The sequence below is a fragment of the Lysobacter alkalisoli genome (genome assembly GCF_006547045.1).
GTDB classification, from domain to species: Bacteria; Pseudomonadota; Gammaproteobacteria; order Xanthomonadales; family Xanthomonadaceae; genus Marilutibacter; species Marilutibacter alkalisoli.
Genome location: NZ_CP041242.1, coordinates 1,947,462 through 2,003,455, shown reverse-complemented (window position 1 = coordinate 2,003,455; position 55,994 = coordinate 1,947,462). Strand labels below are relative to the sequence as shown.

Sequence of the window (55,994 nt, the reverse complement as noted above, 5' to 3'; positions counted from 1 at the left end):
ATGACCCTGACGTTCGTGCCCAAGCTTGTCGTCGTCGTGGTCGTCTGCCTGATGTGCGGCGGGTGGATGTTGGCAGTGGCGGTGGAACTGGCCAAGCGAATGTTCGAGACGGCGGCGGGGCTGTAGTCATGGATGTCATCGAACACTTTGCCGGCCTGCTTGTCCTCGCGTTCCTGCGCTACCTGCCTCCGGTGGTGCTGCCCGGATTGACACCGCTGCGCTGGTCGCCGCCGTTGGTACGCATTGTGCTGGCGTTGGGCCTGGCTTGGTTGACCGTGTTGGCGACGCCGCTCGATGTCGACCCGCTTGTGCACCAGCATGCCATGGCATGGGTCGTGGCGGCAGCGGTCGAGTTGTCCATCGGGTTTGCATTCGGATTGGTGATACTGGTACCACAAGCAGCACTGCACATGTCGGGCTGGCTGATCGATGTGCAGGCAGGCCTGGGCGCAGCCAGCCTGTTCAATCCGGGCTCGCAGGGTGAGATGCAGTCGATGCTGGGAACCGCCCTGTTGCTGCTGGCGACGGTCCTGTTCTTCACCCTGGATCTGCATCTGGACCTGTACCGGGCATTGGTGGCCAGTACGCATGTGCTCCCCCTCGGTGGAGCCGGGGTCCGGTTGGATCTGGCCGCTTTCCTGGGCCTGATTGGCAGCAGTTTTCTGCTGGCCCTGATGCTCGTCGCCCCGGTATTGCTGGGGCTGTTTGCGGTCGATGTCGGCGTCGCCTACGCGACCCGGTCGATGCCACAGGCGAACATCTATTTTCTGATGCTGCCGCTGAAGATCTCAATGGCGTTGCTGCTGTTGGCCGCGACACTGCCGTTCGTTCCGTTCCTGCTGGAACGCCTTTATCGCGACGCCTTCGCGCGTGCGCCAGCCTTGCTGGGAGCCTGAGATGTCGCAGGACCAGGACAAGAGCGAACAGCCCACTCCGTTCAAGCTCGATGAGGCGCGCAAGAAGGGTGAAGTCGCCAAGAGCATGGACGTTACCGGCAGTCTGGTGATGATCGTGTTCGCTGTCATCGTCGCACTGACCGGCGTCGGCATCGCAATGTCGCTGGCCGGGGCAACGCGACGCATGATCGAGCTGGCTGGCAATGTGCCCGCGCTGGATGCTGCATTCGTCGGTTGGACGATGACAACCTATGCACCCATGGGGCAGGCGGTGATGCCGTTGGTGCTGGGGCTGATCGTGGCCGCGATTCTGGGCAATTTCCTGCAGACCGGGCCGATCTTCACCACCCATCCGTTGAAGCCGGATTTCAAGCGGCTCAACCCGGCGCAGGTCGTGAAGCGCATCTTCTCGATACGCACCCTGTGGGAGCTGGGCAAGCTGGTGCTCAAGTTGCTGCTGCTGGTCGGCGTGTGCGCGATCTTCGTCTGGAAGGGACGGGCACTGATCGAAGCAGTGGCGATGACCCTGCCGCAGCGCGTCGGATCGTTGTTGCTGTCCACTTTCGTGAAGACATCGATCTATGTCTTGCTGGTGCTGGCCCTGGTGGCCCTGGCCGACCTGCTGTTCGTCCGCCGCGAGTACATGCGCAAGATGCGCATGAGCCGGCGCGAGCTGAAGGACGAGGTCAAGCAGCGCGACGGCGACCCGAGTGTCAAGTCCAAGCAGAAGCAGCAGATCCGCGAGCTGCTGAAGAAGGCGCGGGCGCTAGGGCGTGTGCCCGATGCCGATGTCGTCCTGACCAACCCCACCCATGTGGCGGTGGCCTTACGCTACCGTCCGGGCGAGACGCTGGCCCCTTTGGTGATCGCGAAGGGCGCGGGTTTCTTGTCCCGGCAGATACGCACCGTGGCCGCCCGCCACCGCGTGCCGATCGTTCGGGTTCCCGGGCTGGCCCGGGTGCTGTATCGCGAATGCGAGATCGACGGCATGGTCCCGGAACTGCACTACCATGAGTTGGTCCCGATCTACCGTGCTCTATGGGCAGGCAAGCAGGGGGTGCCGGCATGAAGGCGCTCATGGCCCAGTTGTTGACCGGCAAGCGCGACCTGGTGCTGATCGCATTCGTGGTGGGCGTGCTGGCGGTGTTGTTCGTGCCGATCCCGGCGCCGCTTCTGGACTTCCTGCTGGTGATCAACATCAGCATGGCACTGCTGATCCTGCTGGTGACCTTCTTCACCGAAACACCGCTCAAGTTCTCGACCTTCCCGACCATCCTGTTGTTGTCCACACTGCTGCGGCTGTCGCTCAACGTCTCGGCAACGCGGCTGATCCTGGACGGCGCGGATGCCGGGCGGGTCATCGACACGATTGGCGAGTTCGTCGTCAGAGGCAACTACATCGTCGGCATTGTGGTGTTCTTCATCCTGGTCGTCGTGCAGTACGTCGTGGTAACCAGCGGTGCGCAGCGCGTCGCGGAGGTCGCCGCGCGGTTCACCCTCGACAGCATGCCCGGCAAGCAGATGAGCATCGACGCCGACATGAACATGGGTTTGATCGACGAGCATGAGGCACGCCGCCGCCGCGCCCTGATCGAAAAGGAAGCCAACTTCTACGGCGCGATGGACGGTGCGACCAAGTTCGTCAAAGGCGACGCCATTGCGGGCATCATCATAATCCTGGTCAATATCGTCGGCGGGTTGGCCATCGGCATCGCCCAGATGGGAATGCCATGGGGCGAGGCCGTGCAGCGCTTCACCCTGTTGACCATTGGTGATGGCATCGTCACCCAGATTCCCTCGCTGATCATTGCCGTGGCGACGGGCATCATCATTACTCGTGCTGCAGCTGATGCACAGCTTGGTGCTGAGATTCCCCGGCAGGTGCTGGCCAGTCCGAAGGCATTGATGATCGTGGGGCTGGTACTGCTTGTCCTGCTATTGTTGCCGGGATTCCCGAAGCTGCCCGTCCTCGTCGTGCTTGCGGCCATTGGTGGCCTTCTGTATCTGACTGGACGAGTTGCGAAAAACGCGGCTGACTCGGCGGAAACCGCCGAGGCGGCATCGACCGAGAGCAAGCCGTCGGACGATCTGCGGCAATCCATGCGCATCGAGCCGGTCGAGGTGCGCCTGGGCAAAGATTTGGCAACAGCATTCGCCGGGACGGACAGCGATCTGCAAGATCGGATCGGCAACCTGCGCAGGCAGCTGGCGACCGAACTGGGTTTCGTGCTGCCGAAAGTGCAGATCGCACAGCAGCTCGATCTGCCGGCATCGAGCTACGAAATCCGGTTCCAGGATTGCCGGGCCGGACAGGGCGAACTGGCCGTCGACCGGATCCTGGCCATCAACCCTGGCGGGCAGCGCCCCAAACTCGAAGGCGTGGAAACGCGTGACCCGGCTTACGGGCTGCCTGCGCAGTGGGTCGAGAAGGGTGCGCGCCAGGCGGCGCGGTCGGCCGGCTACACCCTGGTGGAACCCGACACCGTGCTGATGACGCACCTGAGCGAACTGGTGAAGCGCCAGGCTGCCGACCTGCTCTCCCGCGCGGACACCGAGCGCATGCTGCAGCGGATGCGTGAGCAGCACGGTTCGCTGGTCGACGAGCTCGTGCCGGCGGTACTGAGCTATTCCGATATCCAGAAGGTCCTGCAGCTGCTGCTGCGCGAACAGGTCAGCATCCGCAATATCGAGGCCATCCTCGAAGTCCTGGTTGACGCAGGGAAGACGACCAAGGCGCCGGAGGAGTTGGCCGAGCGGGTTCGCGAGCGGCTTGGCGCATCAATCTGCCAGGGGCTTCGCGATCCGCAGGGCGACCTGCACGTCCTGACCTTGGCACCCGAGGTTGAGCGCAAGCTGCTGGCGAGCGCCAAGCCGGGCGAGACCAAGACGGTGCTGTTCAACGAACTGGAACAGCTCGATGGCTTCATGAAGAACCTGGCCCGGCAGGCCGAGGCCATGATGGGGCGCAATCTCGTGCCGGTACTGCTGTGCCCGTCGCCGGTGCGACGTTCGCTGCGCGGGATGCTGCACCGTTCGATGCCGTATGTCGCAGTGCTTGGCCTGAACGAGGTGCCGCCGAGCTTGTCCGTCCGTTCATTTGCAGCGATTCAGGCCTAGCAAGATGACAGATACCCTGCAAGCGATCAGCCGCAGTCTCAGCGACGACGTCAAGGTGTTGGCGACGATCAGCCACAACGTGGCCAACCTCAATACGCCCGGCTACCGGGGCGTGCGTGCCGTGCCGTCGTTCGATGCCCAACTGCAGACGGTGACCACTCAGGCTGACGGTGCGTTGTCGCAAACGGCACGTCCCCTGGACCTGTCGTTGCGTGGCAACGGGTTCTTCGTGGTCGAGCGCGACGGCACCTTGTTGCTGGTACGCAGCGGTGCCTTTCGTATCGATCACGAGGGGCAACTGGTCACGGCATCGGGCGACCGGGTCCAGGGGGCTTCGGGTGCCATTGAAATGACGTCGGCCGACGTCCGGGTGGATGCCAATGGCGACATCTGGCAAGGCCTGCAGCGCGTGGACCAATTGCAGTTGGTCACGGCTGCGGATCCGGCTCTGCTGCGCCCCATGGATGGCGGCGCATATCGCTACGAAGGGGCTCTCGCGCCATGGACGGGGACGGTGGTGCAAGGGGCGCTGGAGCGAGCGAATGTCGACACTGCCGAAGAGACCATCCGCCTGATGGAAACGACACGCCATGCCGAATCCGTCCAGCGTGCCATTTCGATCTACGACAAGGCGATGGACATTGGCATCAATCGCCTGGGCGACAACTGAGAGGGAAGGGAATAACCATGATCGACGCACTCCATATCTCGGCCAGCGGTCTGCGCAGTGAGCAGAAGCAGATCGACGTGATTTCCAACAATGTAGCCAACATGCAGACACCTGGCTTCAAGCGTAGCCGGGCGAACTTCGTCGAGGTCGCCTCCCAAGTAGTGGGGTCGGGCGCGACCGGTGTCCACAGTGAGGGTCATGGTGCCCGCGTGTTGTCCGTATCTGCCCTTTTCACTCCAGGCGAGCTGCGCATGACGCAGAACCCGCTGGACCTGGCCATCGAGGGCCACGGTTTCTTCGAACTCGAGGCCGAGGACGGTGGCGTGGTCTACACCCGGGCCGGGCAATTCCGTCTCGACGCCGAAGGCTACCTGGTGTCGGTGAGCGGATTGAGGATGGCGCGTGGTTTCTCGATTCCCCAGGATGCCAGCGACCTTCGCATTGCCCCGAACGGCGAGGTGTCGGTGATGCTGTCCGGGGACAGCGAGCGCACCTTGCTTGGCGTGATCGAACTGGCTTCGTTCGCTGCCCCGGATGCGCTGGTTTCCGTGGGGGACAACCGTTTCGTCGCGACGGATGAGGCAGGCGTGCCAACGTATGGCCGCCCGGGCGAGGTGGGGCTGGGTCAGGTACAACAGGGTTATCTGGAGATGGCCAACGTCGACATGATCAATGAAATGTCGACGCTCGTGATGGCGCAGCGCGCCTATCAGCTCAATGCGCGCGTGCTGCAGGCGGCCGATCAGATCCTTGAAACCATCAACAACCTGCGTCGTTGAGCATGCCGATGATGCTTGCCATCGTAATGCTGCTCGCTTCCGGTGATGCGCCGGCTGTCCAGCATCTGCCCGCAATGGAAATCGAGCATGCCGTCGCCAGTGGGCTGCGTTCGCAGTTGGACACTGTCGGCAGCACGGCGCGCGTCCGCATCGAAGGGCGAGTAGGGGATCAGGCGATTCCTGCCGGCACGGTGGACATTGATGTCGGATCGGTCGGCGGACGGCTGCCGCGTCCGCGGGTCGGTGTACCGGTGCAGATCCGGGTGGATGGCAGGCCGGTACGCAGGATGACCGTGTGGGCCGCGATGGAGGACCGTCGTGCCGTGCTCACCTATGCGACCGACGTGGCTGTCGATATAGAGGCTTCGGGGCTGTCGTTGCAATTGGCCGAGGTGGACATGACCTGCTGCACGGACTCAGAGGTTGCGTCGCCGGAAGCAATAAAGGAGATGAGGACGGCACGCGCCGTACGCGCTGGGCAGCCGGTGATGACGCGGGATTTCGAACCGGTGCCTGCAGTGCTGGCGCAGTCCGAGGTCGCGATCGAGGTACAGGCCGGTTCCGTCCGGCTGAGCACCCGTGGGGTGGCACTGCAGGATGGAGGCATTGGCGATCGTATCGCAGTGCGTCCCAGGCATTCGCGGGAGGCCATCAGTTCCCGAGTCACGGCCAAGCAGAAAGTGAGGGTGGAATGAGGTGCTACCAGTTCATTGCCCTGGCATGTTTTCTGACATGTAGCGGTATGGTTTCGGCCTTCCAAAGCGAAGAGAGCCTGATCGATCCGGCGAGCTACAGGAATCTCGCAGCCGATCATCGTGCGTACCGGGTCGGCGACGTGGTGAGTGTCTATGTGCTGGAAACGACCCGCGCCAAGTCGCAGGCCGCGACCGATGCAGCGAGCGGCCTGGACGTTCGGGTCGGGCTGGACTCGCCGTCGACCCGCTACAACGCTCGTCTGGGTATGGGGGCCAGCAACACGGGAGGAGCGCAGACGACGCGCCTGGGGGAGGTGCGCGCGCAGATTGCGTCGCGCGTCATCGAGGTTGAACCGGATGGTCGCATGTGGATCGAGGGCGAGCAGGTCCTGCGCATCAACGGCGAGCGCCAGCAGATCCGCCTGCGCGGGGTGATCCGGCCCGAAGACATCGCGGCCGACAACACCGTTCTGTCGCATCGAATCGCCGATGCCGACATTGAATTGACCGGCGTCGGCGTGGTCAGCGAGTCCACGCGTCAGAGCTTGGTCTACCGCCTGTTCAAATGGCTGAGGTTGATGTGACTGGAATCCGCATTCTCATTGTGGCCGTGATCCTGGCATGCGGGTTCACGGCCCATGCCGGGACCAGCCGGATCAAGGAAATCGCCCGCGTTGCGGGTGCCCGCGACAATGCCCTGACTGGCTATGGATTGGTGTTCGGTCTGGCCGGCTCGGGCGATTCGTTGCGGAACCGTGCCACGCTGCAGTCGGTCGCCAATACGCTGCGCAATTTCGGCGTCAATGTGAGCGAGGCGGATCTGGCCAGTCGCAATGTGGCAGCCGTGATCGTCACGGCCCGGTTGCCGGCGTTTGCCGAGCCCGGCCAGCTATTGGACGTCCAGGTATCCTCGTCAGGCGACGCCCGCAGCCTGACCGGCGGTACGTTGATGATAACGCCGCTGTATGGCCCGGACGGGAGCCTGTATGCCATGGCGCAGGGCGCCATCTCGGTGGGAGGCTATCAGTTCGAAGGTGTCTCGGCTTCGTTGCAGAAAAACCATCCTACGGTCGGGCGCATCCCGTCCGGGGCGACCGTAGAGCAGACATCGCCGTTGAGGGTGGCCGGCGACGGCCGCACGATCAGCATCCTGCTCAACGATCCGGACTTCACCAACGCACAGCGCGTGGTCGAGGCGATACAGGCCGTCGAGCCTGCAGCGGATGTCCGTGCCGAGCATGCCGGCAAGGTCACAGTGGCCTTCGCAATGCCGCCAGCCAATCTGGTTGCGGAAATCGCACGCTTGGAGAACGCCAGTGTCGTGTTGCAGCGCAAGTCGAGGGTGGTCGTGAACGAACGGACCGGCACGGTCGTAGCAGGAGGTGATGTTCGCCTGGGTGCGGTCAGCGTGTCCCATGGTGAGCTGAAGGTCGAGATCCGGACGGACTACACGGTGTCGCAACCGGAGGGAGTGTTCGTGCGACCTGGCAGCAGTATCGCTTCGATCGCGATCCCGCACACCAGCATCCGTGCCGGGGAGCCGGAAGCACAGTTGGTAGAGGTGCCCGAAGGCGCCACGGTGGCAGATTTGGTGACTTCGATGCGCGCCATCCGCTTGAGCACGCGTGACGTGATCGCGGTATTGCAGTCGATCAAGGCCGCCGGCGCACTGGATGGTGAGCTGGTGATTCAGTGAGGGATATGATGAGCAATGAACTGACCATCGAAGCGGTACGTCTGGCGCTCAGCCTGCAGGAATTGAAGGCGCGCGTAGCCAGCGCCAACGTGGCCAATGCGGGCATGCCTGGTGCGAGCGCAATGCGAACGGATTTTTCCGGAGTCTACAACGCGCTCGCAGCGGCCGCGCGCTCAAACGGTCCCGAGGCCGCAGCACAACTGCGCCATGCCGAAGCCCAAGCGCGTTCGGCCCATCCGATTTCTACAGGGGAATCGATCCGGATGGATGAACAGATCGGCGACATGTCGACGGCGGCGCTCAAGTATCAGGCACTGAGCGACGCACTGAGCCGCCATTTCGGCCTCATGCGCCTGGCCATCACAGGCAGGAGCTGACCGATGTCGATCGATGCAATTCTGGCTTCCGCCCGCGCGGGATTGAACTACGAGCGGATGCGGCTGGATGCCTCCAGCAGGAACATCGCGATAGCCAACGTTCCGATACAGCCGGGCCAGGTATCAAACCAATGGCGTGTGGACGCCAGCCCTTTGAATTTCGGGCAGATGCTCGCGCCCGCTGCGCTGGTGCAACACCCGGCAGGTGTACGCGAGGTACACGATCCATCCCATCCTCTCGCCAACGAGGCGGGGATGGTCCGCTATCCCGACACCGACCACGTGCAGGAAATGACCACGCTCATGACGGCCAGCCGCAGTTACGAGGCCAATGTGCGGTCCTACAACCTGCTGCGCAGCATGCTGTTGCGTGCACTTGAGATTGGAGCCAAATGATGTCGATCCAGGCCATTGCCCCGGTTGGGGGCGACTTGCCACTGTCCAACGCGATCCGGTCTGAGCGCCCCACGGGCATGGATTTTTCCGCCGTGCTGGGTGAAGGCATGAACCGTGTCGATACCAGTCTCCGGGCTGCCGACACACAGCTCCGGGCACTGGCGGCCGGGGAGGACATCCCCCTCCATGACGTGATGATCACGATGGAGCGGGCCCGGATGGACCTGACCCTGATGGCCGAGGCGCGGAATCGCCTGCTGGAGGCCTACCAGGAACTGATGCGCATGCAGCTCTGATTGGATCGTCATGGACTTCAATAATTTTCTTTCTTCCATGGAGCCCCGGGCTCGCACATGGCTCTGGATCGGCACCGGGCTGATTGCGTTGCTGACCATCGGAATGCTGTGGTGGGCGCTGTCGCCGCGACAACAACTGTTGTTCGGGAGTCTGCGGGAGGCAGATGCTGCTGAAATCTCCCAGTCGTTGATGGAATGGAAGGTGCCGTACGAGTTCGTTAATGGGGGAGCGGGCATCACCGTGCCAGCGAACCTTGTTTACGAGACTCGCATGCGTCTGGTTTCTGCAGGTGTTCCACGCGGGGGCATGTCGGATTCGAGCTGTTCGACGATTCGGACTTCGGCGTGACTGAGTTTGCCCAAAGGGTGAACTTCCAGCGTGCTCTGCAGGGTGAGATCGAGCGGACGATTGCGTCGCTGCCTGCCGTGGAAACGACGCGTGTGCATCTGACCATCCGGCGCCCCGGGCTGTTCGTGGGCGAGCGCGAAGCTTCGAAGGCATCCATTGCGGTCGGCTTGCATCCGGGCGAGTCGCTGGGTCGGCAACAGATCAGCGGTATCCGCAATCTTGTGGCTTCGGCGGTCGAGGGACTGTCGGCCGATCAGGTGGTGGTTCTCGATTCGTCGGGTGCCCTGCTCGCGGGTGGTTCATCGGAAGTAGCGGGCGGGCAGGGGTTGTTGGAGCGCGATGACGAGGAGGCCAGACTCGAAACCAGGATCCGGGCGCGGGTGAATGAACTGCTCGGCCGTATCCTGAGCATTGAACAGTTCCATGTGTCGGTGGATGCGGTACTGAACTTCGATGCGGTACATGAGGTCAGCGAGCGCCCCCTGACTTATGGGCTTGGCGGCGATGGACTTCTGGTGCGCAAGCGCGTCAATTCTTCGGACTCACCCAATGGCAACGGCGTGAGCGAGAGCCAGGAGGAGTCCGAGTTCGTGCATGGCACGACCAGAGCGGAAATCTCCCGAGCGCCAGGGCGAATCGAGCGCTTGTCAGTCGCGGTCCTGTTGCCACCTGCACTGGATGAGCGGCAGGTGGCACGGATTCGCTCTCTGGTGGCTGCTTCGGCTGGTATCGAACCCGAGCGTGGCGATAGGCTGGAAGTTTCCCGCGTGGGACGGCACGAAGGCTGGCAAACTGCCCCAATCCCCGCCACCGAGCTTGACGCTGTTCCTGATGAAGTCATCGTTGACGAAGTCCTGACGCCTGCGGAGCCCATGAGGGACAGAGTTTGGGTGTGGGGCCTTGCCGCGGCGCTTGGACTGCTGATCGGCGTGATCGGTGCCATCGCAATGCAATCGCGTCCCCGCAAGCTTCGGGCCGAGGAGCGTGAGGCTGTGTTGAGCAAGCTGCGCGGTTGGCTAGCCGAAGGTGGGACGTTGTCGTGAGCACGCTGGGAGAGCGCAAGTGCGCCTTGCTGTTGGTGACTTTACGCAAGGGAGATCGTCGCCACCTGCTGGCACGCCTGCCGGCGGCCTCGGCGCGTTCCGTGCGTAGGCTGGTCGCAGAGCTCGAAGCATTGCCGCTGCCTGTTTCTGACCTCGCTCAAATACTGTTGGCCGATGAAGTACGAGGACTTACCACACAAACCTCAATCGATCTGAATCAGCTGATGGCATTGTCTGGACAACTTCCGCCGCTTTGGTTTGCGCGCGTGTTGTCCGTGTGGGGAGGGGTGAATCATGCGTTCTGCCTGTCCCTGCTCGAGTCATCATATGCGGACAAGGTGAAGGATGAATTGCAAGGATTCTCACCCATGCCGCCCAAGTTGCTGGAAGCGGTCAAGGCGGAAGTCATGCATGTCGTCCAGCCGGACAGGGAGGCTGCGTGATCCAGCGCATTGCCCCGAGTACTTCGCGCATCCAGGGTCTGGCAACTCTCCTGCAGGCGCCAGCACAGGCCCAGAAGGAAACCCGGTCCGCACAAGGACCGGCGCAGATGCCTGCTCCCGACCCCGTGGTCCAACTTGAAGTCGAGCGGGAGCGTGTGCTGCAGGCCGCTCGCAACGAGGGATATGCACAGGGTGTCGCTGAAGCCGAGGTCGAGGTGCAGACTCGCGTAGCCGGGGCCGAGCTCAAGGCGTTGGAAGCCCTTGACCGTGAACGCACGCGCCTGGCGGAGACGAATGAACGATTGGTGGGGCTCCTGGAAGCGCTGCCGGCGGCTGTCGATGAGCTTGAAAGTCGCCTGGAGCAGGTGGTGATTGAGGCGACATTCGCAAGCGTCACGCGACTGCTTGGCAATGCGGCGGTCGAAGACAAGTTGATTGCGCAGGTTTCCCGCCAAGCCCTCGAGGAGTACCAGCAGCGGCCGGTGGTGGTGCGCGTCAGTCCCTTGACGGGACATGGGGCCCCTGAGCTTGATGCGATCAGCGGTGTCAGTGTTGAGGTAGATGCTCGGTTGTTGCCCGGGCAGTGTCGCCTTGAAACCCACAAAGGTGTGTATGACGCCGGGCTGGATGTCCGCCTGGAAGCGCTCAAGAGGGCTTTGCTTGATGCCGTCCGGGCTGGAGCCACCACGCCATGACACCACTGTCGACTCGACTATGCCGCGCCATAGAATCCGCACCCATGGGTCGCAGGCTCGGTCGTGTCGTGTCGTTCAACGGATTAGTCATCGAGGCCGAAGGCCCCGACGCGCGCCTGGGAGAGTTGTGTCTGATTGAGCCGCGGGAGGCGTCGCCTCCGGTCCAGGCGGAAGTGGTCGGGTTCCGCAAGGAACATGTGCTGCTGATGCCTTATGGCCACCTGGGCGGTATTTCGACAGAGAGCCTGATTCATGCTACGGGCAAGCCGTTGAATGTCCCAGTCGGGGACGGGCTGCTGGGCCGGGTGGTGAATGCCTTCAGCGAACCGCTGGATGAGGGACCGGCCATCGTGCATGCGAGCCATTACCCCTTGTATCGCGAGCCCATCAACCCGATGCAGCGCGCGCCGATCGACACTGCACTGGAAACCGGGGTGCGGATCATCGATACCCTACTGACGCTCGGCGTTGGGCAGCGTGTGGGTGTGTTCGCGGGGAGCGGTGTCGGCAAGAGCACACTGCTGGGCATGCTGGCGCGGCAGGTGAGTGCGGACGTGACTGTGCTGGCTCTGGTCGGCGAGCGCGGACGTGAGGTGGGCGATTTTCTTGTCGGCGCGCTGGGACCCGAGGGACTCAAGCGTTCCGTCGTGGTCGTCGCCACCTCCGACGAGCCGGCGCTGGTGCGCGCCCATGCCGCCCACGCGGCCCATGCGATGGCCGAGTACTTCCGCGACCAGGGCAAGTCGGTGCTGTTGATCGTCGATTCGATGACACGCTTTGCGATGGCGCAACGCGAGGTCGGCCTTGCGGTGGGGGAGCCGCCGACCTTCCGCGGCTATACCCCCTCGGTCTTCAGCCAGTTGCCCAAGCTGTTGGAGCGCTGCGGCAGGTTGCGCACCTCGGGCGCCATCACGGGCGTCTACAGCGTGCTGGTGGAGGGCGATGACATGAAGGAGCCGATAACCGACCACATGCGGGCGATCCTGGACGGGCACATCGTGCTCGATCGCGATCTGGCGGCGCGCGGCCATCATCCGGCCATCGACCCTTTGTACAGCGCGAGCCGCCTCATGGACCATGTTGCAACCGAAGGCGAAGCCGAACTGGCGCGCGAGGCCAAACGCCACCTTGCGACGTATGCGGCGTCACGTGATCTGATCGAGCTGGGCGCCCACCAGCGCGGCGTCAACACCGCCCTGGATCAGGCGGTGGACCTCAAACCGGGCTTGGACCGGTTGATGCAACAACGTCCTGTTGAGTTCACCGGTCGCCAGGAAGCCTACTCGCAGCTGTCGAAAGTCCTAGGGGGACAGGCATCGTGAGCGAGGCGACGTTGAAGGGGCTGTCCAGTCTGCTGCGCTGGCGGGAGTTCCGGGAGTCGGGTACAGCCAGCGAGTACCGTCAAGCCCGTGCCGATACCGCACGTGCGCAGGATGCATTGGCGAAGGCGCAGAAAAGCCTCGACTACCTGCAGGCTCGACGCGGCGATTTGCTCCGCGGCGAGCGGCTGGATATCGCGATCATCGAGTTGCTTGCCCAGCTTGAAACCAATACGGCCGACGTGCTCGATGAGCACTGCCTGACCGTGGAGGCGGCACAGGTCCATGAAATGCAATGCCGTAGTACGCACCTCGAGGCCCGGGCCCAGACCCGCGCCGTCCAGGCGCGCCACGGACGCGTGCTTGTCGCCGAGCAGGAGCGGACCGACAAGCTCACATTCGATCGCATGGCCGACCTGCTTGCATCGGCCAGGAGGCTGTCTGGTGATTGAAAGACTCGAAATGCTGCAACCCGCCGCGCCTGCCACCGGCTCGACAATGTCGGCCGGGCAGGGTGATTTCATGAATGTATTGCGGTCTACTCCAGCCTCTACGGGCACGACAACGGAGCCGACGGGCGCGAACCCGGTGTTGGAAGTCGAGATCGAATTGGGCAATGAGGGCCATGTGATCCTCACGGCTAACCCGTGGCGTCTTGTGGCCAAGGGGCCCTTGGCCCAATGCCTGCGTATGGGACTTCCATTCGACAGCGCGCAACAATCCGGGGACGTAGGCGAGGGCCATGCAGCGTCGATGCCGCGAGTGCCGCTCGGCTCCGTTAACCCAAGGTCGGGCCCGGTTCCCGGTTTGCAGACCAACCTCAATCCGGGAAGGCCGATCCACGGGCAGTTCCCAATGCATGTGCAGGCGGGGAATGACGCTCCCGAGACCATCGTTCGCGGACAGACTGCGTGGGCATGGCTGCTTCCTGGCTGGAACGTCTCGTTCGGTGGCTGGAGCGCCCCGAGGGTGATGCCGCCATTTGGGTCCGCGATTACCGACTGGATGACGCGACCGCTCGCCGGGTCGTCGAATTGATCCGTACAGGCGCCCGCGAGCAGGGGTTGGAGGTTGGACGGATCGTGATCAATGCCCGTGAGTTGTGGCGGGCACCAACCCCGAAGGCACTGGAGGAATACTGATGCCTGTTGATGCCATTGGCGGTGTCGTCAACCCGCAGGACGCGACGTTGACCCAGAACAACACGATCGACCAGGAAGACTTCATCAAGCTGTTTCTGGCCCAGCTGCAGTTCCAGGATCCACTCGAGCCAGTCGACAACCGGGAATTCCTGGCCCAGCTGGCACAGTTCACGGCGCTGGAACAGTCGCGCCAGACCAGCCAGAACACCAACGACCTGTTATCGATGAATGCCACCTCGCAGGCCATCGCCCTGCTCAATCGCCAGGTCGATGTCGCCGGCATGGGGGTGCCCCTGTCCGGAACCGTCATTGCAGTCCAATTCACGACATCGGGGCCGCAGATCAGCGTGAGGGATTCCGAAGATCAAGTGATCACCGGGGTCCGCCTCTCGCAAGTCACCCTTGTCAAGCCTTGATCAGTTGAGGACGTCGCCGTGTTCCAAGCTCTTTTCAACAGTCTCTCGGGCCTCTTCAGTTTCTCGAAGAGCCTCAATACCGTCAGCAACAACATCTCCAACATGAACACCCCGGGCTTCCGGGGAAGCGACTCCTTTTTCTCCAACATCAATGGGAGCCGTGGTGTTCGCGTCGCAGGCGAAGGCATGCGGTCTACGGCAGGCGATATTCGTCAGACCGGTAATGCCACCGATCTGGCGGTGGACGGCGATGGCTTCTTCGTCCTGCGCGATGCCGACGGCAACCTGCACTACACCCGGGCGGGCCAGTTCCGCTTCAACGACGACGGGATCCTTGTGGACACCGTCTCAGGTTTCGAGGTCATGGGCCTGGATGAAGGGGGAAGCTTGGTATCCATCGACATCGACACCTATCGCAGCCTGGCTGCGGAACCATCGACACAAGTGCGCTTCGCCGGCAACCTCGCGCCCGGTTCGACCACCACCTCGGTCAACTCCATCGTGATGTATGACCCGACAGGCGCGGCTCATACGCTATCAGCCACGTTTACCAACAACAGCAGCGCTACGCCGGGCAGCTTTCTGGTAACGGTGGTGGATGAAAGCGGGGCAACGGTCGGGAGCGGGGAGATCAGGTTCCGGACTGATGGAACACCCTTGACGGGCTTCAGCGAGCTGACGCTTGATCTGACCTACAACGGAACGAACCAGTCCGTCGTCCTGAATTTCGGAACCCCTGGCGCACTCGATGGCGCCACATCGTTGAGCGGCATGGCGACGAATCTTGCGACAAGAAGCGTTGACGGGCATGGCGTGCTGGGCTTGAGCGATCTGTCATTCGACGAGAAGGGCGTGCTTCAGCTGATCTATTCGGAAACGGAGAAGCAGCAAGGACCGCAGATCGCCTTGGCGACATTCCCCGACGAGAGCGCCCTACGGATGACCGCAGGCCGTATGGTGTCGGGCGCGGCGACGAATGAACGCGAGATTGGCCGTCCCGGGGACGGGCGCTTCGGCCGTATCGCGGATGGCAGCCTGGAAATGTCCAACGTCGACCTGACCCAGGAGTTCGCCGACATGATCATCATCCAGCGTGGCTACCAGGCCAGCTCCCGGGTGATGACGGTCAGTAACGAGATGCTGGAGCAACTCTACAACAGCACTCGGGGCGGCTGATGAACGTGGTAGCCCTGCGTTGGCAAGGAGCCAGCCGTATTGAGCGCTTGCGATCACTTGTTGAAGAACGGGCCCGGCAATGGTGGGGCGAGTGGGCGCTCGACCAGAGTCGAGTGCCCGCTGTGACCGTTTCCGGCGATAGGCCTCTTGTCAGAGATGGCGGCGAGTGGTACGGCATCGACGGGTCATCGGGTCGGCTGTTTCTGCAGCTTCCATCCCACGCCTTCGAACGGTTGGGCTGCTTGTTGTTGGGACTGCCTGAGCCGGACTCGGCCGGCATTGCATTCGGGGTCGGCCGGAGGGCGATATCCGCTGCCGTGCGGGTTCTCGCGGGAGCGCAGGACGAGCCCAGGCACTTGGATCACGCTCCGGCTCCGTTTTTTTATGCGGCACGTCATGGCGCTGTTTCCATGACATGGAAGATGGACACCATCGATCTTGGCGTTCACCTGGACGATGCCATGTGCAGGTCGTTGGTGCCCGTGACAGGTCATGTCGCGCCAGCGCTTGCTTCTCGGCGTACCGCGATCTTGCATGAAGAAGTGTCGTTGCCGGTGATGCTGGATCTTGGAAGGGCGGGACTAGCCGAAACGCTTTCACTTCGACCTGGTGAGATCGTCAAGAGCGATGTGCGCCTGGGAGCGATGGTCCGAGTTGTGGCAGACAACGGCACGGTGGTGCTGGCGGGTCAACTGGCTGCCGATGGTGACCATCGGGCGATTCGTTGCATGGGTGCACAGAACCAACAGGAATGAACATGAATAGCAATCTTGCAGTAGAGATGAGGGAGGCTCATCCGCTTCCGCAGGCGAAGGGTGATACGGGGACTGACAAAGACATCAGCTTGATTGGACATGTCCAGGTCTCGCTTGCAGCGCAGGTCGGTACGGTCACGATGTCGGTGGAGCGCCTGTTCGGCCTCAAGTCCGGGGACGTCATCAGCATGAACGAGCTGCTGGATGCCCCACTGACGCTGATGCTCAACGGACGGGCGGTCGCCACGGCCGAGCTTCTGGCTGTGGATGACCACTTCGGTGTGCGCATCCTGGAGCTTGCGTGAACTCTTCGAGTACCTCCCGACCCGGGGGGCAGGAGACGGTCCAGCCCATTCCGTTTCGCCCCGAGAGTGACCCGGTTGGCGAAACTGCCGTCGATGTCCTGCTGATCCTGGTTTTTTTGCTGGGAGTCACGACGGCTGTGCTGTGGGTGGCGAAGCGACGCGGGTGGTTGGAACGCTGGACGCGGCGCGCGCCTACCATGCTTGCGAATCCGCTCCGCGTCGAGCACCGGCTCCGGCTCAGCCCCAGGACGATGATTTATTGCGTGCACTGTGATCGAAAGGCCTACCTTGTCGTCGAGTCGACTGCCTCGGCTTCCCTGCATGAGATGGAAAAGGCTGATGAAACGGATGTCTAGATCAAGACGACACAGGACAGTCCGTTCGTGGATCGTAGCTGCGTTGACTTTGGGCATCGCGGGCGTTGCCAGTGCACAGGTGCCCGCTGAGATCATGGGGCAGGTACTCAAGCAGGACTACTCGCCGGCGTTGCGCAACTTCGTCGCCTTGAGCCTGTTGTCACTGGTGCCCGTCATCCTGATCGGGATGACCTCCTTCACTCGTATCGTGATCGTGCTGGCATTGCTGCGCCATGCCTTGGGCCTGCCCCAGACGCCGCCCAACAGTGTCATCGTCACTCTGGCAATCTGCTTGACGTTCTTCTCCATGGCGCCTGTGCTGGACAGGGTCAACCAGGATGCACTCACGCCATACATGACCGACGAGATACCTGCCCAGGTCGCCTTGAAGCGGGGAAGTCATCCCATTCGGGAGTTCATGATCAGTCAGACCCGTGAGTCGGATTTGCGAGCGGTCCTGGAGATGTCCAGGACAGAACCGCCCAAGTCGGTGGAGGATATCCGCTTCAGCCATCTGCTCCCTGCATTTCTGCTGAGTGAACTGAAGACGGCATTCCAGATCGGGTTTGTGATCTTCCTGCCCTTCCTGTTGATCGACATCGTGGCGGGGGCCGTGCTGATGGCTCTTGGCATGATCATGGTGCCACCAGCTACGATCAGCCTTCCATTGAAGATCATGCTGTTCGTCCTGATCGACGGTTGGGTTCTGGTGTCCAGAGCATTATTGAGCAGCTATTGGACATAGCTGATGGAGATGAGTGTCGCCGAGGCCGAGCTTTGGCACAGGTACCGTGCTCATGGCGATATGAACGCGCGGGACAGCCTGTTTGCGCAGCACGTCGGTTGGGCCAAGGGCATCGCTTGGAACGTTCGCCGTCGCATAGTGGCGGCCTCGGTCGATGGCGATGATTTCGTGCAGAACGCGACGATTGGGCTGCTTGAGGCCATGTCTCGTTATGATCCCCAGCGAGGCATCCCTTTCCGGGCCTATGCCACACGCCGTGTGCGTGGCTCGGTTTTCAACGGCATCCGGGCCATTCTGGGAGATCGGAGGGCTGCCCCAGAGGAAGGCCGCTTTGCGTCCCGTCTCGATCACCTTCAGGAGAGTGGCGTCGAGTCTTCCCTCGATTACGTGATCGAAAGCGTTGTTGGGTTGGGGTTGGGATTCCTGTTGGAATCCGTGCAGGCATCGGTCGTGGACAGGCAAGACGGTTTGGCATATGCCCAGTCAATGGAGTTGGGTGACCATTTGAGAAGCGCCGTCGATAGCCTTCCAGATCGCCTGAAGTTCATCATCCAGGCGCACTATTTCAATCACATTCCCTTTAACGACATCGCAGCTATGTGGGGGATCACAAAGGGGCGGATTTCTCAACTCCATCGGTCGGCGCTGGAGAAGCTTCGTGTGGAGTTGGGCGGTGACTAGGCAAGCTGGCCCTGAGTGTCTGCATTGAACCGCTCCTGGAATCCTGGAGACTGGATGATTTGAGTCACAACGCCATGGCATGCTGGGCTTGTCGCCGATAGTCGGCCGCTTCGGCTTCTGCTGGTGCGTCACTCAACCTCTCGATCGCCCCCATCTAACACCTCCCATTTGGAGATGTTGCAACGACCAATGGAATTCGTCCGTACACGTGACCTTGCCGGGTCGAGGTGTAGGTGAAATCCGCCACCTTCAGTGCGTAGGGTTGGTCGGCCTTGAATTGCAACTTCACTCTGCCGCACAGGACGAGCGGCTCTGGTCGGGACGACCGTCGCCCCCTGCGGTAGCTAACGATTGGTGCGATCGGGGAGAGCGGTTTGCAGTGCTTTTGGATTCCTGCACGGCCTGAACTCGGAGGCCGCAAACAGAAAACCCCTGAAAATCAGGGGCTTGTATGGTGGGCGGTGCAGGGATCGAACCTGCGACCCTTGCCGTGTGAAGGCAATGCTCTACCGCTGAGCTAACCGCCCGCGCGCGGGGCCATGGTGGTGCCCGTCGCGAGCCGCGCAGTTTACTGACAGGTGGGGCGGCAGGCAAGGGGGGCGGGACGGATTCCCGCGCGGGCGGGGCCCTGTTCAGCCGGTGTAGGCCCGGACCAGGTGGTGCAGGTGGACCCGTTCGGCATCGCGCAGGAACGGTGCGATCAGCATCATCACCTGGACGATGCCGTAGTGGATCGCGGCCTGCTCGTTGGTGTCGCCGCGGATGGATGCGTAGTTGAGCCAGAAGGTCGAGATCAGCAGCACATTGGTGGCTGCGGCGGCCTGTTCGGTGGCGGAGGCGCGCATCACGCCGGCCCGGGTCAGGCCGCGCATGACCGCGTGGGCCTGTTCGTCGGCACGCTTGAGGATGCGCGAGAAGCGCAGCCGCAGGCGGCGGTTGCGACTCAGGATTTCGACCAGGTCGCGGTGCAGGAAGCGATAGTCCCAGATGCACTCGAACACCCGGTGCAGTTGCAGCCAGATATCTTCCAACCCGGGCTGGCGGTCCTCCGGTATCGCGAGGGCGGCGTCCATGCACGCCTCGAAGCGGGTGAACAGCTTCTCGATGATGTCGTCCTTGTTGCGGAAGTGGTAGTACAGGTTGCCGGGGCTGATCTCCAGTTCGTCGGCGATGTGGTTGGTGGTGACGTTCGGCTCGCCCAGTGCGTTGAACATGGCGAGACTGGCATCGAGAATGCGCTGGCGGGTCTGCCGGGCCATCAGGCGCGCAGCCTTTCGACGAGGTCGATGTACTGCTGCATGGCCTCCTCGTGCGGCATGCCGGCAAGACGTGCCCAGGCCTCGTGTTTGGCGCTGCCGATGAAATCGAAGAAGCCGGGCTTGGGCCCGATCGTGTCGCCTTCGGTAGCCTGCTTGTAGAGCGCGTAGAGGCGCAGGAGGGTCTGGTTGTCGGGCCGCTCGGGCAGCAGGTGCACGTCCTGCGCGGCCTGTTCGAACCGGTCCTTGATGTCCGACATGTCGATGCTCCGACGTGATGGACGGGTGATAGCACGCGTCTGCGGGTGGGTCAAACAAAAGGCCCGCCGGAACTGGCGGGCCTTTCGGGTAGATGGCGGGCCGGCGTTGTTCAGGTGCCGACGATACCGCCGTCCCTGCGTCGGACTACCACCGTCGCCGATCGTGGACGCAGCACATTGCCCGGCCAGCTGCTTCCGCCACCGCCTTCGCCCGGATGCTGGATGTTGACGAACAGGGTGCGGTGGTCGGGGGTGGCGACCACGCCGGTGACCTCGCACACGTTTGGCCCGCTGAGGAAGCGCTTGATCTGGCCGGTGGCGGGATTGGCGACCAGCATCTGGTTGTTGCCGAAGGGACCGCTGGCCAGCTGACTGCCGCTCATGTCGGTCTGGATCCAGAGCAGTCCGTTGGCATCGAACCACAGGCCGTCCGGGCTGGCGTGGATGTTGTCGGCGGTGAGCGGGTTGCCGTCCGGGCCGAGGCTGTCGGACTCGGTGCCGCTGAGCAGGAAGATGTCCCAGGTGAACGTGGCCGAGTCATGGCGGCCGCCGTCTTCGAGGAAGCGGATGATGTGGCCGTACGGATTCGGGCCGCGCGGGTTGGCCTCGTCGACCTCGCTGGAGTTGCCGCGCTGACTGTTGTTGGTCAGGGTGAAGTAGACCCAGCCGTTGTTTGGGTCCACGGCGCCCCATTCGGGCCGGTCCATCGGCGTGGCGCCGGCGACGTCGGCGGCAAGGCGGGCGTTGATCACCACGTCGCCCTGGTCGCTGAAGGCGACTCCGGCGGCGTCGGCGGCGGCGCGGAAGCCGGCGTCGTCGATGTCCAGCGGCAGCCATTCGCCGTGGCCGTCGTCATTGAAGCGGGCCGCGTACAGGGTGCCGTCGTCGAGCAGGTGGCTGCCGGCGCGGCCGGGGATGTAGTTCTCGCGGCTGACGTATTTGTAGATGTACTCGTTCTGCGCATCGTCGCCCATGTAGGCGACCAGGGGGCGTCCCGGCCCGGGTTTGGCGAACACGATGCCTTCGTGGGCGAAGCGCCCCATCGCGGTGTGCTTGACCGGGGTGCTGCCGGGCCTGAATGGATTGATCTCGGTGATCCAGCCCTGGGTGTTGGGTTCGTTGCGGAAGTCGCTGGTGGCTTCGCCGATGCCGGGGGTGGCGTCGTAGCGTGGTTCGACCGTCTCCCAGCGATAGCGGCCGTTGCCGGTCGCGACGCCGTAGCGGCCGTGTTCGCGCGGTCGCTCGCCGCGGTTGACGTAGTAGCCGGCGAAGTTCTCCTCGCAGGTCAGGTAGGTCCCCCACGGGGTGAAGCCGTGTGCACAGTTGTTGTGGGTGCCGCGGGTACGGGTGCCGTCCGGGCTGTACGCGGTCCGCATCTTGACGTGGCTGCGTGCCGGTCCACGGATTTCCATCGGGGTGGCGGCGGTGACGCGGCGGTTGAAGCGTCCGCGGACCACTTCCCATCGGCCACGGTGTTCGCGGATCTCGACCACGCTGACGCCGTGGGCGGCGATCTCCTTGCGGACTTCGTCGGCATCGCGGACGCCGTCGACCAGGGTCGGGCCGCTGGCGTGCATCGCCCTCTGGTCGATGTACTCGTGGTTCATTACCAGCAAGCCGTGGCGGCTGCCATGGACCGGGCTGGGCGAGAGCGGAAAGTAGTGCATGCCGTCGTGGTGCATGCCGATCTGCTGTTCCTGGTCGACGCCGCTGTTGTGGCCGCCATCCAGGTAGGCCGGGTAATCGCCGAGGATCGGGGTGCCCCAGGGCAGGATCACGTCGAAGGTGTATTCCGGCGGCACGACGATGTCGTCGACGCGGCTGGCAGCGATTGCAGTGAAGCCCAGCTCGATGGGTCTGCCGGGCTTTCCGGGAAAACCGTGTCCCAGCCCGGGCTTGCCGCTGGCGTGGGGAGGCGCGGCGCCGAGCCAGCCGGCATGGGCGAACAGGCCGCCGGCCACTGCAAGTCCCAGGCCACCCTTGAGCAGTTGCCGGCGCTTGAGCTGGGTGGTCAGGATGTCGTTGAAATGGCGGTTCGACGAGCGGTTGCTGTCTTCGTGATCGAAATCCGCGCTGGCGTCGTCGCCGTACGGAACGGGGGAATTTGAATCGGTCATGCCTCACCTCGCGATGGCTGGGTAGGACCGGCGGCGTGCCGGGCGCGGAGCGGACATGGACGGGGACGTGCGAGGCAGGGCCGGCCGGCGCATGGGTCTGCATGTCCCGCCCCCTCCGGGACATGCAAGACCGGATCACGTCCGGCGTCGATGATTCGCTCCGGCCGTCATACGCTAGGAGGCCAGCGCTAAGGTTCGCTGTCAGGCAGGTTGCAGCCGTGTGACAAGCGGGACGCAGGTCCGGCGCCTGTGTGACAGACTCCGCCGGGTCACCAGGCGTGGCACTGCAGGAAGCGCACCCGGCGGTCGCTGCCCTCCGGCGGCTCCAGTTGCAGGCGCGAGGAGCGCAGTGCGGGGTAGTCGCTGAGCACGTCGCAGATCGGGCGTGTCAGCTCCGGGCCATCTGGAATGCTGTCGTCCAGGAACACGACCAGGGTCGAGCGCGTCGACCAGACAGCACGCTTGATGCCGACCAGCTCTCCGACCCGTTCGGTGATCCGCTTGCGCTGGGTCTCTTCGTCGACTCCGTCGGCTGCGGCTGCGGCTGCGACCGGGGCCGAAGCCGAAGGCTCCGGACTGGCCTCGGCAGGGGGCGGCTGTTCTGGTCGGGGTGCGCTGGCTGGTACGGGCTGCGGTGTCGGCTCCGGCGCGGGAGCGGCCGGGGACGGCGGATCGGCCGGGACCCCGGCTACCGCCAGCGCTATCGTGAAACCGGCCAGCAGGGCCAGGCCGCAGGCCAATACCGCCTCGACGACGGCGCGCTTGCGGACGGCCTCTGCCAATTCATGACGCAGTCCGGCAGGCAGCAGTGGCTCAACCAGCATCCACAGCGACTCGCCATGCAACAGTTCGATGCCATGGACGTTGTCGCGCGCGTCTTTCTGGACGGTGCCGAGGGTGGCGATGATGCCGCCGGCAGCCTCCTGCGCACGTACGGTGCCGGCGAATCCGGCCAGGTGGGCCGCGTCGATGCCGTGATCGGGGGACTGCCTGCAGCTCAGCAGCCAGTTCGAGCCATCGCGGCTCAGGCACAGGTCGGTCTTGCCAGCGCCTTGCGGTGGTGTTCCGGAGCCTATGGCTTCGAAGCCCTGGGCATGCAGGGCTTCGACGATGAAGCCCGAGTATTCGCGCCAGCGCATCGTGGCGAGTGCGGCCAGGCCTCGCTGGACGAGCAGTTGCGGGCGACGGATCCGCCAGAGGTAGAGGGCAAGGGCCATGCCGATGACGGTGGCGATGCCCAGGGAGGTGATGACGGTTGAAGCGGTGAGCATCCTGTCCCCTGTGTCGGGATGTTGCGCTGCAGACGGTTCGAGAAGCGGGCCCGGGTCACGGGCGTCGCGAAATATACGCGTTGCGATCCGCGAAGTCAGTGAGGCAGCGCCCAATCAGGCGAGGAGGAGCGAACAGGTGCGGTCGGGGACGAAACAAGGAAGCCCGCCAGTCCGGAACCGTAAGGGGAGGGGAGCATACGGGGGTGCGGACTGGCGGGCTTGAGCGGTGCCCATATGCAGGAGCAGCCTTGGCCGCTCCTGTGGCATCTTCGGGGCTAGGAAGGCCTGGCCCTGCGGACGGTTTGCTTCGCGCCCGTTTTCTTTACAGCGGGCTTTTTCGTGACAGGCTTGCTGGCGACCGCCTTGCGGACCGCGGGCTTGCGGACTGCAGGCTTCTTCATCGCAGGTTTCTTCGCCGTCGCTTTGCGTGACGCCCCGGCAGTTCTGTAGCCGGGCAGCTGGTCGGCCAGCGCGTCGATGCGACGGCTCAACTCGGCGAGGTCTTCCTGCCCGGGTACGCCGAGCCGGGACAGGGCCTGCTGGACACGCCCCTCGAACGCTTTCTCCAGCCGGCCCCAGGCGTGGCTGGTCTGCTCGCGGGCCTGGGCGACGCGGGATTCGACTGCCTCGCGCATGGCTTCGGTCTGCCCGTCGGCCAGTTTGCGCGCGCTCTGTTCCAGCCCCTGTCCCTCCTTGACCAGGCCTTCGAACAGCCGGGTGCCCTCGGCCTGGGCACGGGCGAAAGCACCCAGCCCGGCCAGCCAGATCTGCTGGGCGGATTCGCTGATGCTCTTGGCCAGGCGCTCGGCCTGCTCTTCGAAGTGCTGCTCCTCGAAGGTTCGATCCTCGAAGGCCTGCACTTCGGGCGCGCCCTTGCGGGCGCTTTTACCGCGGGTGGTTTTCTTCGCGCTGGTCATGCGTTCCTCCCGGTGTCGTGGGCCGCTTGTGCCCGTTCACAGGCAACATGCGCCGCTGCTCTAGAGTTTTCACACCAGCCGTGCCGGAGAATGTGAACGCAAGTTCAGGCAAACCGTTCCGACAGCACCCTGCGGATCTCGCTTTCGATCGGCCCCTTGAAGGCTGACATCAGGAAGCCGAGCTGGGCGGTCACGTGCAGCTCGCCGGGTGCGACCGCGATCCTGCCATCGACCCCGGAGGTGTGGAAGTTGAGGTCGTCGCCGGACCACTCGCATGCGACGCCGAAGCGTTCGGAGAGCTTGTCGGCGACCTCCTGCACTGCGCGGCGGGCGTCGTCGTCGGGGAGCGTGTGGGCGTGGTGGATATCGATGTCGGGCATGCGGGCTCTCTTCGGTGCTTCTCTACTCGCAGCTATTGTGAGGGGACGTGATAGATTGCGCACGCGTGAATGTCATCCGTCTGCAATTCCCGAACCGCGAGCGCAATGACCTGGTGCTGGGGCCGGGGGTGCACGTGCTTGGGCGTGGTGACGACGGCCTGCCGGCGCTGGTCGACGATGCCGAGCGAGGCGTGGCGCAGTTCAGCATCGACCCCCGCGGCATCTGGTTGCAGGTGCGCGACAATGTGCGCGGGGTGCACGTCAACGGACGCCCGATCCGGCACATGGCGATGCTGAGGATGGGCGATACCCTGCACATCGACGGCTTCCAGCTCGAACTGCTGGGGCCGGAACCCGCGCCAGCGCCCGAGGCGATGGCGCAGCCCACGGGCGCGGCGATGGTGCTGCGCGGTGTCGGCGGCCCGCATCACGGCCGCAGTCTGGTGCTCGATGGTCCGCTGCTGGTGGGTCGCCAGCGTGCCTGCGAGGTCTGCATCGACGAGCCGGGTTTCGCCGAGCGGCATGCTCGACTGGAGCCGGGGGGCGAGGGCATCGTCCTGCGGGATCTGGGCTCGGAACATGGCAGCCGGGTCAATGGCTGGCCGGTGCGACATGCCTTGCTGACGCCCGGCACCCAGGTGGCGTTCGCCAACCAGCATCGGTTCGTGGTCGAGGCTGCGACCATGCCGCCGCCGGCATTCGGACTGCCGGAGGACCCCGCCGGGACGATGCCGCCGCGCTCGGCGGATGGCGCCGCGATCATGCCGCGGTCGGCCCGGAGGATCCCGTGGCTGCTGCTGGCCGCGTTGCTGCTCGCCGGTGCGCTCAGTCTGTTGCTGCTTTACGGCGCAGGTTGAACACCCGCCAGCCCAGCAACACCGCCAGGATCAGCGCATACAGCAATGGCTCGCGAACGTCCGATTTCACCAGCCACCAGAAATGCAGCACCGCCAGCACGGCGATGACGTAGACCAGCCGATGCAGGCGGCCCCAGTTGCGTCCCAGCCAGCGCATCGCGGCCCGGGTGGAGGTAGCGGCGAGCGGCAGCAACAGCAGCCAGGCAAGAAAACCGACGGTGATGTAGGGCCGCTTGACGATCTCCTCGAACACCTGGGTCCAGTAGCCGCGCAAGTCGAGCACCAGATAGGCGAGCAGGTGCGCGCTGGCGTAGGCGAAGACGTACAGGCCAAGCATGCGACGGAAGCGCAGCAGCACGGTCTGACCGGTCAGCTGGCGCAACGGGGTGATCGCAAGCGTCAGCATCAACAGGCGTAGGGCCCACAGGCCAAGGAAGTGCTCGATCGCCGCGACCGGATCGGCACCGAGCGCGCTGGCGCCGGTCAGATATTCGTCGCGGACCCGCCAGGCCAGGATGGCGGCTGGGGTCAGGGCGAGCAGGTGGACAACGGTCTTGGCGGCGACCAGGTGCGAGCGTTGGACGGGCATGGTGCTCAGGCGGGGACGGGACGTTCGATGTCTGTTCGGATGCTGGAGCGACAAGGGTACGCTGCGGCCGCTTTCCATTCGTGGGTACTCGAACGCATCGGGCCCGGATTGCTCCGGGCCCGATCGAACGCTGATTCGTGGCATGTCCATGCCACGGGATGCATCAGTTCCAGGTGGCGGTCAGGGTGACCCCGTCATAGCTGCTGAACGCCTGCAGCCGGATCCACCAGGTGCCGGCCTGCGGCGAAGCGAAATTGCAGGCCTCGTTGTTGCCGAACAGGAACGGACGGCAGTCGAACAGGGCATTGTTCGGGCGCTCGCCATGCCTGACGTACAGGTCCGCATCGCCGCTGCCACCGCTGATGGTGACACTCAGGTTGTTCGCGCCATCCGGCACCTCGAGGGTGAAGAACAACTCGCCGCCGGTGGTGTCGGCCAGTCCGGGCACCGGCACGCCGTTCTCCAGCGGGACTGGAGGCGGCAGCACCGCGACCGCAATCGGCAAGCGCAGGACCGGGGAGGCATTGGCACCGTCGGCTTTCTCCGGTGTCAGCACCAGGGTGCCGAACTGCCATGAGCCGTCGGCCGGTAGCGCACCGTTGTCTATCGAGATATGCACTCCCCGCTCGCCGAAGGCCTTGATGTTGAACTGGGCCGGCGAAACGCTGCCGGGCAGGCCTTCGAGCGTGGCAATCCATGCCTGCGAGTTCTTGCGGGTGCTGCGGAAGGTCCGGGTGAACGTGCAATCGTCCGTGCAATCGGCGCGGCTCATCGCCGGCTGGTTGAGCGCGGAGGGATCGCCTCCGCTGTTCGGATTGGCAGCCAGGTAGTTGCCGGTGGTCTCGTGCAGCACGAGGCCGGCGCGGGCCGCCTGGTAGGCCTCGACCCGTCCGCCACCGCGGGCGAAGGCGTTGGCCGGGGTCTGTCCGTCTTCCAGCAGCACGTCCTGATGCCCGGTCATGACCAGGGCGGACTTGATCTCCGGCACGCTCCAGGTCGGATGCAGCTGGCGCAGCAGGCCCGCGGCACCGGCTTGGTGCGGCGAGGCCATCGAAGTGCCGCTGATCAGGCCGATGGCGTCTTCGAACCCGGTGAGGGTGTCGCCCGCGATGGTGGCGAGGATGGCCACGCCGGGGGCGGTCAGGTCGGGTTTGAGCAGGTCGAAGCCGGCCGGGCCCCGCGAACTGAAGGCCGCCAGCACGTCCGGATCGCCCGGGATGACCGTGGCCGGGTAATCGATGGCGGCGGTGGTGGTGCCGGGATTGGCGGCGGCGAAGTCGCGCACCGCATCGCCATCGTCCTGGAAGACCATGAAGGCCGGGATCGAGGTGCCCGGAACCGACGGCGTGGTGATGCCGGCGGCGTTGTTGGCGATCACCACCGCGATCGCACCCGCGGCCTCGGCATTGTTGGTCTTGTCGGAGAACGCGCAGGTGCCGCGGCGGATCACTGCGATCGCATCCTGGAACTGGCCAGCCGCGAAGGCAGCGCAACCGTCGTTGCCGGTGTCGATGCCGGGGCTGACCACCAGCGGGGTGGTGCCGGGAATCGCGGCGGTCTGGCTCACGCCGTTGACGCCGGGACGCAGCAGGATCGACTCCAGTCCGGACGGCACCGGCGCCGGCCCGGTCACGTCGAGGAAGAATTCGAAGCCGAGCCGGGTATGCGTGGCTGCCGCGGTGGAACTGGTCCAGGGTTCGTTGTGGCCGAGGGTGCCGGCGCCGGGGCCGGAATTGCCGGCCGAAGCGGCGATGTAGATGCCGGCATCGGAGGCATTGAGGAAGGCCAGCGAAACCGCCTCGGTCCAGGGCGAGGCACCGCCGCCGATCGAATAGTTGATGACGTCGACCACGCCGTCGGCGATGGCCTGGTTGATCGCGGCGACCGCCGATACGTTCGGGCACAGGCCCTGGCCGGTCGGGATGTTGTGGTAGCAGATGTCGAAAGCGACGATGTTCGCCCGCGGCGCGACACCGGAGATGTGCGTTGGAACCCCGCGGAAGACCACGTCGCGGTGGTTGCCGGCGGCGGTGGAGGCGGTGTGGCTGCCGTGGCCGTCGGTGTCGCCGAAGCCGGGCTCCTCGCGGATGCCGGCCACGCCACAGCGGAAGGCCGGTGCCTCGCAGACGAAGTCGTAGCCGCCGATCAGCTTGTCGTTGCAGCGACCCTCGTCGACCTCGCCGGGAGCGCAGGTGCCGAGATGGTTGCCGGCACCAAGCGGATTGACGTGCGGATAACCGAGGCTGTCGACCGCGGCGAACGACGGGCTGCCGAAATTGATGCCCGAATCGAGGATGCCGAACACCACGCCTTCGCCCTTGGCAGGGCCGGGCGTGCCGGTGATATGGCCGGGCGGCAGGCCAACGCCCTTGCTCCAGATGTCGGGAGCGCCGATCAGTGCCGGGCCGGCGTCGGTGTCGAGCACATATTCATGGTAGGGCTCGACCAGCAGCACGTCGGGGCTCTGTTTGACCTGGGCGGCCTCGGCCGGGCTCAGTTCGGTGACCACGGCGTTGAGAGCATGCTGCATGCGCTGGCTGATCTTCAGCGGGCGGCCGATGCGGGCGGAAAGCTCGGTTTCGTGCCGCTGCTGGCGCTGGGTCAGGTCGCTTACATAGGCGCGGGCGGCGGCGCTCTTCACGTTCACGCGATTCTTGCCAGCAAGTTTCGGCGGGGCCGCCAGGCCGGTGCGTTCGCCTCGGTAGCTGGCCAGCGGTGCCTCGCGGAAGACGACGATGTGGGTCTGCGGGCCTTGCCTGGAGGCCGCTGTCACGGCGTCTTTGGGGTTCCGGGAGGTGCGGTCGTTCCGTTCTGGGCGGCCGCGCCGGCCACCAGGGCCAGGGTGCCCAGGGCCAGGCAGGTTCTGATTCCATGCGATCTGATTGACATGTTGGTGTCCCCTCTGGATCTGTGCCTCGGGGGTGGCACAGCAGTCCCCGACGGTAGGAGGGGTGTCATACAGACAGCGTGATATCCGGTTCTGCCCGGCGACCGGTCGTCGGAATGTCGGGGTGTGTTTGCCGGAAGTGCGGTGAACCTTGCAGTTTTCGGTGTGCCCGGGGATTGGCGCCTCAGAACCAGCGTCGCAGGTCCATTCCCGCATACATGTCACCCACCTGGTCGGCGTAACCATTGAACAACCGCGTCGGGATGCGCTCGGCAAACAACTTGCTGGCCGTGCCGGCGATCCGGCGCTCGCTCTTCTGGCTCCAGCGCGGGTGGTCGACGTCCGGGTTCACGTTGGAGAAGAAGCCGTATTCGTTCGGCTGCAGCCGATTCCAGCTGCAGTGCGGCGGATGGCGGGCGAAGGTGATCGCGACGATCGACTTGATGCTCTTGAAACCGTACTTCCACGGCACCACCAGCCGCAGCGGAGCGCCGTTCTGCTGCGGCAGCGGTTTGCCGTACAGGCCGGTGGCGAGCAGGGTCAGCGGGTGCATGGCCTCGTCGATGCGCAGGCCCTCGCGGTACGGCCAGTCGATCGAGCGATAGCGGATGCCGGGCATCTGCTGGCGGTCGGCGAGGGTGGTGAAGGCGACGTAGTTCGCATTCGAGTTCGGCTCGAAGCGCCGGAGTACATCGGCCAGCGGCACCCCCAGCCAGGGGATCACCATCGACCAGCCCTCGACGCAGCGCAGCCGGTAGATGCGTTCCTCCGGCAACAGCCCCTTGAGCAGGTCGTCGAGCGACAGCTTGCCGGGCTTGCCGCATTCTCCGCCGACCGCGACCGTCCATGGCGAGGTGCGCAGGGTCTTCGCCGCCTTCGACGGATCGCTCTTGCCGGTGCCGAATTCATAGAAGTTGTTGTAGGTGGTGATGTCCTCGTAACGGGTCAGCTCTTCGTCGGTCTTGAAGCCCGACTCGACCTCGGCGCGTGTGACCGTGGTGGCGGGGGGCGCAGGAGGCTCGGCTTCGGCGCAGCCGGACAGGCCCAGTGCGGGAGACGCGGCCAGGGCAGCAAGCAAGCGCCGGCGGTCGCGGTAGATCGCCTCGTCGGTGACCTGCGACGCAGGAATCCGCAGGCAGGCTTTGAAGGCATTACGCAAATTCATGAGTGACGGCTCCGTTCCGCGGCACCATTCAAGGTACGTTGCCGGATGGTGAAAGGTTACGCCCGCAACCGACCCCGTGCCCGCTGCTGCACTGCGGCATACTAGGGAAATTCGTCCATTCGCCTTCCAGCCATTCCTGTCTTTGGAGCCCCTCGATGACCCGTGCGTACAACTTCAGTGCCGGCCCGGCCACCTTGCCCGAATCCGTGTTGCAGCAGGCGCAGGCCGAAATGCTCGACTGGCATGGGGCAGGGGCGTCGATCGTGGAACTCAGCCACCGCGGGCCGGAGTTTTTGCAGGTTGCCCGTGAGGCCGAAGCCGACCTGCGCACGCTGATGTCGATTCCGGACGACTACGCCGTGCTGTTCCTGCAGGGCGGCGCGACCGCCCAGCAGGCATTGATCCCGCTCAACATCGCCAGCCCGGGCCAGAAGGCCGATTACGTGCTGACCGGTCACTGGGGCAAGACCGCGATCAAGCAGGCCAAGCCCTACGTCGACCTGAACATCGCCGCCAGCAGCGAGGCCGGCGGCTTCCGCGACATCCCGGCACGCGGCGAATGGCAACTGTCCGATGACGCGGCCTACGTCCACATCACCGCCAACGAGACCATCCACGGCGTCGAGTTCCGCGACACGCCCGATGTCGGCGACACGCCGTTGGTGGCCGACTTCAGCTCCAGCATCGTCTCCGAGCCGCTGGACGTATCGAAGTACGGCGTGATCTACGCTGGCGCGCAGAAGAACCTCGGTCCGGTCGGCGTCAGCGTCGTGATCATCCGCCGCGACCTGCTCGAATGTGCCGGCCAGCCGCGCGCCGATATCTTCAACTACGCCTCGCATGTGGCGAAGGAGTCGATGCTCAACACCCCGCCGACCTGGAACTGGTACCTGGCCGGGCTGGTGTTCAAGTGGATGCTGGCCGAGGGCGGGGTGGAGGAGTTCGCGAAGCGCAACGCGCGCAAGTCGGCACTGCTGTACGACGTGATCGACAGCTCCGGCGGCTTCTACCGCAACGAGGTCGCCGCGGCGGTGCGCTCGCGCATGAACGTGCCGTTCTTCCTCAAGGACGAAGCGCTCGACAAGCCGTTCCTCGCCGAAGCGAAGGAAGCCGGCCTGATTTCGCTCAAGGGCCACCGCGCGATCGGAGGCATGCGCGCCTCGATCTACAACGCGATGCCGGAAGCGGGTGTGCAGGCCTTGGCCGGATTCATGCGTGATTTCCAGCAGAAGCACGGATGACCGTAGCCCGGGTAAGGCGAAGCCGCACCCGGGACTGGCGGTGTATTTCCCGGGTGCGCTTTGCTTACCCGGGCTACGAAAGCAGGTAGATGAATGACCGAAAAGTCTCGTAAGCAGGGCAAAGGTATTGCGAAGAAGCCGAAAGCGGCGAAGAAGGCCGCTGCAAAGCCCGACGCCGCTGCAAAAGCCGCAAAATCGACAGCCAGGCCCGACCTCGCCGAATTGCGCGTGCGGATCGACAGCATCGACCACACCATCCAGGCCTTGATTGCCGAGCGCGCCCAGTTCGCCGGCCAGGTCGGGCAGGCCAAGGGCAAGCTGGCGGCGGCGGTGGACTATTACCGCCCCGAGCGCGAGGCGCAGGTGTTGCGTCGCGTGGTCGACCGCAACGCCGGGCCGCTCAACGATGACGTGCTGGTGCGGGTGTTCCGCGAGATCATGTCGGCCTGCCTGGCCCAGCAGGAGCCGCTCAAGATCGGCTTTCTCGGCCCCGAGGGTACCCATTCCCAGCAGGCGGTCTACAAGCACTTCGGCCACTCGATCCACGGCCTGCCGCTGGGCACCATCGAGGAGGTGTTCCAGGAGGTCGATTCCGGCGCCGCCGACTTCGGCGTGGTGCCGGTGGAAAACTCCACCCAGGGCACGATCCAGTCCACCCTCGACATGTTCCTGACCTCGAACGTGAAGATCTGTGGCGAGGTCGAGTTGCGTGTCCATCAGCATTTGTTGTCGCGCGGCGGCCGGATCGAGGACATCGAACGCGTCTATTCGCACCCGCAATCGTTCGCCCAGTGCAAGGCCTGGCTGCGCCAGCACCTGCCGCACGCGGAGAAGATCCCGGTCAGCAGCAATGCGGAAGCCGCGCGCCGCGCCCGCAACGCCGACGATGCCGCCGCGATCGCCGGCATCAGCGCAGGCACGGTCTATGGGCTGAAGAACGTCGCCGGCCCGATCGAAGACCGGGCCGACAACACCACCCGCTTCCTGGTGCTGGGCCGCGAGCTGTTTCCGCCGTCGGGCAACGACCGCACCTCGCTGCTGGTGTTCATCAAGGACCAGCCCGGCGCGCTGTACAACATCCTCGCCCCGTTCGCGCGCCATGGCCTGAGCATGAACCGGATCGAGTCGCGTCCGGGCAATATCGGCCTGTGGCAGTACGCGTTCTTCATCGATGTCGCCGGCCATGTCGAGGATGAGGGCATCCGCAGCTCGCTCGAGGAGATGACCGACTTCGTCGAGGAAGTGAAGGTGCTGGGCTCATACCCGGTCGCGATCGCATGAGCGCCATGGTCGACGACACCCCCTTTGGCGATGCGCCGCCGCCGGTACTCGATGAGGCCTGGTTCGCCGCGCGGGCGACGACGGGCATCCAGGGGTTGAAGGCCTACGACCCGGGCCACGATCTGGTCGCCTTCCGGCGCCGTTGCGGCGACGGCAGGCTGGTCGAGCTTGGCTCGAACGAGAATCCGTATGGTCCGTCGCCACGTGCGCGCGAGGCGATCCTCGCCAACCTGCACATGCTGCACCGCTATCCGGATCCGCTCGGTGGCGATCTCAAGCGCGCGCTGTCGGCCAGGCATGGCATAGGTACCGACCGCATCCTGCTCGGCAACGGTTCGCATGAGTTGTTGATGCAGATGGCGCAGGTGTTCGCCGGGCCGGGCACGGATGGGACCGCTCCGGAAGTGGTTGCCCCGCGTTTCGGCTTTGCGGTGTTCGCGCTGGCGACCCAGGCGGCCGGCGCGCACTTGCGCATCGCCGAGCCTCTGCCACGCGATTCGGCAATGCCGCTCGGCCATGACCTCGACGCTTTGCTGGCCGCGATAACCCCCGACACGCGCCTGCTCTACGTCGCCAACCCGAACAACCCGACCGGCACCTGGTTCGGTGCCGGAGCGCTGGCGGATTTCATCGCCCGGGTTCCGCGCGAGGTCATCGTCGTCGTCGACGAGGCCTACGCGGAAATGGCCGATGCACCGGACTACGCCAGCGCGCTGGGCCTGCTCGATGCGCATCCCAATGTCGTCGTCACTCGTACCTTCAGCAAGGCCTACGGGCTGGCCGGCCTGCGCGTGGGCTATCTGATCGGTGCGCCGGGGCTGGTCGCGGTGATGGAGCGGCTGCGCGAGAGTTTCAACGTCAACGGCCTGGCATTGACTGCCTGCGAGGCGGCGCTGGGCGACGAGGCGCACATCGAGCAGGCGCGCATCCGCAACGCCGAACAGCGCGAATCGCTGTCCGCCGACCTGCGCGGGCGGGGGCTGGAGGTGTTCCCGTCGCAGACCAACTTCGTGCTGGTCGGCTTCGGCCGCGAGGCGGCGCCGATCGAGTCGGCCCTGACCGAACGCGGCGTGATCCTGCGACCGATGGGCGGCTATGGTCTGCCGGATTGCTTGCGCATCACCGTCGGTGATGCGGACGAGAACCGGCGTTTGCTGGCCGCGCTGGACGAATGCCTTTGACGTCATCCCGGCGAAAGCCGGGACCCATCTCGATTTTCAGTAGCTTCAGTAGCCCGGGTAAGGCCAACGGCCGCACCCGGGATCATCGCTCAGCTCCCGGGTGCGCTTCGCTTACCCGGGCTACGAAACCGACAACCACGAACCCATGACCTCCTGGCTCGCCAACTCCAACCAGCCCCTTCAAGGCGAACTTCGCGTCCCCGGCGACAAATCGGTCTCGCACCGCGCGGTGATGCTTGGCGCGCTGGCCGAGGGCACCACCCATGTGCATGGCTTCCTCGAAGGCGAGGACACCCGAGCCACCGCGCGCGTGTTCGAGGCGATGGGCGTGCGCATCGAGACGCCGAGTGCAAGCGAGCGCATCGTCCATGGCGTCGGTCTGCACGGCTTGAAGACACCGACCGGCGATCTGGATTGCGGCAATGCCGGAACCGGCATGCGATTGCTGTCGGGTGTGCTGGCGGGACAGGGGTTCGATTCGGTGCTGGTCGGTGACGCCTCGCTGTCGAAGCGGCCGATGCGACGGGTGATCGACCCGCTTTCGATGATGGGAGCGCTGATCGAGCCCGAACCGGGCGGGTTGCCGCCATTGAGAATTAACGGAAGAAAAGGTCTGCAAGGCATTGATTTCAAATCACCTGTAGCCAGTGCTCAGGTCAAGTCGGCGGTGTTGCTGGCCGGCCTGTACGCGCGCGGCGAAACCACGGTGACCGAGCCGCACCCGACACGCGATTACACCGAGCGGATGCTGGCCGCGTTTGGCTGGCCGATCGAGTTCCAGCCTGGCTTCGCGCGCCTGTCCGGTGGACACGTGCTTCGCGGTGGCGAGGTCGCGGTACCGACGGACTTTTCCTCGGCAGCGTTTTTCCTCGTTGCCGCCAGCATCGTGCCGGGTTCGGAACTGCGTCTGCGGGCGGTCGGCATGAACCCACGCCGCACCGGCCTGCTCGCCGTGCTGCGGCTGATGGGAGCCGATATCCGCGAAGAGCGCGCGTCGGGCCAGAGCGGGTCCGAGCATGGAGCTGAGCCGGTCGCGGATCTTGTCGTCCGCCACGCACCGCTGCACGGCATCGAGGTGCCGGAAGCGCTGGTGCCGGACATGATCGACGAGTTCCCGGCGCTGTTCGTGGCGGCCGCTTGTGCACAAGGCCGGACCGTGGTGAGTGGTGCCGCCGAACTGCGGATCAAGGAGTCCGACCGCATCGCGACCATGGCGGCAGGACTGAAAGCGCTTGGCGTAGACATCACCGAAATGCCCGACGGGGCGGTGATCGAAGGCGGGCGCGCACGCCTTCCGTTTCGCGGCGGCAGCGTCGACAGCCACGGGGACCACCGCATTGCGATGAGTTTCGCAGTGGCCGCGCAGCGGGCAGAGGGTGAAGTCCTGATCGAGGATGTCGCCAACGTAGCGACTTCGTTCCCGGGTTTCGTCGAGCTGGCGACGGGTGCCGGGATGGGGTTGATCGACGCCTGACTCAACGTCATCCCGGGTGCAGCGAAGGATCTGCTGTTCTCCTTCGTCGGGGCACGGCCGGGTATGGCTTTGCAGGACACGCCGTGACCCCGTCCCTGGGGGCTCGGATGCGGCATCCATGCCGTATACGGTCCTGCAAAGCCATACCCGGCCGTACCTGGACAGTTTGGAGGGGAGATCCTTCGCTGCTTCCGGGATGATGGCTTACCGCTTGAACTCGATCGGGATGTTGACCGTGGCCTCGACCGGTTGGCCATTGGCCAGCGCCGGCTGGAAACGCCAGCGCCGCACCGCGTCTTCGGCGGCTCGGTCCAGTCGCCTCGAGCCACTGCTGTGCGCGACGTCGGTGCGGCGCGGCCTGCCATCCGTTCCGACCGTAGCGCGGACGACCACGGTGCCGGTTTCACCGCGCCGCAGCGACGCTGACGGGTAACTCGGCGGGGGACTCTGGTCGGGCAACGGACGCGGCTCGCTGGTCATCGGGGGGCGGGACCGGCGACAGGCTCCGGCATCGCGCCCGCGGCGGCATCGGCTGGCGTGGCCGGTCCAGGAGTTGGCGGCGGCGTGGTTTCGACCAGGCGAGGACGGTCCGCGCGCTCGTCCAGCGGTTCGGGCGTCTCGCCCATGCCACTGCCGCTGTCGTCGCCCTCGACCGGAGCGGGCAGGGGGGTGTAGCGGGGTGTGGCCGCGGTCGGCGGTGCCGCGTCGTCGGGTCGGTAGAAATCGTCGCCACGGCTACGGAACAGCACCAGCAGGAACAGCAGCAGCCCGAGGGCGAAGGCGGCTGCGATCCATAGCAGCACACGGCGGCCCGGCAGCCAGGCGGCGGGATCGAACCGGCCGGGACCGGATGACGATGGGGAGTCAGGCGTCATGGCGTTCCAGGAACTTGCAGGTAAGAGGGCTTGCAGGAGCCTGCATTCTGGCATGCGACGGCATGAATCCGGCCGCAACCGGCGCACGGTTCGCGACAGTGGCGACCGGAACGGCGATAATCACCGGCCGTTCCGCCCGAGATCCGATCCGTCATGCTCGATCCCAGCCTGCTGCGCCAGCAACCCGCCGAACTTGCCGCCCGCCTGCGCGAAACGCGCGGCTACGAGCTCGATGCCGACGCGCTGGCCTCGCTGGAAGCCGAGCGCAAGCAGATCCAGGTCCGCACCCAGGAGCTGCAGAACCTGCGCAACACCCGCTCCAAGGCGATCGGCCAGGCCAAGGCCAAGGGCGAGGACGTCGCGCCGCTGCTGGCCGAGGTGGCCGGTTTCGGTGACGAGCTGAAGGCCTGCGAAGCGAAGCTGGAAGAGATCAAGGCGAAGCTCGACGCGATCGCCCTCGGCATTCCCAACCTGCCGCACGAGAGCGTGCCGGCCGGCGCCGACGAATCCGCCAACGTCGAACAGGGCCGCTGGGGCACGCCGCGCGACTTCGATTTCGAGGTCAAGGACCATGTCGAGCTCGGCGAGCGTCATGGCTGGCTCGACGGCGACACCGCCGCCAAGCTGTCGGGTGCGCGCTTCACCGTGCTGCGTGGACAACTCGCGCGCCTGCACCGGGCGCTGGCGCAGTTCATGCTCGACCTGCACACCGGCGAGCATGGTTTCGAGGAAACCAACGTCCCGCTGATCGTCAACGCCGACAGCCTGTACGGCACCGGTCAGCTGCCCAAGTTCGAGGAGGACATGTTTTCCACGCAACTGGGCGAGCATAAGCGTTACCTGATCTCCACCTCCGAGATCTCGCTGACCAACATCGTCCGCGACGAGATCGTCGACCCCGAGCGCCTGCCGCTGCGGATGACCGCGCACTCGCTGTGCTTCCGCTCCGAGGCCGGCAGCCACGGCAAGGACACCCGCGGCATGATCCGCCAGCACCAGTTCGAGAAGGTCGAGCTGGTCAGTATTGCCCGGCCCGAGGAGAGCTACGCCGAGCACGAGGCGATGACCCGCGCCGCCGAGGTGGTGCTGGAGAAGCTTGGCCTGCCGTATCGCCGCATGCTGTTGTGCAGCGGCGACATGGGCTTCGCCGCGACCAAGACCTACGACCTTGAGGTCTGGCTGCCGAGCCAGAGCACCTACCGCGAGATCTCCTCGATCTCCAACTGCGAGGCCTTCCAGGCCCGTCGCATGCAGGCCCGCTGGCGCAACCCGGAGACCGGCAAGCCCGAACTGGTGCACACCCTCAACGGTTCGGGTGTCGCCGTCGGCCGTTGCCTGATCGCGGTGATGGAAAACTACCAGAATGCCGACGGCTCGATCACGGTGCCCGAGGCGCTGCAGCCGTACATGGGTGGGCTGGACCGCCTGGCTTGAGGGTCGGGATGCGCGTGCCGCCACGCTCCGGGGCCGGAGCGTGACGGCGGCTGAGGTCAAAGGGACCGGAGTTTAAAGGTCGGACCATTCGCCTTCAGCGAGATCGAGCAGGGCGCCGGCATGCCTGAGCGTATCCAGCGCCTGGCTGCAACCCGCATAAGCCTTCTCCAGTGAACGGGTTGCCAGATTGCCCTGGCAGTCCAGCAAGCGCTTCGCGCTTACCTGCAGGTTTCTGCTTGCGGCGTCCTCGACGCTGCTGATGTAGCGTTCGAATCCGTCCAGCTGGGTCCGCCGACGCTCCTGGATGCGGGTGTCGATCTGACGGGTCAGCTCGGGCAGCCGCTTCCGGGCCTCGGCGAGCAACGCATCGGCGCGCCTCGTGTCCCCGTCCGGTAGCGCTTGCTTGATGTCTTCCAGCAGGAGTTCGACGTTGCCCCACGAGTGGTTGTTGACCTTGTACCCCCAGCCACCCAGGGGCACGCAACCGGGCAGGCACGAGAGGTGCTTGCCGTCGGCACCGATCCAGCTGCTTCCGTAGTTGGAGTACAGCTGGAGGTAGTGCGTTCCAAGTGCCGGCTCGTAGACGTGCCCGGCTTGGGTCTGGAATACCAGTTCGTTCCCATTGGGGCATCCCGCCTTGGGCACCCAGATTTCGACGGTCGAGTACAGGTCCGCCGAGGAAATGGTGTTGCCGTACTGGTCGACCCAGCGGTAGTAGGACGGGAGTGTCCAGCGCCGGCCGCAGGCGCTGTTGGGGATGGTCAGCTTGGTGTTGCCTTCGGCGAGGTCGCCGTATTCGAAGTAGCCGTTATTGTCGTCGACGTACCAGGCTTTGTAGGATGCGTCGGCATTGGCCGACAGCAAAAGGAGTCCGGCGGCGAGCAGGGTCGTGCAGGAAAGACGGGGGAAATGCATATGAATTCTCCGGTGTGGATGGGTGCGGAACCGGCAAAGGGGGCGCCGGTCGCATGGGTGTAGTCGCAATCGCGTGACAAACCCCGCCACCTTCCGGGCGGGAAAGCACTTTGGTGGGACTGGATTGCGAAACATGCCAGGGTGAAGAAACGGGCCCGCGATGCGGGCCCGTTGGCGTATCCGATGCCGACTGCGATGAGTGCGTCTTCGCGCCGGAGACGGGGTCGGAGTGCTGAACTCCGGACCGTTGTCGGTCCGGCCGCATCGGCATCGTGATCGGTCAGAACGAATTGATCAGAACAGGTTGCCGCTCGGCCAGGCGGATACGCCTTCGACGATTTCCTTCAGCAGATCGTTGATCTCGTCGGTGCCGCCATTGCCGGAGTTCGAGGTCGCCGCGTAGCCGAAGCCGTCGCTGCGGCGCCGATAGACAGCCTTGGTGCCGGCCATCGCACCGTAGTGCGCGTATGAATTGCTCAGTACGGTCTCGTGACGCATGAAGCGCAGCAGATCGATCGGCGTGGCGATCCAGCCGCCATGCGAGTCGAAGCGCTGCGGTTTGACGCTCGAGTACGCACCGTTGCCGTAGTACTTGACCTCGTTGGGCTTGCGGTCGGCCAGTTTGTCGCCGCCGATGACCATTCCGCTGGCGCCGGCCGGCTTGAGGATGGTGTCGCGCACGTAGGCTTCGTAGCTCTTGCCGCTGCGGGCTTCGATCACGCGTCCGAGCAGGCTGTAGCCGAAGTTGGAGTAGGTCTGGTCGCCCGGAAGTCCGGGATCGGTGCCGGGCGCGTAGCCGAGCGGATAGTTTTCCAGTGCCCACTCGATCAACCCTTTGTGGGTGGTTCCGGTGTAGGCGAACATCGGATCGCTGCCGTTGCCGTTCTTGTCGATCCGCAGGAAGCCGCCGCGGTGCCGGATCAGGTGATCGACGGTGATGTCTTCGATCTGCGTATTGTCCGACGGAGTCGCGTACTGGCCGCCAAGCACGCTGCGGCTGCCGAACACTTTCGAGTTCAGGGTCAGACTGGTGTCGTCGATCAGTCGCCGGGTCGCCACGACGGTGATCGGCTTGGACACGCTGGCGATACGGAAACGGTGCTTCGGCCCGACCGGCAGCCCCGCCTCGACGTCGGCCTGACCGAACCCCGCCGCGTACACCAGACGCTTGTCCTTCATGATCGCGATCGACATGCCCGGGATGTCTTTGGCCTTCATGTAGGCGCGCACCTTGTCGTCGATCAGCTTGAGGTCCTGCGGCTTGAACACGGTGTTCGTCCACAGGCCGTTGAAGCGCACGCCGCTGGCCGAGTTGAAGGCCTCGATGTACTGCGGCTCCCAGCTCTGGTAGGCGTAGTTGTCGAACACGTGCTGGTAGTGGGTCGCGGGGATGCCGTGCCGTGCCGACCACTGCGGGCCGCCAGTCTTGGTCCAGACTGCGGCGTAGCGGTCGCTGTTGCCCTGGCGGTAGCCGCTGACGACCTTGAGCCGGTAGCCCTTGCCGGTGAACTCGTTGAACGCCTGCTGATAACCGCCGGCGGTCAGTCCATGGCGAGCAACCCAGGCCGGCATGCTCTTCTCGAAGATGGCGGCGAATCGGGGCGAGCCGCCGACACTGAAGGCACTGACGTGCGACACCCCGTATCCCTGGCCGGACAGACTGGTGACCGCGGCCTGGTACTGGTCCGCGGTCAGATCGTGACGGGCCTGCCAGGCCGGGCCGCTGCTCTTTTGCCAGATCGCGGCATAGTAGGGCTTGCCGCCGACTTCGTAGCCGTTGACGTAGCTGAGCCGGTAGCCCTTGCCGGTGTAGTCGTTGAAGGCGGCCTGGTATTGCTGCGGGGTCAGGCCGTGGCGCGCGGCCCAGGCGGGACCTGCCTGTTTGCTCCACAACGCGGCATAGCGTGCTCCGCCGCCTTGCTCGTAGCCGGATACCGACATCAGCCGATAGCCCTTGCCGGTGTAGTTCTGGAAGGCCTGCTGGTATTGCGTGCCGGTCAACCCGTGGCGGGCAACCCACTCCGCGGCCGAGGCTGGTGTGGCTGAGGCCAGCAACAGGCCTGCGGTGGCCAATGCGGCGAATACGGCATATGTCCGGCGCCATCGCGATCGTGACTGGGCAATGGCTTGAATCTGGACCGGGGGGGAATGAACGTGGGCTTTCATCGGACTCTCCTTATCGAATTGGACGGTGCGTCCATGGCCCGGCTGCAGGCCGGCAATGGGTGCGCATCCAGGTAGTCGTGTTCCGCCGGCAATTCCCGCCACTTGCTGGGCTCGCCGGTCGACGGGGAATGGAAAACGGGCGCTCCGTGGAGCGCCCGTTCCATCTGCCTTACGTCATTTCCGCCATATGGCCGCGTAGCGTGCCGAGTTGCCGGAGGCGTAGCCGGTCACGTCGCGGGTGAGGTAACCGGCCTTTGTCGTAGCCTCCCACTCGCTCTGGTACTGGCTGCCGGTCAGGCCGTGGCGGGCCTTGTACGCGCCGTTGGCCTTGGAACTCCAGATCGCCGAAAAGTGCGGTTGCCCGCCATGTACGTAGGCATTGACGTAGACCAGCTTGCGTCCCTGCTGGGCATTGTCGTTGAAGGCCTGCTGGTACTGCGCAGCATTCAGTTGCGACTTGGATTGCCAGCTGCCGATGTCGGCTTTCTCGTACAGCGCGGTATAGCGGCGTTGGCCACCTGTGGAGACCACCGCGACATTGCGCGGCCGGTAACCCTGCTTGACCAGGGAATCGAGCTTGGCCTGGTGGGCGTTGGCATCGAGCCCGTGGTAGGCGGAGTAGGCCGGGCCGGACTGTTTGCGGAAGATCACCGCATAGCGAATGCCGGCCTTGCTGTTGTAGCTCTCGACCTGATGCGGGCGATAGCCCTGGCCGGTGTGCTGGTTGAAGCGCTGCTGGTACTGGCTGCCGGTCAGGCCGTGATACGCGACCCAGGCACCGCTGGCCGGACGGAAGATGGCGTTGTAGTAGACATTGCCGTTGACATCGAACCCGTCGACCCACTCCAGCATGTAGCCCGAGGCGACTGCCTGGTCGAACAGGCACTGGTAGTCCTGCGCCGGCACGCCGTGGCGCGCGACTTCCTTGGAGCCGGACTTGATCGTGCCCGGTACCTTGCGCGCGGTATAGGTCTGGCCGGCGGCGAAGACACCGTTGCCGATGCCGCAGATGCGCATGACACGGTTGCGCTTGCTGCCCGCATTGTCGTTGACGAAGCCGCCGACGGTGGTGATCGGGTCGGTGGCCCTGAGCATGGCGGCTTCCAGGTGCAGGTGATTTCCTCCTGCGCAGCCGACGTCGCTCTCGTCACCGAGATAGGTGCCTGCCTTGACGAACTGGCCCACCTTCAGTCCGGCCTTGCCGGTGGTCGAGCCCTTGGCCATGTGGCTGTACTTGGTCGACTCGCCGTTGGCGTGCTTGATCCAGACGTAGTTGTTCTTCTTCTCGCTTGCCGGCAGATCCTTGCAGTCAAGACGCTTGCTGAAGCTGTCCTCGATATGGGTGATATGGCCGTCGGCCGCAGCGGTGATCTTGTAGGTGCCACCACCCTGGCCACCCATGTCGTAACGCCCCTTGGGCGTGTGCGTGTTGTGGTCGCGGCTGACCCTGACCTTGGTCCCGTCGGAATAGGGGATCCGGTAGATGCCCTTGGACTTCTCCATCGGGACGATGGCGAGTGCAGCCGGCCCGGGAGCCGGGTCATCGGCAAGGACCGGAGTGCTTGCCAGCAGCACACATGTGCCGAGCCAGAGGACGTGGCGGTGGATGATCGAATGGTTCATTGCCGTACTCCGATATGGACGGGTGCGAAGCGGGGACGCGCGCGTCTTGCCGGCCGCATGGGAGTAGTCGTCGGCGGCGATGGAATTCCGCCACCTTCTTGCCCGGATGCTTCTCTTCCCTCCTGCTACGATGCCCCGATGCCGGGTTCCGGCAGGCACCCTCGGAGCACCGCCCAAGGGCGGCGACGCCCCTGATGTCGTGACATGGCCTGAACCTGAACCGTCGCAGCATGGGCATGGCGGGATCCGGCCGCGGTTTCCGCGGTATGCCGGTGAAGCGTGGCGATCTCCGTTGCGCATGTCCCGACAAGGAGGGCATACATGTCCAGAACGACCCGAATCGCGGTAACGGCTATTGCAGCCATCGGCCTGGCTTTCATGGGCGGCGTCGCCGCGCAGGAGCAACCGGGGCAGGATCAGGATGATCCGCAGGAGCCGACGGTCCACCCCGATCGTCCCGCATCCGAACCGGAGCCCGAGAGCGTGCACCCCGACCGCCCCCAGTCGGAGCCGGAACCCGAGAGCGTGCATCCCGACCGCCCCCAGTCGGAGCCGGAACCCGAGAGCGTGCACCCGGATCGTCCGCAAGCGGAATCCGAGAGCGTGCACCCGGACCGCCCGAAGTCGCTGCCGGCGAACAGCCGGATCGCGCCGATGCCGAATCCGAGACCCAGCGTGCATCCCGACCGCCCTGCGCAGATGCCGGCCGAGCTGGGACCGCCGCGCTGCCCGAACGGCTGGAAGCCGGTGCCCCCGGGCGTCAATCCGGCTCTGCGCTGCCTGCCCGACCGCTACGTCGCCGCGCTCGGCAGGCCCGCTGTCGCCAAGGTGAAGGTGGAGCCGTGCCCGAGGGGCTGGACGGAACTGTCGGTGCAGGAGAACGCGATCATGCGTTGTCAGCCGCCGATGACGGCCTTCCGCCCGGGCGGTGTTCCGGGTCAGCTCGAGTGTCCGCAGGGCTGGAGCGTGGCTCCGCCGGACGTGGCGCTGTTGCGCTGCCTGCCGAACCAGATCGTGGCCAACACCGGCAGGCCGGCGGCTCCGGTGCCGCCGATCGGCTGCCCCACGGGCTGGAAGCCGGTGCCGAAGGAAGTCAACCGGATGATGCGCTGCATGCCCGATCAGCTGGCGGCATCGCCGCGCGGCAATTGAGAGCCTGTTCCTGAGAGCCCGTTCTCCTGAGAGCCTGCTCCCGCTAGTCCGTGGTCCGGGTTGCCACCAGCGCCCGGGCCACATCTTCAGTGCGTGCGTCGTCGCTGCCGTAGGCGGCGCTGCGTATCCGCAAGGCTTCTTCGAGCAGGGCGATGGCATCGGCACGCGCGCCGCGCTCGGCTAGCAACACAGCGAGCGGCAGCAGCGCTCCGGCCAGTTGCGGATGGCCGGACGGCAGGCGCAGGCGGTAGATCTCCACCGCCTGCTGCAATTCGGCTTCGGCTTCCTCTTCCCGCCCCTGTTGATGCAGGACGATGCCGAGGCGGGTGCGGATGTCGGCCACCCGGTCGTGATCGTCGCCGTAGTAGCCGCGCTGACCATCGAGCGCCTCGCGATAGAGGCGTTCGGCCTCGGCCGGCTGATCGCGGGTGTGTGCCAGCTCGCCGAGATTGGAGATGGTCGAGGCACGCCAGGGGTGGCCCGGGGCATAGGTGGACAGCGCCTGCTGGTAGAAGTCGTACGCGGCGTCGAGGTCGCCTGCATCGGCGCGTACCTGGCCGAGGTCGTTGAAGTTCATCGCCACGTACAGATGGGTCGGCCCCAGGGTTTCGATGCGGATGTCCAGGGCCTGCCGCAGCAACGCTTCGGCCTCGTCGAAACGGCGCTGCGTGCGCAGCACCCGCGACAGGTTGTTCATCACCGTGGCGACGTCCGGATGCCGGTCGCCGCGGCTGCGCGCGATCAGCTCCAGCCCTTCGCGGTACAGCGCCTCGGCCGAGTCGTATTGGCCCAGGTTGTTGCGCAGCACGGCCAGGTCGGACAGGTTGGCCGCAAGTTGTGGATGGGTAGGCGGCAACAGGCGCCGGCGGATTGCCAGCGCCTCGGTCAACAACGGTTCGGCGGCGGCATAGTTGCCGGTGAGGCGGATCGCCATGCCCAGCTTGACCAGGCTGTCGGCGACATCGGGATGCTCGTCTCCAAGCAGCTCGCGGCGCATTGCCAGCGCGTCCCGGTGGACGTGCTCGGCTTCCCGGTAGCGGGTGGACAGGGTCAGGTTGAAGCCGAGGTCGGACAGGGTATCGGCGATATCGGCGTGCGGCTCGTCAAGTGCCGGGCGGTAGATCGCCAGCGCCTCGCGCAACAGAGTGTCGGCCTGGTCGTGTTCGCCACGGTCGCGATGCAGCCGTCCCTGGCTGCGCAACGCGCGAGCCAGCGGCAGGGGATCGATGTCGGTGCGTTTGCGCGCGATTTCCAGCGCCTGCGCGAACAGCGGAGCGGCACGGTCGTACTCGCCCAGCTGCAGGTAGGCGGTGCCGATGGTGTCCATCAGCTGGACCTGCACATCGGGCTGTCCGGTGAGTTCGCGCTCGATGCCTTCCCAGCCCCGATCGAGCAGTTCGCGCGCGCTCAGCTGCATGCCACCGGAGCGTTCCGGGTCGGCGCCCTCGAACAATCTCAATGCCAATGCCTGCACCTGCCGGGCCTTGGTCGCCTCGGCGCGGGCTCGATCGCGTTCATGTGCGATGGTGGCGGCCTGGTGGGTCACGGTGACGGCGTAGACGACAAGCAATCCGAGCATCGCTGCCGAAGCGGCCACGCCGAACGGGTGCCGGCGCACGAACTTGCCGGTACGGTAGGTGATGCTTTCCGGGCGCGCCTGCACGGGACGGCGCTGGCGCCAGCGCTCGATATCATCGACCAGTGCGGCGACCGAGGCGTAGCGGCGTTCCGGTTCCTTGCGCAGGGCCTTGAGCACGATGTTGTCGAGGTCGCCGCGCAGCCGTCGCCGCAACGCCGCGGGTGTGGTGCCACGCGCTGTGGAGGCGGCTTCGTCGCCTTCGACGCGCTGGCTGGGGCGGGGTGGTTCGGCTTTGAGGATGCTGCGTTCGAGTGCGGCCTGACTGTCCGCAGTCTGCGCATGCTGGCCGGTCAGCAACCGATACAGCAGCAGGCCGAGCTGGTAGACGTCGGTCGCGGTGGTCGCCTGTTCACCGCTTATCTGCTCCGGGGCCGCGTACTCCGGCGTGAACACACGGATGGCGGTGCGCGTGAGCGGCTGCAACGCAACATCGGCGTCCCCAAGTACCTTGGCGATGCCGAAATCGAGCAGTTTCGCTTCGCCGCCAGCGGTCACCACGGTGTTGGATGGCTTGATGTCGCGGTGGACGATCAGATGGCGATGTGCGTGGGCGACGGCTTCGCAGACACGGGTGAACAGTTCCAGTCGCCGTTCGATGGCGAGCTGGCGCGCATCGCACCAGTCGTCCATCGGCTCGCCTTCGATGTACTCCATGACCAGATAGGGCCGGCCGTCGCCATCACGGCCGCCATCGAGCAGGCGGGCGATGCCAGGGTGGTTGAGCGAAGCGAGGATCTGTCGCTCCTGTTCGAAACGGCGCAGGAATTCGTTGGAGCCCAATGCCAGGTGCAGGCGCTTGAGTGCGCCAAATTGCTGGAACCCGCCCTGGGTCCGTTCTGCCAGGTAGACCGTGCCCATACCGCCATGGCCAAGCCGTCGCAGCAAGCGCCACTGCCCGACCTCACGGCCGCTGGCATCTTCGTCCGCTTGTGTGTCGCCGTGATCCTGCGACGCGGCTACAGCCCGGTACAGGGCGCCGCCGCGGAGTGCGTCGGGATCGAGTTGCGGGGCGTCCATCTCCGCCAGCCGAAGCAGTTCCTCGACCTCCGCGCGCAGGCCCGGTTCATCGGCCGCCTGCTGTTCGAGAAAGGCGGCACGAGCGTCGACCGGCAAGTCCAGCGCCTGCTCGAACAGGGCATCGATACGCTGGCGTGGATCGGGACTGGCCACCGGGCTTTTCTCCCAGGACTCTAGGCCAAAGCCTTGAGTAGCCAGGCGCGGGCACGCATCCAGTCGCGTTGCACCGTACGCAGCGAGGAGTCGAGCGCGCGGGCGGTTTCCTCCTCGGTCATGCCGGCAAAGTAGCGGCACTCGACCACGCGGGCCAGACGCTCGTTGAAGGCTTCGAGTCCCCTCAATGCATCGTCGATCGCGAGCACCAGTTCCGACTCGCTGTCGGCGGCGACCATGTCGGCCTCCAGCGTCAGCGGGGCGATGCCACCGCCACGCTTGGCGGCCTGGCGATGGCGGGCGTAATCGACCAGAATCCGCCGCATCGCGCGTGCGCAGATCGCGAAGAAATGGCCACGGTCCTGCCAGTCGACGCTGTCGACATCGACCAACTGCAGGTAGGCCTCCTGTACCAGTGCGGTGGTGTCGAGTGTCTGCCCGCGCCGCCCGGCCCGGGCCAACTGGCCGCGGGCGATGATACGCAGGCGCTCGTACACCAGCGGGACCATGCGGTCGAAAGCCTCGCGGTCGCCCCGGTGGTGACGCTGTAAAAGCTGCGTGATGTCGCTGGATTCGTCCATGCGCTGCCCCGTGTTTGCCGGAGCATAGCGCGCGCGACGATTACCGGGGGTGTTGGATGCGCTACGCGGCCTTGTCCAGCGCCATCGGACGTGGGATCGAACGATGCGCTTCAGCCATTGCATCAGCACGATGCTGCGGCGAGTAGGCGACGCCCTCGGCACGCACGAACTCGACGTCGTCGATGCCGAGGAAACCGAAAACCTGGCGCAGGTAGGGCTCCTGGAAATCGGTCGGAGCTCCACTATGGATGCCGCCGCGGCCACTGGCGATGATCACCTTCTTGCCACCGGCCAGGCCGAGCGGGCCGGTCTCGGTGTACTTGAAGGTCTTGCCGGCGATGGCGACGCGGTCGATCCAGGCCTTCAGCGTCGATGGAATGCTGAAGTTGTACATCGGCGCACCGATCACGATCACGTCCGCAGCGAGGAACTGCTCCAGCACGCGGCCGGCTTCGGCGGCCTCGTCGGCATCGGCCCGGGCCAGCGAGCCGCCGGTGAGGTGGGGCAGGGGGGCCGCATCGAGGTCGCGGTATTCGACCTGGATGTCCGGGAAGGACTCACGCCAGCGCCCGGCGACGGCGGCGGACAGTTCACGGGTGACCGAGTTGGCGCCCAGGGCGCTGGAGTCGATGTGCAGGAGCTTCATGGCGGGCCTCGATTGGTCGGGTGCGGCAGGTGCCGCGGTGAGGTCACTCTATGATGTTGCAATTTCGGGATTAATATAGGTAAATGCCACGAATCGTTCTATTTTCGGAAATATGGCCATGTACGATCTCAACGACCTCTACTACTTCGCGATGGTGGTCGAGCATTCAGGTTTCGCCGCCGCCGAGCGTGCCCTCGGCATCCCCAAATCGCGCCTGAGCCGTCGGATCAGCCAGCTCGAGACCGACATGGGCGTACGCCTGTTGCAACGTTCCACGCGCCGCTTCGCGGTGACCGATGTCGGCAACAGCGTCTACCGCCATGTCCAGGCGATGCTGGCCGAAGCGCAGGCCGCGCGCGAGGCGGTGGACCGGCTCAGTGCCGAACCGCGCGGCGTGATCCGGGTCAGCGTGCCGGTCAGTGCGGCGCAGCAGATGATGCCGAAGTTGCTGCCCGAGTTCCTGGCCCTGCATCCGAAGGTGCGGGTGCAACTGCACGTCACCAACCGGCGCGTGGACGTGATCAACGAGGGCATCGACGTCGCCCTGCGCGTGCGTTCGCGACTCGATGACGACGGCAGCCTGGTGATGCGCAGCTTCGGCCAGATCCAGGAGTTGCTGGTCGCCAGTCCCGACTATCTGCGCAAGATGGGGCGTCCGGGCGATCCCGACTCCCTGGCCGACCACATCACCCTGAGCATGGATGAGGACGAAGCGCGCCAGCGCTGGGAACTGCACGGACCCGATGGTGCGGTGCGCCGGGTCGAGATCAAGCCGCGCGTGGCCGGCTTCGACTTCCCGATGCTGATGGCGCTGGCCAAGCAGGGTGTGGGCATCACCATGCTGCCGGAGACGATCTGCTCGGAGGCTGTCCGCAACGGCGAGCTGGAGGTGGTGCTGCCGGACTGGCGCCTGCCGCAGGGCATCTTCCACGCGGTGTTCGCATCGCGCCGCGGCATGCTGCCAGCGGTACGGGTGTTCATCGACTTCCTCGCCGAGAAGGTGCCGGGTCTGGTCGAGGCCGATCGCCTGCAGTGTGTCGACATCAAGGGCCGCCCCTGCAGCCAGGAGGAAACGCTCGAGCTTGCCCGCAACGCGATACCGGCAAAGGCCTGAGCGGACCCATCCGCCAGATACGCAAAACGCCCCTTTCGGGGCGCTCTGCGTATCTGGCGGATGGGGTGGGATTCGAACCCACGAACGGTTGCCCGTTGCCGGTTTTCAAGACCGGTGCCTTCAACCACTCGGCCACCCATCCATTGATTGTTGCCGGCCGGAGATGCGGCCGAAGCGCCGTATTGTCGCACGAGCGGGGCGCGATCCCTATACCCCGGAAACGCGCACGTGCGGTTGTCGGACCTTGATGAGAACTCCGTGCCGCGGGCCTGAGTCCATCCCACCCCCGCTTTCAGAGGACATGCGCGCCGTTTTGCGTATCGTGTGTACCAGCCCGCAAATGGAGTTGACGCATGACCGCAACCATCCCCGGCCCCGACGGCAAACCGCGATGCCGCTGGTGTGCCGCCTCGCCGCAGTTCTTCGACTACCACGACCACGAGTGGGGCTTCCCGGTCGATGACGACCGGCGCCTGTTCGAGAAGCTGTGTCTGGAAGGTTTCCAGTCCGGCCTGAGCTGGCGCACCATCCTTGCCAAGCGCGAGAACTTCCGCACGGCCTTCCATCGGTTCGATTTCACCCGTATCGCCCGATACGACGAGCGCGATGTCGAGCGCTTGCTGACGGATGCCGGCATCGTGCGCCATCGCGGCAAGATCGAAGCGGTGATCAACAACGCCGGGCGGGCGGTGGAGCTCGCCAGGCAGGAAGGCTCGCTGGCGGCGTATTTCTGGCGCTGGGAGCCGAACCCCGCATCGCTCGCGAGCCCGCAGACCGCTTCGACCTCGCCGGCGTCGGTCGCGATGTCGAAGGACCTCAAGAAACGCGGCTGGCGCTTCGTTGGCCCGACCACCGCCTACGCCTTCATGCAGGCGATGGGACTGATCAACGATCACGTCGAAGGTTGCGTGACCCGGACCCAGGTCGAGCGGGCGAGGGCGGCATTCAGACTGCCCGGTGCGTAAGCGCAAGGGAATGGGGGACGTCCGCGGAGTGCCGCAGTGACCAAGATACCCCGGGGACAGGTCAGTCGTTCGCGCCTGTGGTTCCGCCTTCCGCATCCCAATTCCGCAATGCCACTTCGACCACGTCGATGCCGCGAGCGACGGCCTCCGGGTCGACAGCCGCGAGCGTGTCGCCGTCGCTATGGATCACCTCCATCACTTTTGGTACCTGGCCGGGCGTGTCGCCCTTGTACATGGCGAGAATGCCGGCGATTTCGTCGGCGTCGACCAGCGAATACGAGTTCGCCGGCCATCCGGCCTTGAGGAAGGCTTCGTGATCGGTCGGCGGGTATTGCCCGCCTGTGGTCAGGCCCAGACCGGCGGCATTGGCGGCGGTACGGGTGGAGACGGTGAGCGGCGAGTCGGGATCGGGCGTCATCATCCACAGCGTGTCGCCCCAACCGAACACATCGAAATTGACGTAGAGCACCGGCTGTTCGCTGCCCTGGGCAATATGTGCGCGGGAGCCGAGCAGGCCACGCTCCTCCAGGTCCCAGAATGCGATTGCGACCTGATGGCGGACCAGCGGCTGTTGTCGGAAGCGTTCCGCCAGCGCCAGTACCACCGCGCTGCCGGAGGCGTTGTCGGTCACGCCGTCACCGGCATCGACCTTGTCGAAGTGGGCGCCAAGCAGGAGCACCGGAGCGTCGGCCGGGCCGCCGATGTCGGCAAGGAGGTTTGCACCACGAAAGCCATCGATCTCGAAATCCTGTCGTCTCCAGTCGATGCCCAGCGTATCGAGCCGTTGCACGATGGCCTGGCCGCGCCCGCCGTTGTCGCCGCCAGCGGCGATCGCGGTTACGGCGGCCTGCCAGCCGGAAGCGGCTGGCGAGAGCGCGGGTGCCGGGTGCGATACAGGTCGGCTGGCGCAGGCGGTGAGCAGTACGAGGACCGCGGTGGCCGTGAAGGCATTGAGATGGCGCATGCGTCTGGCGTGGTCGATTGGATGCCGCAGTGTGATGCATCCGGAGTACTTCCCGCACGGCCCGGCTTGCATGTGGCCGGGCGGGCACGTAGCCTCGCAGGTGGACGGGGAGGCCGTACCACAAGGGCAGCTCCGCAGGGGCCAACGGAGGGCAGGGGAATGACCATCCGGGTTTTCATCGTCGACGACCATGCACTGGTGCGCTCGGGCATGCGCATGATCCTGTCGTCGGAAGTCGATATCGAAGTGATCGGCGAGGCCGAGGACAGCGAGCAGGCATTGCCCGAGATCCGCAGGCTCAAGCCCGACGTGGTGCTGTGCGACCTGCACATGCCGGGCATGAGCGGGCTCAAGCTGACCGAACGCATCGTCGGCGGCGACCTGTCGCGGGTGATCATCGTGTCGGTGCTTGAAGACGGGCCGATGCCGCGCCGCCTGCTGGAAGCCGGGGCCTCGGGTTACGTCGGCAAGGGCGGCGACGCGACCGAGCTGCTGAGTGCGGTGCGTGACGTGTCCCGTGGCAAGCGCTATCTCGCCAGCAGTGTCGCTCGCCACCTGGCGATGGAAGGTCTGGTGGCCGGGCAGTCGCCGTTCGATGGCCTCACTGTGCGCGAGCTGGAGGTGGCGATGCTGCTGGTGCAGGGCATCCGCCAGGACGAAATCGCCAGGCGCCTGAGCCTGAGTCCGAAGACGGTGTACACCCACAAGTCGAGGCTGTTCGACAAGTTGGGGGTCGAGGATACCGTCGGCCTGGCCCGGCTGGCCGGGCAGTACGGCCTGGTGGACCCGGCCGCCGCACTGTAAGCGGCGCTTCGCGCAAAAGCGATCCGCGCCGCGCGCTTAGAGCGGGAAATACGCCCAGCGGAGGCGTCCCCCCAGCAAAAAAGGTTCTTCGTCCAGTCGAGGGGAAAGCACCAGGTCTGTCGGATGGTTGGGGCGCCGGGGGCGCAGGCCCTTGGATGCGAATGTCCCCCGGCACCGGCCAGGGCCGGCTTTGCGTTTCAGCGTGGCCGCGCGATCCGATGCGAGCTGTCAGCCTTGACGGCGATATCAAGGAGGAGGCCGCCGCCACGGGCGGCGGCCGGGGGACATTCGCCGTCAAGGCCGGCAGCTCGCGTCGGGGCGGCGAGAACCGGTAATCGAACGCAAGCGATAGCGCTTACGCCTTCGCTGTAGGCGAGCTCCTCCTCCCTTGGGAGAAGAACCCCCAAAAAAAACAGGCCGCCCGAAGGCGGCCCGTTCTGTCTGCGTGGTAGCCGCGCCGGTCAGGCGTGACGCTTGTCGGCGTCCTGCGTGTCCTCGGCCGATCCGGTTTCCGGTTCGGCCGCGGCTTCGTCCTCTGCCGTCGGTTCCGCCTCGAACAGGCCGACCTGGCGGGTATCCGCTTCGGCCGGTGACTGCACGGGGGCCTGGATCCTGGCAACCGATTCCTCACTGACGTCGGTGTTGCCGACGACCGCAAGGCTTGCCGGAGGCGCCAGCGGCTGCACGGGCTGCACCGGGGCCGGCTGCTCGTCGACAAGCTGTTCGTCGACACGCTGCTCGTGGACGGACACTTCTTCAACGGACGCTTCTTCTGCGGTCGCTTCCTCGACGAGCGGACCGCCGGTAGCAGACGGCTCTTCAGCCGCTTGCGTCGCCGTCTGTTCGCTGGTGGCAGATGCAACATCCGAAACTGTGGCAGGTGCCGGAGAATCGGCTTCGGCTTCGGCTTTGACTGCCGGCGGTGCGGGCGCCTTGTCGTCATCCGCTGCCAGCTCGGCAATGGCCGCGGTCGGCGTGGTTTCAACGACCTTGTCGCTGGCGAACGATGTCGGCTCGGTGCCGGTTTTGGCGGCGGGCAGCTCGATATCGTCGAAGTCGAACTCCGGCTGGTCGCGATTGACCGCAGCGATCGGGGTGTCTTCGATTTGCTCCGGCTGCATGCGTGCTGGAGCAGCCTTGACGGCCGTGGTCACAACGGCAGCGCTTTCAGCGGTCTGTTTGTCGCTGTTGTCGTCGTGGGTTTTGTTGTCGCCGGCATCGGCATCGGCAACGCCGTCGGAGCCCCCCTGTGAATCATCGCCCGAACTTTCGTTGCCGCTGTCGGCGGCGATAGCGCCGCCAGTGGCGGTGCTGCCGCGGCGACGGCGACGGCCACCGCGACGCCCACGGCGGCGCCTGCCCGTGCCTTCGCCGGTATCGTCACCGTCGGTTGCCGCATCGGGGGCCGCGAGCTGCGTGTCCTTGACGTTCTGTGTGTCCTTGACGTTGCTGGCATCAACGGAGGCCGGGGCAACGGAAGCAACTACTGCTTCCGCAGCAACCGGTGCGGCGACGGCGGCGGAGCCCTTGTCGGCCCCGGTCGCTGACGATGGCGTTGCTGGCGTATCCGCCTTGGTCCGGGCGTCGTCCTGCTTGTCCCTGTCCCGGGTGCGCGACTTGCGTCCACCACGGTTGCTGCCTGCAGCTTGCTCCTTGTCGTCCTGCTTCGGTTTCTGACTCTTGCCGGCACGCGTCTGGGCGGCTTCCTTCTGGGCCTCGTCCCAGGCGGCCTGTTGGTCGGCCGTACGCTCGGGCTTGCGCTCGCTACCGCGACCCTGGCCGCGGCGCTGGTCTTCGCGACGCTGCTCGCCCCGATGGCTCTTGCCACCACGGCGACCGCTTCCATTGCGAGCGTCGGCCCGCTGCTCGCCACGGCCATCATCGCGGCTGCGCTTTTCAACGGGCCTGGTCTCCGGCCTGGCAGTCTCGACCGCTTTGCTGCCACGGAAGAAACGCAGGATGCGCTCGACCATGCCGATCGAATGGGTCGGCGCCTGCACGACTGGGGCGGGAGGCGTTGCCGGCACCTCGGCTTCGCGTGGCTCACGCACCGGGGCCGGGCGGGTCGGTTTGACCCCGGTCACCGCCGGTGCGGCAGGAATATTCAGATGCGCCTTGGTCAGCGCGTGGGTCGGCAGCTTGCGCGGAGTGCCGCGGCGGTAGCTGGGCTTGCTGGTTTCTTCTTCGAGCTCGTTCTCGCGGATGCGGGTGACCTCGAAGTGCGGAGTGTGCAGCTGCTCATCGGCCACGATCAACACCGGCGCACCGTGGCGCTGCTCGATCTCGATCAGTGCGCGGCGCTTTTCGTTGAGCAGGAAGGTCGCGATCTCGGTCGGTGCCTGCACCAGCACCTGGCCGGTGTTGTCCTTCATCGCATGCTCTTCGGCCAGGCGCAGGATCGACAACGACAGCGATTCGACACTGCGCATGCGGCCATGGCCATCGCAGCGTGGGCAGACGATCTGGCTGGATTCGCCCAGCGACGGGCGCAGGCGCTGACGGCTCAGTTCGAGCAGGCCGAAGCGCGAGATGCGGCCGACCTGGACCCGCGCACGGTCCTGCCTGAGTGCCTGGGCCAGGCGGTTCTCGACATCGCGCTGATGGCGGTTGGACGACATGTCGATGAAGTCGATCACCACCAGGCCGCCGAGGTCGCGCAGGCGCATCTGGCGGGCGACTTCCTCGGCCGCCTCCAGGTTGGTATTGAACGCGGTCTCTTCGATGTCGCCGCCCTTGGTGGCGCGGGCGGAGTTGACGTCGATCGCGGTCAGCGCTTCGGTCTGGTCGATCACCAGCGCGCCGCCGGAGGGCAGGCGGACCTCGCGCTCATAGGCGCTCTCGATCTGCGATTCGATCTGGAAACGGTTGAACAGCGGGGTGTCGTCGGTGTAGTGCTTCAGCTTGCGCAGGTTGTGCGGCATCACCAATTCGACGAACTCGCGCGCCTCGGCGTACATCTCGTCGGTGTCGACCAGGATCTCGCCGATGTCCGGGCGCATGTAGTCGCGCAGGGCGCGGACGATCAGCCGCGATTCCTGGTAGATCAGGAACGGCGAGGGCTTGCTCAGCGCAGCGTCGGTGATCGCCTTCCAGATGCCCAGCAGGTAATCCAGATCCCACTGCAGGTCTTCGGCGTCGCGGCCGACGCCGGCGGTGCGGATGATCACCCCCATGTCGTCGGGAATCGCCAGCGAGTCCATCGCCTTCTTCAGCTCGGTGCGGTCGCTGCCCTCGATCCGGCGCGAGACGCCGCCGGCGGTGGGCGAGTTCGGCATCAGCACCATGTAGCGGCCCGCCAACGAGATGAACGTGGTCAGGGCGGCGCCCTTGTTGCCACGCTCCTCCTTGTCGACCTGCACGACCACTTCCTGGCCTTCGCGCAGCAGTTCGCGGATCGTCGCCTTGTTGTGGTCGACGCCGGACTGGAAGTAGTCGCGGGAGATTTCCTTCAGCGGCAGGAAGCCGTGGCGCTCGGCGCCGTACTCGACGAAGGCGGCTTCCAGGGAGGGCTCGAGGCGGGTGATCTTGCCCTTGTAGATGTTCGACTTCTTCTGTTCGCGTGACGGCTGTTCGATGTCGATGTCGTACAGGGTCTGGCCGTCCACGATTGCAACGCGCAGTTCTTCGGCCTGCGTTGCGTTGATCAGCATTCGCTTCATTGTTGCGTTCCTCGCGCGCTCCTGCGCGTGGTCGGTGCGGAATGCATATGCATTCTGCAACCGCGGAACGCCATGGCGTTTCGCCTCTGGACACTGCGTCCATGCCGTCGCCACGCACGGGGCGGGCGCCGGCAAGGTTTCAATTTCCAGCGCTACGACACCACGGCACGCCGCGGGAGCGCTTGTTATTGCTTCCGGTTGGAGTCCCGGTGGTGCAGGTACGGGTAGTGCCTGTGCCCCCGGGACGGGGATCCGGCGGCGCTTCCGGACAGGCCGTCGCGCCACGCGGGTGTGTTCTAGTCAGAATGGTCTATCTGGGTGGTCAATCCGGGTGGAACTGGCGGTTTGACCCGCCCGGCGAGTGCGGGTTCCGCCGTCCGCCCTTGCTAACATGGCGGCCTCGAACCGGTAGTGATCGGTTCGTGGCTTGCCATCGCACGCGGAGCGGATTCGCAGAAGGGTCGCTGCCATGGATCGAACCCCGGCGCCAGAACCTGCCCTTGCGGGGCAGGTCGGTTGGGGGCGGTCCGGGCATGCCCGGGCAGCGACTTCCTGCGAAATCAAAACCTTAGCTCGCGTCGCGAGTGTATCAGATAAGCCCTGTCAAATGCCTCGTTCAGACGCCCCAAGTCCAGCAAGCGGTTCACCCAGCCCATCCTCAAGCGGCGCCCGCATCGTCCGGGTTCCTGATGATCGCGATGGCCAGCGACTCGACAATTTCCTTGCCGGCCACCTGAAAGGCGTGCCGAAGTCGTTGATCTACAAGCTGGTTCGCTCCGGACAGGTGCGGGTCAACGGCGGCCGGGCCAAAGCCGAGCGCAAGCTCGCCGGCGGCGAAGAGGTGCGGATCCCGCCGGTCCGTGTCGCTGAAACCGGTGAGACGGCGCCGCCGCCGAAGGGGTTCCTGGCGGCCATGGAGGCGGCGATCGTGTTCGAGGATTCCCGTCTGCTGGCGATCAGCAAGCCGGCCGGCGTCGCCAGTCATGGCGGCAGCGGAATCAGCCACGGCGCGATCGAAACCCTGCGCGCGCTCCGCCCCGGGCAGACGCTGGAGTTGGTGCACC

At 65.3% G+C, this 55,994-nt stretch carries 53 protein-coding genes, 2 tRNA genes and 2 pseudogenes (2 of these 57 cut by a window edge); 36 read left to right on the top strand and 21 right to left on the bottom strand.

Annotated features, from left to right (window positions below):
- The 25 genes and pseudogenes from FKV23_RS08665 to FKV23_RS08545 form a co-directional block, all read left to right on the top strand.
- Positions 1-126, top strand: the 3' portion of a protein-coding gene (locus tag FKV23_RS08665) for a flagellar biosynthetic protein FliQ (RefSeq protein ID WP_141623496.1). It extends 138 nt beyond the left edge of the window; 126 of the gene's 264 nt are visible here — the last part of the coding sequence; its start codon lies off the left edge, out of view; the stop codon is at positions 124-126.
- Positions 63-896: a flagellar biosynthetic protein FliR gene (locus tag FKV23_RS08660; protein ID WP_244243953.1), complete on the top strand. Its 834-nt coding sequence runs from the start codon at positions 63-65 to the stop codon at positions 894-896. Before FKV23_RS08665 ends, FKV23_RS08660 begins: the two co-directional genes overlap by 64 nt.
- 1 nt (position 897) lies before the next feature.
- A complete protein-coding gene (locus tag FKV23_RS08655) occupies positions 898-1,965 on the top strand; it encodes an EscU/YscU/HrcU family type III secretion system export apparatus switch protein (protein WP_141623494.1) in 1,068 nt (355 codons plus the stop codon).
- Positions 1,962-4,013, top strand: coding sequence for a flagellar biosynthesis protein FlhA (gene flhA, locus FKV23_RS08650; RefSeq protein WP_141623493.1), 2,052 nt, complete (start codon positions 1,962-1,964; stop codon positions 4,011-4,013). The genes FKV23_RS08655 and flhA overlap by 4 nt, the downstream gene beginning before the upstream one ends.
- 55 nt (positions 4,014-4,068) lie before the next feature.
- Positions 4,069-4,683, top strand: a complete 615-nt coding sequence (locus tag FKV23_RS08645; protein WP_244244165.1) for a flagellar hook-basal body protein — start codon at positions 4,069-4,071, stop codon at positions 4,681-4,683.
- A gap of 17 nt (positions 4,684-4,700) precedes the next feature.
- Positions 4,701-5,462, top strand: a complete 762-nt coding sequence (locus tag FKV23_RS08640; RefSeq protein ID WP_141623491.1) for a flagellar hook-basal body protein — start codon at positions 4,701-4,703, stop codon at positions 5,460-5,462.
- Positions 5,463-5,470: 8 nt separating this feature from the next.
- Positions 5,471-6,157 (top strand): flagellar basal body P-ring formation chaperone FlgA, encoded by a 687-nt coding sequence (gene flgA, locus FKV23_RS08635; protein ID WP_167285113.1) that lies wholly within the window; start codon positions 5,471-5,473, stop codon positions 6,155-6,157.
- A 47-nt stretch (positions 6,158-6,204) separates the two neighbouring features.
- Positions 6,205-6,741, top strand: a complete 537-nt coding sequence (locus FKV23_RS08630; RefSeq protein WP_141623489.1) for a flagellar basal body L-ring protein FlgH — start codon at positions 6,205-6,207, stop codon at positions 6,739-6,741.
- Entirely contained in the window at positions 6,723-7,853 is a 1,131-nt protein-coding gene (locus FKV23_RS08625) for a flagellar basal body P-ring protein FlgI (RefSeq protein WP_141623488.1), read from the top strand. The genes FKV23_RS08630 and FKV23_RS08625 overlap by 19 nt, the downstream gene beginning before the upstream one ends.
- A gap of 5 nt (positions 7,854-7,858) precedes the next feature.
- Positions 7,859-8,230: a hypothetical protein gene (locus tag FKV23_RS08620; protein ID WP_141623487.1), complete on the top strand. Its 372-nt coding sequence runs from the start codon at positions 7,859-7,861 to the stop codon at positions 8,228-8,230.
- 3 nt (positions 8,231-8,233) lie between these two features.
- Positions 8,234-8,626 carry a flagellar basal body rod protein FlgC gene (locus tag FKV23_RS08615; RefSeq protein WP_141623486.1) on the top strand — a complete coding sequence of 131 codons (393 nt, stop codon included), beginning with the start codon at positions 8,234-8,236 and terminating at the stop codon, positions 8,624-8,626.
- A complete protein-coding gene (fliE, locus tag FKV23_RS08610) occupies positions 8,623-8,922 on the top strand; it encodes a flagellar hook-basal body complex protein FliE (RefSeq protein ID WP_141623485.1) in 300 nt (99 codons plus the stop codon). Before FKV23_RS08615 ends, fliE begins: the two co-directional genes overlap by 4 nt.
- Before the next feature lie 10 nt (positions 8,923-8,932).
- Positions 8,933-9,669 (top strand): annotated as a pseudogene (fliF, locus tag FKV23_RS17800) (flagellar basal-body MS-ring/collar protein FliF); the annotation flags it as partial.
- On the top strand, positions 9,652-10,314 hold the full coding sequence (locus FKV23_RS17795) for a flagellar M-ring protein FliF C-terminal domain-containing protein (protein WP_407067671.1): 663 nt from the start codon (positions 9,652-9,654) through the stop codon (positions 10,312-10,314). The pseudogene fliF and the gene FKV23_RS17795, both read left to right, overlap by 18 nt.
- The gene (locus tag FKV23_RS08595; RefSeq protein WP_141623482.1) at positions 10,311-10,757 is read left to right on the top strand and encodes a hypothetical protein; all 447 of its coding nucleotides are present in this window, start codon (positions 10,311-10,313) and stop codon (positions 10,755-10,757) included. The genes FKV23_RS17795 and FKV23_RS08595 overlap by 4 nt, the downstream gene beginning before the upstream one ends.
- Complete coding sequence (locus tag FKV23_RS08590) at positions 10,754-11,452, top strand: FliH/SctL family protein (protein WP_141623481.1); 699 nt, start codon at positions 10,754-10,756, stop codon at positions 11,450-11,452. The genes FKV23_RS08595 and FKV23_RS08590 overlap by 4 nt, the downstream gene beginning before the upstream one ends.
- A gap of 44 nt (positions 11,453-11,496) precedes the next feature.
- Complete coding sequence (locus FKV23_RS08585; RefSeq protein ID WP_244243952.1) at positions 11,497-12,774, top strand: FliI/YscN family ATPase; 1,278 nt, start codon at positions 11,497-11,499, stop codon at positions 12,772-12,774.
- Entirely contained in the window at positions 12,771-13,223 is a 453-nt protein-coding gene (locus FKV23_RS08580) for a hypothetical protein (protein WP_141623479.1), read from the top strand. Before FKV23_RS08585 ends, FKV23_RS08580 begins: the two co-directional genes overlap by 4 nt.
- Before the next feature lie 465 nt (positions 13,224-13,688).
- Positions 13,689-13,913: a hypothetical protein gene (locus tag FKV23_RS08575; RefSeq protein WP_141623478.1), complete on the top strand. Its 225-nt coding sequence runs from the start codon at positions 13,689-13,691 to the stop codon at positions 13,911-13,913.
- Positions 13,913-14,329, top strand: coding sequence for a flagellar hook assembly protein FlgD (locus FKV23_RS08570; protein WP_141623477.1), 417 nt, complete (start codon positions 13,913-13,915; stop codon positions 14,327-14,329). Before FKV23_RS08575 ends, FKV23_RS08570 begins: the two co-directional genes overlap by 1 nt.
- Positions 14,330-14,347: 18 nt before the next feature.
- Positions 14,348-15,505 (top strand): flagellar basal-body rod protein FlgF, encoded by a 1,158-nt coding sequence (gene flgF / locus FKV23_RS08565; RefSeq protein ID WP_141623476.1) that lies wholly within the window; start codon positions 14,348-14,350, stop codon positions 15,503-15,505.
- A complete protein-coding gene (locus FKV23_RS08560; RefSeq protein ID WP_141623475.1) occupies positions 15,505-16,260 on the top strand; it encodes a hypothetical protein in 756 nt (251 codons plus the stop codon). The genes flgF and FKV23_RS08560 overlap by 1 nt, the downstream gene beginning before the upstream one ends.
- A gap of 2 nt (positions 16,261-16,262) precedes the next feature.
- Entirely contained in the window at positions 16,263-16,565 is a 303-nt protein-coding gene (locus FKV23_RS08555; protein ID WP_244243951.1) for a FliM/FliN family flagellar motor switch protein, read from the top strand.
- 399 nt (positions 16,566-16,964) lie between these two features.
- Positions 16,965-17,666: a flagellar type III secretion system pore protein FliP gene (gene fliP / locus FKV23_RS08550; protein WP_244243950.1), complete on the top strand. Its 702-nt coding sequence runs from the start codon at positions 16,965-16,967 to the stop codon at positions 17,664-17,666.
- 3 nt (positions 17,667-17,669) lie between these two features.
- Complete coding sequence (locus FKV23_RS08545; RefSeq protein ID WP_141623474.1) at positions 17,670-18,347, top strand: sigma-70 family RNA polymerase sigma factor; 678 nt, start codon at positions 17,670-17,672, stop codon at positions 18,345-18,347.
- Positions 18,348-18,799: 452 nt separating this feature from the next.
- Here FKV23_RS08545 and FKV23_RS08540 read toward each other — a convergent pair.
- From FKV23_RS08540 to FKV23_RS08510, 7 genes are all read right to left on the bottom strand, one after another.
- Positions 18,800-18,874 (bottom strand) — tRNA-Val (locus tag FKV23_RS08540).
- Between the two features lie 105 nt (positions 18,875-18,979).
- Positions 18,980-19,606, bottom strand: coding sequence for a TetR/AcrR family transcriptional regulator (locus FKV23_RS08535; RefSeq protein WP_141623473.1), 627 nt, complete (start codon positions 19,604-19,606; stop codon positions 18,980-18,982).
- Positions 19,606-19,863 carry an acyl-CoA-binding protein gene (locus FKV23_RS08530; RefSeq protein WP_141623472.1) on the bottom strand — a complete coding sequence of 86 codons (258 nt, stop codon included), beginning with the start codon at positions 19,861-19,863 and terminating at the stop codon, positions 19,606-19,608. Before FKV23_RS08530 ends, FKV23_RS08535 begins: the two co-directional genes overlap by 1 nt.
- A 110-nt stretch (positions 19,864-19,973) precedes the next feature.
- Positions 19,974-21,980, bottom strand: coding sequence for a PhoX family protein (locus FKV23_RS08525; protein ID WP_141623471.1), 2,007 nt, complete (start codon positions 21,978-21,980; stop codon positions 19,974-19,976).
- A 269-nt stretch (positions 21,981-22,249) separates the two neighbouring features.
- Positions 22,250-23,251, bottom strand: coding sequence for a restriction endonuclease (locus tag FKV23_RS08520; RefSeq protein ID WP_141623470.1), 1,002 nt, complete (start codon positions 23,249-23,251; stop codon positions 22,250-22,252).
- Between the two features lie 275 nt (positions 23,252-23,526).
- On the bottom strand, positions 23,527-24,168 hold the full coding sequence (locus FKV23_RS08515) for a phasin family protein (protein WP_141623469.1): 642 nt from the start codon (positions 24,166-24,168) through the stop codon (positions 23,527-23,529).
- Positions 24,169-24,272: 104 nt separating this feature from the next.
- Positions 24,273-24,548, bottom strand: coding sequence for a polyhydroxyalkanoic acid system family protein (locus FKV23_RS08510; RefSeq protein ID WP_141623468.1), 276 nt, complete (start codon positions 24,546-24,548; stop codon positions 24,273-24,275).
- Positions 24,549-24,613: 65 nt separating this feature from the next.
- Between FKV23_RS08510 and FKV23_RS08505 the strand changes: the two genes are divergently transcribed.
- Positions 24,614-25,405 (top strand): FHA domain-containing protein, encoded by a 792-nt coding sequence (locus FKV23_RS08505; protein WP_141623467.1) that lies wholly within the window; start codon positions 24,614-24,616, stop codon positions 25,403-25,405.
- Here FKV23_RS08505 and FKV23_RS08500 read toward each other — a convergent pair.
- The 3 genes and pseudogenes from FKV23_RS08500 to msrP form a co-directional block, all read right to left on the bottom strand.
- Positions 25,374-25,994 (bottom strand): protein-methionine-sulfoxide reductase heme-binding subunit MsrQ, encoded by a 621-nt coding sequence (locus FKV23_RS08500; protein ID WP_167285112.1) that lies wholly within the window; start codon positions 25,992-25,994, stop codon positions 25,374-25,376. The two genes, FKV23_RS08505 and FKV23_RS08500, sit on opposite strands and share 32 nt — an antisense overlap.
- Positions 25,995-26,157: 163 nt before the next feature.
- Positions 26,158-28,737 (bottom strand): annotated as a pseudogene (locus FKV23_RS08495) (S8 family serine peptidase); the annotation flags it as partial.
- Positions 28,738-29,065: 328 nt separating this feature from the next.
- Complete coding sequence (gene msrP, locus FKV23_RS08490) at positions 29,066-30,046, bottom strand: protein-methionine-sulfoxide reductase catalytic subunit MsrP (protein ID WP_141623465.1); 981 nt, start codon at positions 30,044-30,046, stop codon at positions 29,066-29,068.
- Positions 30,047-30,201: 155 nt separating this feature from the next.
- Between msrP and serC the strand changes: the two genes are divergently transcribed.
- From serC to aroA, 4 genes are all read left to right on the top strand, one after another.
- Positions 30,202-31,287 carry a 3-phosphoserine/phosphohydroxythreonine transaminase gene (gene serC / locus FKV23_RS08485; RefSeq protein WP_141623464.1) on the top strand — a complete coding sequence of 362 codons (1,086 nt, stop codon included), beginning with the start codon at positions 30,202-30,204 and terminating at the stop codon, positions 31,285-31,287.
- Between the two features lie 93 nt (positions 31,288-31,380).
- Entirely contained in the window at positions 31,381-32,568 is a 1,188-nt protein-coding gene (gene pheA, locus FKV23_RS08480; RefSeq protein ID WP_141623463.1) for a prephenate dehydratase, read from the top strand.
- A complete protein-coding gene (hisC, locus tag FKV23_RS08475; RefSeq protein ID WP_141623462.1) occupies positions 32,565-33,749 on the top strand; it encodes a histidinol-phosphate transaminase in 1,185 nt (394 codons plus the stop codon). Before pheA ends, hisC begins: the two co-directional genes overlap by 4 nt.
- Before the next feature lie 145 nt (positions 33,750-33,894).
- Positions 33,895-35,223, top strand: coding sequence for a 3-phosphoshikimate 1-carboxyvinyltransferase (aroA, locus tag FKV23_RS08470; RefSeq protein ID WP_141623461.1), 1,329 nt, complete (start codon positions 33,895-33,897; stop codon positions 35,221-35,223).
- A 204-nt stretch (positions 35,224-35,427) separates the two neighbouring features.
- Here the strand turns inward: aroA and FKV23_RS17505 are convergent, their stop codons facing one another.
- Entirely contained in the window at positions 35,428-35,703 is a 276-nt protein-coding gene (locus tag FKV23_RS17505; RefSeq protein WP_244243949.1) for an energy transducer TonB, read from the bottom strand.
- On the bottom strand, positions 35,700-36,098 hold the full coding sequence (locus tag FKV23_RS17500; protein WP_244243948.1) for a hypothetical protein: 399 nt from the start codon (positions 36,096-36,098) through the stop codon (positions 35,700-35,702). Before FKV23_RS17500 ends, FKV23_RS17505 begins: the two co-directional genes overlap by 4 nt.
- Before the next feature lie 153 nt (positions 36,099-36,251).
- On the opposite strand from FKV23_RS17500, the gene serS reads away from it, so the two are divergent.
- Positions 36,252-37,532: a serine--tRNA ligase gene (serS, locus tag FKV23_RS08460; protein WP_141623460.1), complete on the top strand. Its 1,281-nt coding sequence runs from the start codon at positions 36,252-36,254 to the stop codon at positions 37,530-37,532.
- 72 nt (positions 37,533-37,604) lie between these two features.
- On the opposite strand, the gene FKV23_RS08455 is transcribed toward serS, so the two are convergent.
- The 3 genes from FKV23_RS08455 to FKV23_RS17180 form a co-directional block, all read right to left on the bottom strand.
- A complete protein-coding gene (locus FKV23_RS08455; protein WP_141623459.1) occupies positions 37,605-38,447 on the bottom strand; it encodes a hypothetical protein in 843 nt (280 codons plus the stop codon).
- Between the two features lie 294 nt (positions 38,448-38,741).
- Positions 38,742-40,613, bottom strand: coding sequence for a serine hydrolase (locus FKV23_RS08450; protein ID WP_141623458.1), 1,872 nt, complete (start codon positions 40,611-40,613; stop codon positions 38,742-38,744).
- A gap of 174 nt (positions 40,614-40,787) precedes the next feature.
- A complete protein-coding gene (locus tag FKV23_RS17180; RefSeq protein ID WP_167285109.1) occupies positions 40,788-42,236 on the bottom strand; it encodes a peptidoglycan DD-metalloendopeptidase family protein in 1,449 nt (482 codons plus the stop codon).
- Between the two features lie 321 nt (positions 42,237-42,557).
- Here FKV23_RS17180 and FKV23_RS17175 point away from each other — a divergent pair, with 321 nt between their 5' ends.
- Positions 42,558-43,388, top strand: coding sequence for a hypothetical protein (locus tag FKV23_RS17175; RefSeq protein ID WP_167285107.1), 831 nt, complete (start codon positions 42,558-42,560; stop codon positions 43,386-43,388).
- A gap of 43 nt (positions 43,389-43,431) precedes the next feature.
- On the opposite strand, the gene FKV23_RS08440 is transcribed toward FKV23_RS17175, so the two are convergent.
- The 3 genes from FKV23_RS08440 to FKV23_RS08430 all read right to left on the bottom strand — a co-directional run bounded on the left by FKV23_RS08440 (position 43,432) and on the right by FKV23_RS08430 (position 47,424).
- The gene (locus FKV23_RS08440; protein ID WP_141623456.1) at positions 43,432-46,197 is read right to left on the bottom strand and encodes a serine/threonine-protein kinase; all 2,766 of its coding nucleotides are present in this window, start codon (positions 46,195-46,197) and stop codon (positions 43,432-43,434) included.
- 20 nt (positions 46,198-46,217) lie between these two features.
- Entirely contained in the window at positions 46,218-46,778 is a 561-nt protein-coding gene (locus FKV23_RS08435; protein WP_141623455.1) for an ECF-type sigma factor, read from the bottom strand.
- A 61-nt stretch (positions 46,779-46,839) separates the two neighbouring features.
- Positions 46,840-47,424: an FMN-dependent NADH-azoreductase gene (locus tag FKV23_RS08430; protein WP_141623454.1), complete on the bottom strand. Its 585-nt coding sequence runs from the start codon at positions 47,422-47,424 to the stop codon at positions 46,840-46,842.
- Between the two features lie 118 nt (positions 47,425-47,542).
- On the opposite strand from FKV23_RS08430, the gene FKV23_RS08425 reads away from it, so the two are divergent.
- Positions 47,543-48,538 (top strand): LysR substrate-binding domain-containing protein, encoded by a 996-nt coding sequence (locus FKV23_RS08425; protein ID WP_141623453.1) that lies wholly within the window; start codon positions 47,543-47,545, stop codon positions 48,536-48,538.
- A 54-nt stretch (positions 48,539-48,592) separates the two neighbouring features.
- Here FKV23_RS08425 and FKV23_RS08420 read toward each other — a convergent pair.
- Positions 48,593-48,680, bottom strand: a tRNA-Ser gene (locus FKV23_RS08420).
- 211 nt (positions 48,681-48,891) lie between these two features.
- Between FKV23_RS08420 and FKV23_RS08415 the strand changes: the two genes are divergently transcribed.
- Positions 48,892-49,503 carry a DNA-3-methyladenine glycosylase I gene (locus FKV23_RS08415; RefSeq protein ID WP_141623452.1) on the top strand — a complete coding sequence of 204 codons (612 nt, stop codon included), beginning with the start codon at positions 48,892-48,894 and terminating at the stop codon, positions 49,501-49,503.
- 61 nt (positions 49,504-49,564) lie between these two features.
- Here FKV23_RS08415 and FKV23_RS08410 read toward each other — a convergent pair whose 3' ends face one another.
- On the bottom strand, positions 49,565-50,467 hold the full coding sequence (locus FKV23_RS08410; protein WP_167285105.1) for a M28 family peptidase: 903 nt from the start codon (positions 50,465-50,467) through the stop codon (positions 49,565-49,567).
- A gap of 159 nt (positions 50,468-50,626) precedes the next feature.
- On the opposite strand from FKV23_RS08410, the gene FKV23_RS08405 reads away from it, so the two are divergent.
- Complete coding sequence (locus tag FKV23_RS08405; RefSeq protein WP_141623450.1) at positions 50,627-51,271, top strand: response regulator; 645 nt, start codon at positions 50,627-50,629, stop codon at positions 51,269-51,271.
- A 461-nt stretch (positions 51,272-51,732) separates the two neighbouring features.
- Here FKV23_RS08405 and FKV23_RS08400 read toward each other — a convergent pair whose 3' ends face one another.
- Positions 51,733-54,930: an Rne/Rng family ribonuclease gene (locus tag FKV23_RS08400; protein ID WP_141623449.1), complete on the bottom strand. Its 3,198-nt coding sequence runs from the start codon at positions 54,928-54,930 to the stop codon at positions 51,733-51,735.
- Positions 54,931-55,537: 607 nt separating this feature from the next.
- Between FKV23_RS08400 and FKV23_RS08395 the strand changes: the two genes are divergently transcribed.
- Positions 55,538-55,994, top strand: partial view of an RluA family pseudouridine synthase gene (locus FKV23_RS08395; protein WP_141623448.1) — the start only. 542 nt of this gene lie beyond the right edge of the window; the window shows 457 of its 999 coding nt (coding positions 1-457); its start codon is at positions 55,538-55,540; the stop codon falls past the right edge of the window.

Coding starts and splice junctions, on each gene's coding strand:
- FKV23_RS08655 (WP_141623494.1), top strand. CDS start 898: ATGTCGCAGGACCAGGACAAGAGCGAACAGCCCACTCCGTTCAAGCTC.
- flhA (WP_141623493.1), top strand. CDS start 1,962: ATGAAGGCGCTCATGGCCCAGTTGTTGACCGGCAAGCGCGACCTGGTG.
- FKV23_RS08640 (WP_141623491.1), top strand. CDS start 4,701: ATGATCGACGCACTCCATATCTCGGCCAGCGGTCTGCGCAGTGAGCAG.
- flgA (WP_167285113.1), top strand. CDS start 5,471: ATGATGCTTGCCATCGTAATGCTGCTCGCTTCCGGTGATGCGCCGGCT.
- FKV23_RS08630 (WP_141623489.1), top strand. CDS start 6,205: ATGGTTTCGGCCTTCCAAAGCGAAGAGAGCCTGATCGATCCGGCGAGC.
- FKV23_RS08625 (WP_141623488.1), top strand. CDS start 6,723: ATGGCTGAGGTTGATGTGACTGGAATCCGCATTCTCATTGTGGCCGTG.
- FKV23_RS08620 (WP_141623487.1), top strand. CDS start 7,859: ATGATGAGCAATGAACTGACCATCGAAGCGGTACGTCTGGCGCTCAGC.
- FKV23_RS08615 (WP_141623486.1), top strand. CDS start 8,234: ATGTCGATCGATGCAATTCTGGCTTCCGCCCGCGCGGGATTGAACTAC.
- fliE (WP_141623485.1), top strand. CDS start 8,623: ATGATGTCGATCCAGGCCATTGCCCCGGTTGGGGGCGACTTGCCACTG.
- FKV23_RS08585 (WP_244243952.1), top strand. CDS start 11,497: ATGGGTCGCAGGCTCGGTCGTGTCGTGTCGTTCAACGGATTAGTCATC.
- FKV23_RS08575 (WP_141623478.1), top strand. CDS start 13,689: ATGGCTGCTTCCTGGCTGGAACGTCTCGTTCGGTGGCTGGAGCGCCCC.
- FKV23_RS08570 (WP_141623477.1), top strand. CDS start 13,913: ATGCCTGTTGATGCCATTGGCGGTGTCGTCAACCCGCAGGACGCGACG.
- FKV23_RS08560 (WP_141623475.1), top strand. CDS start 15,505: ATGAACGTGGTAGCCCTGCGTTGGCAAGGAGCCAGCCGTATTGAGCGC.
- FKV23_RS08555 (WP_244243951.1), top strand. CDS start 16,263: ATGAATAGCAATCTTGCAGTAGAGATGAGGGAGGCTCATCCGCTTCCG.
- FKV23_RS08545 (WP_141623474.1), top strand. CDS start 17,670: ATGGAGATGAGTGTCGCCGAGGCCGAGCTTTGGCACAGGTACCGTGCT.
- FKV23_RS08535 (WP_141623473.1), bottom strand. CDS start 19,606: ATGGCCCGGCAGACCCGCCAGCGCATTCTCGATGCCAGTCTCGCCATG.
- FKV23_RS08530 (WP_141623472.1), bottom strand. CDS start 19,863: ATGTCGGACATCAAGGACCGGTTCGAACAGGCCGCGCAGGACGTGCAC.
- FKV23_RS08525 (WP_141623471.1), bottom strand. CDS start 21,980: ATGACCGATTCAAATTCCCCCGTTCCGTACGGCGACGACGCCAGCGCG.
- FKV23_RS08520 (WP_141623470.1), bottom strand. CDS start 23,251: ATGCTCACCGCTTCAACCGTCATCACCTCCCTGGGCATCGCCACCGTC.
- FKV23_RS08515 (WP_141623469.1), bottom strand. CDS start 24,168: ATGACCAGCGCGAAGAAAACCACCCGCGGTAAAAGCGCCCGCAAGGGC.
- FKV23_RS08510 (WP_141623468.1), bottom strand. CDS start 24,548: ATGCCCGACATCGATATCCACCACGCCCACACGCTCCCCGACGACGAC.
- FKV23_RS08500 (WP_167285112.1), bottom strand. CDS start 25,994: ATGCCCGTCCAACGCTCGCACCTGGTCGCCGCCAAGACCGTTGTCCAC.
- msrP (WP_141623465.1), bottom strand. CDS start 30,046: ATGAATTTGCGTAATGCCTTCAAAGCCTGCCTGCGGATTCCTGCGTCG.
- serC (WP_141623464.1), top strand. CDS start 30,202: ATGACCCGTGCGTACAACTTCAGTGCCGGCCCGGCCACCTTGCCCGAA.
- pheA (WP_141623463.1), top strand. CDS start 31,381: ATGACCGAAAAGTCTCGTAAGCAGGGCAAAGGTATTGCGAAGAAGCCG.
- hisC (WP_141623462.1), top strand. CDS start 32,565: ATGAGCGCCATGGTCGACGACACCCCCTTTGGCGATGCGCCGCCGCCG.
- aroA (WP_141623461.1), top strand. CDS start 33,895: ATGACCTCCTGGCTCGCCAACTCCAACCAGCCCCTTCAAGGCGAACTT.
- FKV23_RS17505 (WP_244243949.1), bottom strand. CDS start 35,703: ATGACCAGCGAGCCGCGTCCGTTGCCCGACCAGAGTCCCCCGCCGAGT.
- FKV23_RS17500 (WP_244243948.1), bottom strand. CDS start 36,098: ATGACGCCTGACTCCCCATCGTCATCCGGTCCCGGCCGGTTCGATCCC.
- serS (WP_141623460.1), top strand. CDS start 36,252: ATGCTCGATCCCAGCCTGCTGCGCCAGCAACCCGCCGAACTTGCCGCC.
- FKV23_RS08455 (WP_141623459.1), bottom strand. CDS start 38,447: ATGCATTTCCCCCGTCTTTCCTGCACGACCCTGCTCGCCGCCGGACTC.
- FKV23_RS08450 (WP_141623458.1), bottom strand. CDS start 40,613: ATGAAAGCCCACGTTCATTCCCCCCCGGTCCAGATTCAAGCCATTGCC.
- FKV23_RS17180 (WP_167285109.1), bottom strand. CDS start 42,236: ATGAACCATTCGATCATCCACCGCCACGTCCTCTGGCTCGGCACATGT.
- FKV23_RS17175 (WP_167285107.1), top strand. CDS start 42,558: ATGTCCAGAACGACCCGAATCGCGGTAACGGCTATTGCAGCCATCGGC.
- FKV23_RS08435 (WP_141623455.1), bottom strand. CDS start 46,778: ATGGACGAATCCAGCGACATCACGCAGCTTTTACAGCGTCACCACCGG.
- FKV23_RS08430 (WP_141623454.1), bottom strand. CDS start 47,424: ATGAAGCTCCTGCACATCGACTCCAGCGCCCTGGGCGCCAACTCGGTC.
- FKV23_RS08425 (WP_141623453.1), top strand. CDS start 47,543: ATGTACGATCTCAACGACCTCTACTACTTCGCGATGGTGGTCGAGCAT.
- FKV23_RS08415 (WP_141623452.1), top strand. CDS start 48,892: ATGACCGCAACCATCCCCGGCCCCGACGGCAAACCGCGATGCCGCTGG.
- FKV23_RS08410 (WP_167285105.1), bottom strand. CDS start 50,467: ATGCGCCATCTCAATGCCTTCACGGCCACCGCGGTCCTCGTACTGCTC.
- FKV23_RS08405 (WP_141623450.1), top strand. CDS start 50,627: ATGACCATCCGGGTTTTCATCGTCGACGACCATGCACTGGTGCGCTCG.
- FKV23_RS08400 (WP_141623449.1), bottom strand. CDS start 54,930: ATGAAGCGAATGCTGATCAACGCAACGCAGGCCGAAGAACTGCGCGTT.